This is a genomic window from Pseudomonas cichorii (assembly GCF_015471405.1).
GTDB lineage: Bacteria > Pseudomonadota > Gammaproteobacteria > Pseudomonadales > Pseudomonadaceae > Aquipseudomonas > Aquipseudomonas serbiensis.
On the sequence record NZ_BLVZ01000008.1, the window covers coordinates 1 to 57671 of the forward strand.

The following is a 57671-nucleotide window of genomic DNA, read 5'->3' on the forward strand; positions in this document are numbered from 1 at the left end:
TAGTCATGGGACGCACCGCTGCGTGCGTCTTCAGCGGATACCTGGAGGTGAAGAGTGATGAAGCGAGGAGCCTGGTAAACGAGCATGAACATCCCTTGTTCCCTGATGGTTGCCGAGCGACTTCGCTCGGACGTGGGAACGGTCTGTATCAAGAGTCATGCCTGTTAATTTTTCTACATATAAATCAATAGTTTAAATTTAAAACCCATAAAAACTGGTTATTTTTCATACAAAAATCCCGAAAAAGTGCGCAAGCCCGTGCGCACCTGCGCAATATCTTGCGCAGCTGGTCGAAGAGCCCTGTTGATAAGGCTTGGAGGGGGTTTCAGGGGTGTTTTATCAAGGATGGGGTGCGCAGATATTTGCGCATCAAGGCTTAATGCCTGCGCTCATCAAAAAGCTCGATGCCTGGAGCATCGAGCTTTTTGAGCGTGCGTTAGAAAACCAGCTTGAACAGCGCAATGACCACGATCAAACCAATCAGGAAAATGATGCCGACGGTGCCACCCAAAAACTTGAGCATTTGGTATCTCCATAAATGAATGCCTCAAATTAGGGACCTCGGTGTTCGGCAGTCGTTTCTTATATTTTTTACATATCAGGCCAACGGCGGGTTATCCAAAATCCGATAAAACTTTCTCCGCATTCATTACTCACACCTATTGATGATCCCGCCGAGCCCTTCACCAAGAGCGGGACGCATACCTGATGAACCATGGAGATAAATCATGATTTCTGCACCCCAGCTATCCGATGTCAGCAGCCTGCGTGAACGTGCCCGCCACAACGTTGAGAACGGTGCCGTCACCGAAGGGTATAGCGCGGACCGGGAAACCATCCTGCGTTTGCTCAATGAGTCGCTAGCGACCGAGCTGGTCTGCGTACTGCGCTACAAACGTCACTACTTCATGGCGAACGGGCTGAAGGCGAGCCTGGCGGCAGACGAGTTTCTGGAGCATGCGCAGCAGGAAGCCGAGCACGCCGACAAACTGGCTGAGCGTATTGTGCAGCTGGGCGGCGAGCCGGAGTTCAACCCGGACACCCTGTCGAAGAACTCTCATGCCCAATACGTTGCAGGCAAGACCCTCAAGGAAATGGTCTATGAGGATCTGGTTGCCGAGCGCATTGCCATCGACAGCTACCGTGAAATCATTCAATACATCGGCGAATCGGACCCGACTACCCGTCGCATCTTCGAAGACATCCTGGCCCAGGAAGAAGAGCATGCGGATGACATGGCCGATATCCTGAACGACCTGTAAATCTTCAAAACACCGTCGCGAGCAAGCTCCCTCCCACGATCTGTGGGAGGGAGCTTGCTCGCGACAGGTCAGGTGAAGTATCAGTTTCACTTCACGGTCTTGGGTGCCTTGCCCGCCCTCATCTGCTCCAGCAATGGCCCGCACTGATTCGGTGTGCTGTCGCCAGTGGCGACCAGTGCCAGCAGCCCCGCCGCAGGACCGACCGTAGCGCCCAGCAACACCATGCCCGCTCCGCGCAACAGCAATGGGCCTGATTGCACGCCGGCATTGGGGCTGGCGAACGGGCCATTCACATAGAGTGGCGAACGCAGCGAGAACACCCTGAAGCCCTTGGACTCGGGGTTGATCTTCAGGTCCAGTTGTTCGGTCTTGAAGTTTGCGGTGCCGTCGATGTAGATGATTGCGTTCTCGGTATCGAACACGAACAGGCGGCTGGTGGCCAGACCGTCCTTGATGCCGAAGTCTGACGCGGCGCAGTTGATCTTCACGTCCTTGTCGCCGAACAGTTTGCCGACCACGTAGTTACCTACATTGAGCCCCGCGATTTCCATCAGGCCCTGGCTGATGGCTCCGTCGTTGACCAACATCTTCAAGTCGCCATTGGCCGTGCCCAACAGAGCCGCAACCGAGTTGCCACGGCCGCTGATATCGGCATCACCATTGAGCTCGCCGAAGCTGGTTTTCATGGGCTCGAAAGTCGGAAACAACTGCTTGAGCTTGAAGTTACGCGCCGACAGCCTGGCCCGGCCCTGCAACGGCTGGGTGCGGCCATCAAGACGGATTTCGGCATCCAGCTTGCCACCCGCCACACCAAAGCGCAGCGGCTGAAGGCTCAACTGGCCGTCATTGAGTAACAGATGCGTATACAGGTCTGTAAAGGGCAAGTCCGGGCTCTGTACGATGCGCTTGCCGGTGAACTCCACATCGGCATCCATCGCCCGCCAGCGGTCGGTCTGAAACTCTTCCACGGGCAGGACCTTGCCCTTGGGCTGTTTGCTCTCGCCACCGCGTTTTTTCTGCGCGGCATTGGAGTCAGCACCAATCAGAGGCGCAAGGTCGCTGAACAGCAACTGGTTGGAAACCAATACCCCACTGAGCCTGGGCCGTGGCTGACTGGCCACAAAACTCAGGTCGCCATGAATATCGCTGCTGCCGATCTTGCCGTTGAAGCCTTCGTAGCGGAAATTCGCTCCGGCAGCGTCGTGCAGTTTGGCGATCAAACGGCCATCCGTGGAATAGGGTGGAGAGTCCGGCAAGGCAACACCGGTCAATGGATAGAGGTGGCTCAGGCTTGTGCCGGACAGTTTCAGACGCAGGTCAAGCGCGCCAAGATTCTGCGGATCGGTCAGGGTTCCGGCAATGGCAATCTGCGTATCGCCGATCTTCAGATCGGCCTGCACCGGGAAAGGTTGCGTGGCGTCCTTCAAGGCCAGCAAACCACCCACCTTGCCTGCACCATTTACCTTCTGCTCGTGATACTGCCCTTTGACCGACAGACCAAAGGCATAGTCCTGCGGGACAGCGCCCTTCTCCTGAGCCTTCTTCACCTCTTTGCTGCCGACGATGTCACCGAAAGGGATCGGCTTGCCCAGCATGTCGATCACCAGATCCAGCTGGGTCTTCAAGGTCTGGTCATTGAAGCTGACCAGCCCTTTGTCGAACTTGATCGCGCCGATATCCAGTACCCAGCTGGAGGGCTCAGCATCGGGGTCGGACTTGGGCAGATCGAATACCCAGTTGGCGCGACCATCGGCCAGACGCTCAAGCTTCGCTTCGGGACCGGTCAGGTCGATACGCGGAATCACAACCTCCTGCACCAGCAAAGGCAGCAGGGCAAGACGAAACTCGACTTGCTTGAGCGTGACCATGTGCGGGGTTTTCGACCACTCGGGGTTGCCCAGGCTCAAGTCCTGAGCCACGAAATGCGGCCATGGCACCCAGGCGCGCCAGCCACCGGACTCCGGCTCTCGCTGCCAGAGGACAGCAAGGTTCCCGTTGATTGCGAACGGTCGATGCAGCGCTTCGCTGACTTTTTCGTTGAGTGTTGGCTTGATGCGGTTCCAATCGAAGGTGGCGATCACAATGACCAGTACGGCAAGCACCAATAACAACGTGGCACCTGTCCAGGCGAAAATCTTGCGGCTGCGCGTCATTGCACGACACTCCAAAAACCAGCGCCCCGGCCATGGTGCGCTGAATACGACATGTTCCTTCGACTGACAAAAGTGCCGAGGGTTTGCTCTGATAGGTAAATAGCCCAACAGGTTCCATCAAAGAAAAAGGTAGCTGCCTCGTGCCATCCCATCAAAAGCCTTTCGACGCATGCAAAGCTCATTTGCTAGAGTGCAGCACAGTCTAACCGCAGAAATGTGTACCTCATGCTGCCCCGCGCCGAACAGAAACAACTGACCCGAAGAGCCTTGCTGGACGCCGCACACCAGTTGATGGAAAGCGGGCGCGGTTTCGCCAGTCTGAGCCTGCGGGAAGTCGCGCGCACGGCAGGCATCGTGCCGACCGGTTTCTATCGTCATTTCGAAGACATGGACCAGTTGGGGTTGGCGCTGGTCAGTGAAGTGGGCCAGACCTTTCGTGAAACCATTCGCCTGGTGCGCCATAACGAACTGGTCATGGGCGGTCTGATTCATGCGTCGGTGCAGATCTTTCTCGATCAGGTGGCGGCCAACCGTTCACAGTTCCTGTTTCTGGCCCGCGAGCAATATGGCGGCTCCCTCAAGGTGCGTCAGGCTCTGGGTGCCTTGCGCGAAGGCATCAGCGCCGACCTGACGACCGATCTGGCAAAAATGCCCAAGTGGAAGCACCTCGATGTCAAAGCTCTATCGGTGATCGCCGACCTGGTTGTCAAAAGCGTATTCGCCATGCTGCCAGAGCTGATCGACCCGCCTTCGGCCACGCTAGCGGCCCATCTCACGCCCCAGGCCAAGATTACCCAGCAACTGCGATTCATCTTCATGGGCGCCAAGCACTGGAAAGGCCTTGGCAGCCATGACTGATGTTTCCGTCAGAAAAATCGCACCAGCGTGATACACAAACAAACCGCCGCACCATAATTGCGCACTTAATTGACGCTTTTCTGGTCAGCCCTCCAATAGCTCCCGTCTTTTTTCGATTTCTGCACTGTTGGCAAGCCCCTTGCTCTGATTTGAAGCATCGCAATTAGCTGGAAGCTTTCTGATGCTGGTGATTCATAAACGAATCGAGCCCCAACCCGAATGGGCCGCAGAACTGCATTTGAATTTCGAGGCACGTAGCAAAAGTCGCCTGCGCTGCTTCAGTGCCGAGAACGAAGACGTAGGATTATTCTTGCAACGCGGACAGCCGCCTCTTCATGACGGCGAATTCCTGCAAGCCGAAGATGGTCGCATCGTTCGTGTCTGTGCACGCCCGGAGCAGTTGTTGCACGTCACCTGCAACAGCACCTTTGAACTGACCCGCGCCGCCTATCACCTGGGTAACCGCCACGTTGCCCTGCAAGTGGGCGACGGCTGGCTGCGCCTGCTCGACGACTACGTGCTCAAGGCCATGCTCGACCAGCTCGGAGCAACGACAGAAACCATCGAGGCGCCCTTCCAGCCGGAGCACGGAGCTTATGGGGGCGGTCATCACCATTCACGCGCCGGTGAAGAAGACTTCAATTACGCGCCGCGCCTGCACCAGTTCGGCGTGCGCAAGTGAACCGCGCCTGGGCGCTTTTGCGTCTGGCCAGCCCGCAGCTTCCGATTGGCGGCTACAGCTATTCGCAAGGGCTGGAAATGGCTGTGGAGCAATCCATCGTGGTCGATCCGCAAACCGCTGCCCGCTGGATCGGCGATCAGTTGCTGTTCAACCTCGCCCGCTTCGAGGCTCCCTTGATGCTCGCCCACTGTACGGCGGCCGCCGAGGAAGATTGGGGCCAGTTGCTGCAACTGAGCGAACAGCATCGCGCCAGCCGGGAAACCCGTGAGCTGCATCTGGAAAGCCGTCAGATGGGCTACTCCCTGCAACAGTTGCTCAACGGGCTGCCGGAGCTGGATCGCCCTGCCCGCCGTTTTCTGGAACAGACCGGCGAACCGCATCTGGCCCTCGGCTGGGCGCTCGCGGCACGGGCCTGGCAGATCAACCCACAGGACGCGCTGGCAGCCTGGCTGTGGAGCTGGCTGGAAAACCAGCTGGCGGTACTGATGAAAACCTTGCCACTGGGCCAGCAAGCCGCACAACGCCTGACCAGTGAACTGCTGCCCTTGTTGCAGCAGGCCCAACAAAACGCCACGGCTCAAGACATCCAGCACATCGGCAGCGCCGCCTTCGGCCTGTCACTGGCGAGCATGGCCCATGAACGTCAATACAGCCGGTTGTTCCGGTCCTAGCATCCATGGAGAACTCAATGAACAGCCAACCTCTGCGTGTCGGTATCGGTGGCCCGGTCGGTTCCGGCAAGACCGCACTGACTCTGGCTCTGTGCCTTGCCTTGCGTGAGCGCTACAACCTGGCAGTCGTGACCAACGACATCTATACCCGTGAAGATGCCGACTTTCTGGTGCGTAACGAAGCTCTGGCACCGGAACGCATCATTGGCGTGGAAACCGGCGGCTGCCCGCACACGGCGATTCGCGAAGACGCCTCCATCAACCTGGAAGCCGTTGACCAGCTCAACCGCCGCTTCGAGGGGCTGGACCTGATCATTGTCGAGTCCGGTGGCGACAACCTGTCGGCGACCTTCAGCCCGGAGCTGTCGGACCTGACGATTTATGTGATCGACGTTTCGGCTGGCGACAAGCTGCCGCGCAAGGGTGGCCCCGGCATCTGCAAATCCGACCTGCTGGTGATCAACAAGATCGACCTGGCACCACTGGTGGGTGCCTCGCTGGAAATGATGGATCGCGATACCAGGAAGATGCGTGGCGATAAGCCTTTCGTGTTCAGCAATCAGAAAACCGGCCAGGGTCTGGAAGAGATCATTGCCATTATCGAGCGCCAGGGTCTGCTGACGATCAACGCCTGAATTCAAACCTCCAAGGAAACCTGTTCATGAACTACAAAAAAGCCCTCGGTGCCCTCGCCTTGCTGCTAACCCCGACCCTCGCTCTGGCGCACCCAGGCCATGGCGATAACGGCCTGATCGCGGGCCTCGGCCATCCGGTCGGTGGCCTGGATCACCTGCTGGCCATGCTGGCGGTCGGTTTGTGGGCCGCGCAACAACAAGGCGCCGCCCGCTGGGCACTGCCTTGCACCTTCGTGGGCACCATGCTGATCGGTGGCCTGCTGGGCTTCGCTGGCCTGGAACTGCCTGCGCTGGAAAGCGGCATCTCGGCTTCAGTACTGGCGCTGGGCCTGGCCGTAGCGCTGGCTGTACGTCCGCCGCTGGCCCTGGCCGTTGTGGCCACGGCAGTGTTTGCGATGTTCCATGGCGTGGCCCATGGTCTTGAGCTGCCGGACATGTCCAGCCCATGGGCTTATGCGGCCGGTTTCGTGGTAGCAACGGCTGCATTGCATGCGGCTGGCTATGCAGTGGTGCGCGTACTGCCTCGGGCTGCTGCGCCGCTGGTAAGGATTGCAGGTGCGGCTTCGGCGGCAACCGGTGTCTGGTTGCTAGCAGGCTGACAGGGGTTCTGTGGGAGCGAATTCATTCGCGAAAGGACAATTCGCGAATAAATTCGCTCCTACATCAATGCACCGTTAGCATGACGACTTGTTTTCTGTGGAAACGGTCATGCCTGATATCCAGCGACTTGTGCTGCCCAATGGCTTGAACGTGGTGCTGTGTCATGCGCCACGGCTCAAGCGTTGTGCGGCGTCGCTTCGGGTTGCGGCCGGTAGCCATGATGTTCCCCAGGCGTGGCCTGGGCTGGCGCACTTTCTGGAGCATCTGTTTTTTCTGGGCACCGAGCGATTCGCTGCCGATCAGAACCTCATGGCATTCGTGCAGCGCCATGGCGGGCAGATCAATGCCAGCACTCGCGAACGCACCACTGACTTCTTCTTTGAACTGCCCCCAACAGCATTCGCCCAAGGTCTGGAACGTCTTTGCGATATGCTCGCTCACCCGCGTATGGCCATGCCCGATCAGTTGCGCGAACGTGAAGTGCTGCATGCCGAGTTCATTGCCTGGGCTCAGGATGCCAAGGCCCGTCAGCAGATCCACCTGCTGGACCCCATCAACCCGCAGCACCCGCTGCGTGGTTTTCATGCAGGCAATCGTTACAGCCTTTCAGTGCCCAACCCGGCCTTTCAGCAGGCGCTTCAGGGGTTTTATCAGTGTTTCTATCAAGCCGGGCAGATGACCTTATGCCTGAGCGGCCCTCAATCGCTGGCTGAACTGACGGCACTGGCAACAGAGCACGGCGCAAGCTTTCGGGCAGGTCGCAAAGTCATGCAGCAAAAGCCGCCGCCCTTGATCGACAAACAACCTGATTGTCAGGCGCCAAGCGTGCATCTGCTGTTTGCCTGCGAAGGCTTACCCGAACATGCAGAAGAGGCTGTCGCATTTTTCTGCCACTGGCTGATGGCGCCACAAACTGGCGGGCTGGTTGCCGAGCTGGCCGGGCAAGGACTTATCGAGTCGCTCAAGGCTGCGCCTCTTTATCAGTTCGCGGGGCAATTGCTGCTCGATATCGACTGCACGGGAGCAGATCCTCATTCGTCCAGCACGATAGCCACGCTGTTTTTCGACTGGCTTGCCTTCTTCAAGGTCCACGGGCCTGCCTTGGCTGATGAATACCGCAACCTGCAACAACGGCGTCTGCAAACCTGTGGTGCGCTGGATCTGGCGCATCATTTCTGCCGCAATGCGCCCGGGCAAGACCTCCTGGCACTGAACGCCGTGCTCGATCAGTTAACGCCGGAAACCCTGCTCACTGCGCGACCTGTGGATAACCAGCCCTGTGGACAAGTCGAGTGGTGCCTGCCTTCAAGCAACCCTTTCCTGCTGCCCGTAAGCACTGGCAGCGGTGAAGCGGCATTTTTTCTGCGATGGCAATTGCAGACAGCTCAGCCCCAATTGTGGCGAATACTCAATGGCGGCCTGCAGAACCTGATCGAACAAGCCAGGCAAGCCGGTGTGGCACTGTCTTTCAGCGCTTACGGCAATTACTGGGAACTCAAACTGACCGGTATTCATGAACCGATGGCGGCCATCGTCGAGCACGCCCGGCAGTTATTGCAGCACCCGGCCCCACGCCATGTTCAGGCGACTAGTGAGCCCGCGCTGATTCCGATTCGTCAGCTACTCAAAGTGCTTCCCGATCATTTCCTGAATAAGGCTCGGGGGCAAATCAGCGATGATATTCAAGCGGTCTGGGCCAGTTCACGCTGGATCAGCTTTGCCAGCGGCCTGCCAGCACACAGCCAGTCGCTTTTAAATGCGGCCTTGCTGAATATGCCCGGCACCGCGGATGAGCCATTGCCTGACGCGCCGTCGGCCACACCCGGCAAGCGCTGGCAAACGCAATCATCTGGCTCATCGGAAGACGCGGTACTGGTGTTCTGCACCGCACCCGGCTTATCCACCGAAGATGACGCCGTGTGGCGCATGCTCGCACACTTGATACAGGCACCTTTCTATCAACGCCTGCGGGTCGAGCTGCAACTGGGTTATGCGGTCTTCAGCGGGCTACGCCAGATTGCGGGGCGCAGCGGACTGCTGTTCGGGGTTCAATCACCGACATGCAGCGCCGGGCAACTTGTTCAGCACATCGAGACATTCATCAATGCGCTGCCAAGCCTGATCCAGAACGCCGATATTCCAGCGCTGCGTCAGACTCTGGCCGAGCAGTTCGATATGACGGCAATGCCTCATGAACAAACAGCAGAGTTGCTCTGGCAGGCCCGCCTTGCCGGACGTGATGGCGACGGCCTTGAAGCCTTGCGGAAAACGCTGTTACATCTGGAAAAACACTCGTTACTCACTGCCGCCGATCAGTTGAAGGATGCCCGCGCAGGGTGGCTCATCCTGTCCAACCGCCCGGTTCCTGAGGCCTGGCCGGGTAACAGCACTTCATGACAGGCATCTTTCATGTAATTCCCGCCCTGCCAAATGGCTAAATTGAGTAAGATAGCTTCCTAAGCATCTGAACGTATGCACATGCGAACGCACTAAGATGTAGTCACCAACCGCTGCAATCATTCTGAAGGAGCTCTCCCATGTGGACCAAACCTGCTTACACTGATCTGCGTATCGGCTTTGAAGTCACCATGTACTTCGCAAGCCGTTGATAGTCATGCGGTGCAAAGCCTCGGTTCGCCGGGGCTTTTTTTATTGGCCGGGCCATTTTTATTTCAGCGTTTCAGGTCACGCGGTATGGAGCTGATATGTACATCCAGATTCTAGGTTCCGCTGCTGGCGGTGGTTTCCCCCAGTGGAACTGCAATTGCGTCAATTGCGCAGGTTTTCGTGATGGCAGCCTTAACGCCAAGGCGCGCACCCAATCTTCCATCGCGGTCTCCGACGATGGCGTCAACTGGGTCCTGTGCAACGCATCGCCGGACATTCGGGCACAACTTCAAGGTTTCGCGCCGATGCAACCGGGCCGGGCACTGCGCGATACCGGCATCAGCGCCATCGTGTTGATGGACAGCCAGATCGATCACACGACCGGCCTGCTCAGCCTGCGCGAAGGTTGTCCGCATCAGGTCTGGTGTACCGATATGGTCCATGAAGACCTGAGCACGGGCTTCCCGCTATTTGAAATGCTCAAGCACTGGAATGGCGGCCTGACCTGGAACCGTATCGAGTTGCAAGGCAGCTTCGTCATTCCGGCCTGCCCGAACCTGCGTTTCACGCCGTTCCCGCTGCGCAGCGCTGCACCGCCGTACTCGCCGCACCGCTTCGACCCGCATCCTGGCGACAACATCGGCCTGATCGTCGAAGACCTGAGGACCAGCGGCAAACTGTTCTACGCACCTGGTCTGGGCAAGGTCGATGAGTCGCTGCTGGAAAAGATGCACGCGGCCGATTGCCTGCTGGTAGACGGTACATTGTGGGACGACGATGAAATGCAGCGCCGCGGCGTCGGCACCCGTACCGGCCGGGAAATGGGCCATCTGGCCCAGAACGGTCCCGGCGGCATGCTGGAAGTACTTGAAGGTTTTCCCGACCAGCGCAAGGTGCTTATCCACATCAACAACACCAACCCAATCCTCGACGAAGACTCACCGGAACGCGCCGAACTGGTTCGCCGCAATGTCGAAGTAGCCTATGACGGCATGAGTATCGAACTTTAGGAGCCAAGATGAGCGAAGCTGCGCTGTCCCGTGCCGAATTTGAACAAGCCCTGCGCGCCAAAGGCGCCTACTACCATATTCATCACCCGTTCCACGTGGCGATGTATGAAGGCCGGGCGACTCGCGAACAGATTCAGGGCTGGGTCGCCAACCGCTTCTACTATCAGGTGAATATCCCGCTCAAGGATGCCGCGATTCTGGCCAACTGCCCGGACCGCGAGATCCGCCGCGAGTGGATTCAGCGCCTGCTCGACCACGACGGCGCGCCCGGTGAAGATGGCGGTATCGAAGCCTGGCTGCGTCTGGGCGAGGCCGTGGGGCTGGACCCGGACCAGTTGCGCTCGCAGGAGCTGGTGCTGCCGGGGGTTCGCTTCGCGGTGGATGCCTACGTGAACTTCGCCCGCCGCGCCAATTGGCAGGAAGCGGCCAGCAGTTCATTGACCGAACTTTTCGCGCCGCAGATTCACCAGTCGCGCCTGGACACCTGGCCGCAGCATTATCCGTGGATCGATCCGGCAGGCTATGAGTACTTTCGCACTCGCCTCGGTCAGGCACGTCGCGATGTGGAACATGGATTGGCGATTACACTTGAGTACTACACCACCCATGAAGGCCAGCAACGCATGCTGGAAATTCTACAGTTCAAACTCGACATATTGTGGAGCATGCTGGACGCCATGAGCATGGCGTACGAGTTGCACCGCCCGCCTTATCACAGCGTCACCAACAAGAACGTATGGCATAAGGGAATCAGCCTATGAGATTCGATCGAGAGTTAGTCCCCACCTGGCGTCAGGGTTATCGCTTCCAGTACGAAGAGGCGCAGAAGTGCCATGTACTGCTGTACCCCGAAGGCATGATCCAGTTGAATGAAAGTGCGGGCTTGATAGGCGCTTTGGTGGACGGGCAGCGCAATGTGGCGCAGATCATCGCATCGCTGCAGGAACGCTTCCCGAACATTCCAGAGCTGGGCACCGATGTCGAAGACTTCATGAGCGTCGCTCATAAAGAAAGTTGGATCGACCTTGGCTGAGACAGAACAGAGCGTGATCATTCCGCCAACGCCACCTGTCGGGCTACCGCTGTGGCTGCTGGCGGAGTTGACCTATCGCTGCCCGTTGCAATGCCCGTATTGCTCCAACCCGCTGGATTTTGCCAAACAAGGCCAGGAGTTGAGCACCGAGCAGTGGTTCACGGTGATGCAACAGGCACGACAGATGGGCGCGGCCCAGATCGGCTTTTCCGGCGGAGAGCCGCTGGTGCGCCAGGATCTGGCCGTGCTTATCGCCGAAGCCCGACGGTTGGGCTATTACACCAACCTGATTACCTCGGGGATCGGCCTCACCGAACAGAAAATCATCGATTTCAAGAAAGCGGGCCTGGACCATATCCAGATCAGCTTCCAGGCCAGCGACGAGCAGGTGAACAACATGCTCGCCGGCTCGAAAAAGGCCTTCGCACAAAAACTGGAAATGGCCCGTGCGGTGAAAAAACACGGCTACCCCATGGTGCTGAACTTCGTCACCCACCGGCACAATATCGACCGGATCGACAAGATCATCGAGCTTTGCCTGGCACTGGAAGCCGACTTCGTGGAGCTGGCGACCTGTCAGTTCTATGGCTGGGCGCACCTGAACCGCGTAGGCCTGCTGCCGACCAAGGATCAACTGGTTCGCGCAGAAGCCATCACCAACCAGTACCGGGAAAAGCTGGCAGCCGAAAAACATCCGTGCAAGCTCATCTTCGTCACGCCTGACTACTACGAAGAACGCCCCAAGGCCTGCATGAACGGTTGGGGCAAGCTGTTCCTGACCGTGACCCCGGACGGCACCGCACTGCCCTGCCATGGCGCGCGTCAATTGCCGGTCCAGTTTCCCAACGTGCGCGACCACAGCATGCAACACATCTGGTACGACTCGTTCGGCTTCAATCGCTTTCGCGGTTACGAGTGGATGCCCGAGCCTTGCCGGTCCTGCGACGAGAAGGAAAAGGACTTCGGCGGCTGCCGTTGCCAGGCTTTCATGCTGACGGGCGATGCAGCCAATGCCGATCCGGTATGCAGTAAATCCCCGCATCACAAGCTGATTACCCAGGCTCGCGACGAAGCTGAAACAGCGACAAAAACCATCGAGCAGTTGGCCTTTCGCAATGAACGAAACTCACGCCTCATCGCAAAATCCTGATCTGTTCAGCGCCTCCCAGGCCGTTGCTGCAGGTGTCGACTTCGCCGAACTGGCCGCAAGCGCGGCCGGCCTGTTCTGGAGCGAATTTCGCCCACAGGATGCGGCCAGTCGTATCTGGCACTGGTCCGAAGGCCATGCCCGCTGCCTGACGCCCGACGGTTTCAGCGTCCGCAGTCGGGTGTACGAATACGGTGGAGGGGCATTCTGTATTGCCGACGATGCCGTCGTATTCGTCAATGAACGCGATCAACAGCTCTACCGGCAAGCACTGGACGCCAGCGCGCCCTTGCAGTTGACCCATGGCGACAAACGCTATGGAGCGGTGCGTTTCGCTGCCGGACAGATTCTTGCGGTCGAGGAAGATCATGCGATCCATCGTCTGGTGGCGATTGATCTGGCTGACGGAAAGCGCCATCTGCTGGCCGAAGGTGCGGACTTCTACTCATCCCCCACTCTCGGCCCGGACGGGCAGCGACTGGCCTGGATTGAATGGCAACGCCCACATCAGCCCTGGACCAGTACGATGTTGATGTGTGCCGAACGGTTGAGCGATGGCTCCTGGTCGGCGGCGCGCTGCGTGGCAGGCGATAGTCCTGAGCAGGAATCGCTGCAACAACCTCAGTTCGATGCCCTGGGGCGTTTGTGCTGTCTGACGGATCGTGATGGTTTCTGGCAACCATGGGGCGAAACGCCTTCAGGCTTTGCGCCTTTTCCGGCCGCTGCTGCCGACCACTCACCAGCCCCCTGGCAACTGGGCGGTTGTACCTGGCTGCCAGTAGACAGCGGCTACCTTGCCAGTTGGTCCCAAGACGGCTTTGGCGTACTGGGCCTGCGTCACCCGAACGGTTCGGTCGAAGACTTCAGCGGTAATTACACCCGGTTTCGCAGCCTGGCCATTGATGAGCAATTCATCTATTGCATCGCGGCATCGGCAATCAGCCCCTCAGCGATACTGGCCATTTCGCGCCAGGACCGCAGCATGAAGGTGCTGGCAGGCGGTGTATCGCCATTGCCGCCCGAACACATCAGCTTGCCGCAATCCTTGTGCTACGCCAGTGGCGGGGCCGAAGCGTATGGCTACTTCTATCCGGCCATGGACGACACCGAAAAGCCGCCACTGGTGGTATTTATCCATGGCGGCCCCACCTCGGCCTGTTACCCGGTGCTGGACCCTCGCATTCAATACTGGACTCAACGCGGTTTCGCCGTCGCCGACCTCAACTATCGGGGCAGCACAGGCTATGGCCGCGACTATCGACAAAGCCTGCATTTGAACTGGGGTGTCGCGGATGTGGAGGACGCCTGCGCAGTCGTTGCGCATCTGGCGCAGCGAGGCTTGATCGACAAGGATCGGGCATTCATTCGTGGAGGAAGTTCGGGCGGCTATACGACGCTCTGCGCGCTGGCCTTCCACAAGGTCTTCCGTGCCGGGGCAAGCCTTTATGGCGTAAGCGACCCTATCGCCCTGGGCAAGGCGACTCACAAGTTCGAGGGTGATTATCTGGACTGGCTGATTGGCGACCCGGTCGAGGATATCGAACGCTATCAGGCCAGAACCCCTGTTCTACATGCCCAGCGCATCAGTGTGCCGGTCATTTTCTTTCAGGGAGAACTGGATGCGGTCGTGGTGCCTGAACAGACCCGCTCCATGCTCAAGGCCCTGCTGGACAATGGCATCCCGGCCAAGGCGCATTTCTACCCCGACGAACGCCATGGCTTTCGCAAAGCCGAGAACCTGGCTGATGCGCTGGAGGCTGAATGGCGGTTCTATCGGGATGTACTCCGCGAATGAATCCATTGCTATGGGAGCGAATTCATTCGCGAAGGCTCGTAGACCTGAAGAGGATCTATCGCTTCAGATGACGCCTCGCGAATGAATTCGCTCCTACGGAAACGCCATTTAACGAATGGAAATCACTTACGAGTGGCGATGATGTACACCGCATGCACGATGCCCGGAATATAACCCAGCAGCGTCAACAGGATGTTCAGCCAGAAGGCACCACCGAAACCGACTTGCAGGAACACGCCCAGTGGTGGCAGCAGAATAGCGAAGATGATGCGAATGATGTCCATGGGCAAGCTCCTGATTAGATGACCTTTTACAGGCCTGGTAGCTAATCGACCCTGGGCATCGACAAGGGTTCCACGGGATCTGGCACACAGCCATTATAAAAATCGCAGGAACAAAGAAAACCCCGCCTAAGCGGGGCTTTCCAGACTGTTTCCCTGATATCCCTTTCGCCCCGCCATCCTGGCAGGAATCCCTTCGTGTCCCTGTTATGTCTTGTTGCGCATCCTGCGCTACGTCCATGGATTTAGAGTAACTTTGGATCCATTCTTATGGAAGAGGCAAAAAGCCAACACAACACGTAAGCAAATGCTTACAGACTACGACTTCAAAATTGTGACGCATCCATCAGGAACAATGATTCGCTGCCTGCGCGCACGCTGGCATTGAGGGAGTGGATACGCGGCAGCAAGCGAGCGAAGTAGAAACGTGCGGTGCCTAGCTTGCTGGCGTAGAAGTCTTCCTGCCCTTCCTTGCCCAGAGCAGCCTTGGCCATTCTGGCCCACATGTAGGCATAGGCGGTGTAACCGAACAGGTGCAGATACTCCACCGAAGCTGCGCCGATCTCATTGGGGTTGGCTCGCGAGCGGTCAAGCACCCAGCGAGTGAGTTCATTCAGCATATCCAGCGCTGCGCCCAAGGGCCTGGTGAACTCGGCAAGCGAGCTATCGGCACCGCTGATGAATGCCTGCACTTCGTCGGCGAACAACTGATAGAACGCGCCGTTCGACCCGACAATCTTGCGGCCCACCAGATCCAGAGCCTGAATGCCATTGGTGCCTTCGTAGATCTGGGTGATGCGCACATCACGCACCAGCTGCTCCTGGCCCCATTCACGGATGTAACCATGGCCACCGAATACTTGCTGGCCGTGAACCGTGGTTTCCAGGCCGATATCGGTCAGGAAGGCCTTGGCGACCGGAGTAAGCAGCGCGACCAGATCATCGGCGCGCTGACGGGCGGTATCGTCTTCGCTGAACTTGGCGATATCCAGTTGCAGGGCGACATAGCTGGAGAAAGCCCGGCCACCTTCGTTGAAGGCTTTCATCGTCAGCAACATGCGGCGCACGTCCGGGTGAACAATGATCGGGTCAGCCACCTTGTCCTTGTTCTGCGCACCGGTCGGCGCACGGCTTTGCAGACGATCACGCGCATATTCCACAGCGTTCTGATAAGAGCGCACGCCGGAAGCAAGCCCCTGTATGCCAACACCCAGACGCTCGTAGTTCATCATGGTGAACATGGCCGCCAGGCCTTTATTGGGCTCGCCGATCAGATAGCCGACGGCATCATCGAAGTTCATCACGCAGGTGGCCGAAGCCTGGATACCCATCTTGTGCTCGATGGAGCCGCAACTGACCGTATTGCGCTCACCCAGGCTGCCATCCTCGTTGACCATGAACTTGGGCACCAGGAACAGCGAAATACCTTTAGGGCCTGCTGGCGCATCGGGCAGCTTGGCGAGGACCAGATGAATGATGTTCTCGGTCAGGTCGTGCTCGCCACCGGTGATGAACACTTTGCTGCCGGTAATCTTGTAGGAATTGTCTGCCTGAGGAACGGCCTTGGTGCGGATGATGCCAAGGTCGGTACCGGCATGGGCTTCGGTCAGGCACATCGAGCCGCACCAGGTACCTGCATACATGTTCGGCAGGTAAATCGCCTTGAGCTCTTCGGTCGCGTGAGTATTGATCGATACACAGGCGCCTGTGGTCAGCATCGGGTACAGGCCGAACGCCAGGCTGCCGGAGTTGAGCATTTCCTCGACCTGCGCCGACACCACCTTGGGCATGCCCATGCCGCCAAAATCCGGGTTACCGCCAACGCCCACCCAACCGCCTTCGGCGTAGGTCCGATAGGCTTCAGGGAAACCTGCAGGCGTGGTGACGACAGTGTCCTTCCAGTGGCAGCCCTCTTCGTCGCCATTACGGCTGAGCGGGGCAATAGTTTTGCTGCAGACCTTGCTCGCTTCTTCGAGGATCGCATCGACCGTCTCGACATCGACAGTTTCTGCAAGCGCCGGCAATTGAGCCCAGAGTCTGGAAACCTCGAACACTTCATTGAGGACGAAACGCATATCGCGCAACGGCGCTTTGTAGTCAGCCATGGCAAACCTCACAAGCAGGGAGCAAGAAAACCTGAAAGAAGATCCAGACACGCTACGTGCCCGAATCAGGTGGCAATGTCCAAGAGTCTAACCGAACAACGTTTCAGAGACATAGGGTCATGGTGTGACCAAAATACAAATTAAAGTCACAAACATATTCGACAGACGAAACGACACGGCGCTGCATGACAGGCAGCGCCGTTCAATGACAGCAATTCCACTTTAGCTGACAGCTTCAGCGGTACGCACCGCTCCGCGCCTGTTCTGCTGACCATGGGCAATGACACAGTTGCGCCCTGCCCCTTTGGCGGCATACAGCGCCTGGTCAGCAGCCTTGAGGACTTCTTCGGGGGTCCGATGCTCCGGCTGGCGTTCGGCAACACCAATACTCACCGTCACCGAGACACTGTTCGACGCTGTAGCACCCCGTTTTTGCCGGCCTTGCTGGTCGTCCTTCGGGCGACTGTCCTTGTTGCGCAACAGGATTTCGTAATTGGCGATGCTCTCGCGGATGGCTTCCAGATGAGGCAGGCACTCTTCAAGCGTCTTGCCAGCAAAGACGATGGCAAACTCTTCACCGCCATAACGATAGGCCCTGCCACCGCCGTTGGTGATTTTCGACAGCTTGCTGGCCACCAGACGCAGCACCTGGTCGCCGACATCGTGGCCATGGGTGTCGTTGAATTTCTTGAAGTGATCGACGTCACTCATCGCCAGCACGTAATTGCGTCCCAGCCGCTGCATGCGCTCATTGAGTGCCCGACGCCCCGGCAACCCGGTGAGCTCGTCGCGGAACGCCATTTGATAGGCTTCATGGGCAACCGCTGCGGCAATCATCAGCATCACCTGGCTGCACATGATATTCAGGGTGAACGGCAGGATGAAGGTCTTGGGCAATGCCCAGAAAAGCCCCAGCAACCCGACGATCTGTGCCGCATGCAAGGGCCGTGGCTTTTCCAGGTATTGCCAGATCAACAGGCCGAACGAGCCCAGAAACATCGCATACGACAGCTGTATCAGGCTCATCCAGGAGCCATGCAATGCAGGCCAGCGGATATCCGCCAGCCAGGTCTGCACTTCGGCGGGATAGCTTTGCTCAAGCCCGAACGCAACGCTGCCCACGGCGACCAGTACCGCAATACGTGCCACCAGGTCCTGGAACAGATGGGTACGCTCTTCCCATGCCGCATACAGCCCGAACAATACCGGCAGTAGCAGGCACACAAGATGGAAAACCACGGCAGCATCCTCGCGGACCTTGCCATGATCGCGGTAGTAATCGGTCTGAGTATCGAGCAGGAAGTAGGCGATATAGACGGTGATCATCAGAAACAGCTCACGCTGACGTCGATAAACACCGCAATAGGCACCGCCCAGCAACAGGACCAACGTCGGCAGCACGTTGAACAGGGAGGTGAAGAATACGTTCAGGTCCTTGACGTAAGCAGCCGCAAGTCCTGCAAACAACAACGCTGCAGAAGGAAGAAAATGACTCAATCGTGCAGCAGATGGACGCAACAAGGGAAATGTCTCCTACTCGGCATCGGAGTGAATATCTGGAATAATGGCATTGTGCCTTTATCCAGTGAGCAATGCATACAGCAGGATTGATAGCTGGCTACTTTTCTGTAACGGCAGGAGATCGAAAAGGTTTATTGATTGCCTGGGCAAAGAAAGCGGTTTCTCGATCTTTTCATTTATCCAAGAAAAAGCCGCCTGACCCGCAGGGCCAGACGGCTTTGAGAAACGAGCAGGCTTATCAGTAAGCCAGACCGAAATCCTCTTCCTTCATATCCATCAGGTTGCCAGCACCGGAAAGGATAGCGGCGACATGAGTACGGGTACGCGGCAGGATGCGCTGGAAGTAGAAACGCGCAGTCTGCAATTTGGCGGTGTAGAACGCTTGCTCGGATGTACCGGCTGCCAGCTTCTCGGCCGCCAGACGCGCCATGTCCGCCCAGAAGTAAGCCAGGCAGGCATAGCCGGAATACATCAGGTAATCCACCGAAGCGGCACCGACTTCTTCACGGTCCTTCATGGCCGCCATGCCCACTTTCATGGTCAGCTCGCCCCATTCCTTGTTCAGCGCAGCCAATGGCGTCACGAACTCCTGAACACTTTCGCTGCCTTCGTTGGCCTGGCAGAACTTGTGGACGATCTTGGTGAAGCCCTTGAGCGCTTCGCCCTGTGTCATCAAGACCTTGCGGCCCAGCAGGTCCAGCGCCTGGATACCGGTGGTGCCTTCGTACAGCATCGAGATACGGCTGTCGCGAACGTTCTGCTCCATGCCCCACTCGGCGATGAAACCGTGACCGCCATAGATCTGCACGCCATGGTTAGCGGCCTCGAAGCCCACTTCTGTCATGAAAGCCTTGGCAATCGGCGTCATGAACGCCAGCAGTGCGTCGGCGGCTTTCTTCTGGTCTTCGTCTTCGCTGTATTTGACGATATCGACCTGCTTGGCCGTGAAGTACACCATGGCCCGCGTGCCTTCGGCGAAAGCCTTCATGGTCAGCAGCATGCGGCGTACGTCAGGGTGAACGATGATCGGGTCAGCGGCCTTGTCCGGTGCTTTCGGGCCGGTCAGCGAGCGCATCTGCAGACGATCGCGAGCGTATTTCAAGCCACCCTGGAACGCGACTTCGGCGTGGGCCAGACCTTGCAGTGCAGTCCCCAGGCGAGCGGTGTTCATGAAGGTGAACATGCAGTTCAGGCCTTTGTTCGGCGGCCCGATCAGGAAACCCTTGGCAGAATCGAAGTTCATCACGCAGGTAGCGTTGCCGTGGATACCCATCTTGTGTTCGATCGAACCACAGGTCACCGCGTTGCGCTCACCGATGCTGCCGTCGGCGGCAGGCAGGAACTTGGGCACGATGAACAGCGAAATACCTTTGGTGCCTGCCGGAGCATCCGGCAGACGCGCCAGCACGATATGAACGATGTTATCGGCCATGTCGTGTTCGCCAGCGGAAATGAAAATCTTGGTGCCGGTGACGTTATAGGAACCATCGGCCTGAGGCTCGGCCTTGGTGCGCAGCATGCCAAGGTCAGTACCACAATGAGGTTCGGTCAGACACATGGTTCCGGTCCATTCGCCGGACACCAGCTTGGTCATGTAGGCCTCTTGCTGCTCAGGCGTACCGTGTTCGGAAATGGTGTTCATCGCGCCATGAGACAAGCCTGGGTACATGCCCCATGACCAGTTGGCCTCGCCAACCATTTCGCTGACGGCCAGACCAAGCGACTCGGGCAGACCCTGACCGCCGTGCTCGACGTCATGGGCCAGGCTTGGCCAGCCACCTTCGACGAATTGCTTGTATGCCTGTTTGAAGCCGGTCGGGGTTTTCACGCCCGATTCACTCCAGGTGCAGCCTTCGGTATCGCCGACCCGATTCAGGGGAGCCAGTACCTGCTCGCAGAACTTGGCACCTTCCTCAAGAATGGCATCGACCATGTCTGGCGTTGCGTCCTGGCATGCCGGCAGACTTTGGTAGTGCGCTTCATAACCGAGCAGCTCATCACGAACGAAACGAATATCACGCAAGGGGGCCTTGTATTCAGGCATAGCGATAAACCTCTGCTGATGAATCCTGGAACGAATGACCGGGCGGTCGCCGGGAGCATACTCCCAGGCACCAGACAATCTCGTATGCCTTACGGTCAAACAGGTGTTTGAAACATACGTTTACGCCTAAACCTTGTCAATAGCACTTCACACACCGTTTATCATCGATGCGCTACAGACCGCGCACGCGAAGGCATGCAGCGTTGATGAAACGATGCCGTGAGTCTAGTTGAGGGAAGGAAGGTTGCGGGGGTGATACAGGCAAGTGATAGCGTGAAATTCAGACAATGACGCCGTGCGCAGAAGGCACGGCGTAGACGGGGGTCAAGCGTAAGTGTCGATCAGAGTACCCAGCGCTTCGTCGCTGGCTTTCTGCGCAGCCAGACCCGCCTGGATCTGCTCTTTTCCGGCAGCCAGTTCAACGATGTTGGCAGGCAGATCGGAACGCTGGCTACGGTCGACCGAGCGCAGGTTCTCTAGCTGGAAATCCGAAGACTGGCTTCTTCCGGAGACTTCGATGCCGGTGCTGGCGATCTGGGTGGCTGCCTGATCGACACGCTCCTGCCCAACCTGAATCGCGCTCAGGCCTGGATAGAGTGTATTGTTCATGGTGATTTGCATAAGCCGGTCCTCAGTTCAAATAGCGAACAGGTGCTATTGAACCAGTAAATGCAGCGGAATACTCGACAAAAAGACTAATGGCACATGGCCGGACAATAGGTTCTGCCTTGAACCGGACAAAAGCGCCTTGTGTATCAGCAACATAGTGAATGTGTTTCAAAATCCGTCGAGCAGTTCCAGATGCAGGTGTTCCGCCACAGCATCGGCACTCGCTTTCTTCAGACGCGGCAAACGCCCGATACAAGGCGCAGGCAGACGCTCGGAGAGGGTCGCAAGGTTTTCTTCCAGCCGAGAGGTCTTGGGTTCGATGATGTTGGCGACCCAGCCAGCCAGTTGCAGCCCGTCCCGAGCGATGGCTTCAGCCGTCAGCAATGCATGATTGATACAGCCCAGACGCACGCCCACCACCAGAATGACTGGCAATCCCAAACCCATGGCCAGATCGGACAGATTGCTCTGATCCGCCAGAGGAACACGCCAGCCGCCCGCCCCCTCGATCAGAGTGAAATCGGCGTTTCTGTCCAGCAGGCGGCGCATGGGTTGCAGCAACGAATTGACCGTCAGTGACACACCGGCTTCGCGGGCGGCCAGGTGCGGCGCGATGGCCGGCTCGAAGGCAAAGGGGTTGACGTCGTCATAGCCAACATCCAGCGAGCACTCGGCCAGCAAGGCCAGGGCATCGGAATTACGCAGCCCTTGCGATGTGATGACACTGCCGGAGGCGACAGGCTTGCCCGCTGCCGTGCTCAGCCCGGCCAGTCGAGCCGCATGCAGCAGGCCCGCTGCGACAGTGGTCTTGCCTGCGTCCGTATCGGTTCCCGTGATGAAATACGCAACACTCATCTTGGCGGCCTTCCCTTGTCTCGCAAGCCCATCAGTTTTTTTCAAGCACCGCATAGACCACTTGATAGGTGGCGGGTAGCCCAGCGTTCTGGCGAAACGTCTCGTAGGCCTCAACCAGGCCACGAATCCGCTCCCTTCCCGTCAAGCCACCTGGGCGTCCGGGATTGAGATTATGCGCACCCAATGCTTTCAGTTCATGGGTCAGGCTGCGCACATCCGGGTAATACAGCACATGCGGCCGGACCTCAAGGCTACGCACGCGCAAACCACTGGCAGCACACAACTGGCGATAGTCATCCAGCTCGCGAAAACGATTGACGTGTACCAGACCATCGACTGTCTGCCAACTGTCCCGCAGTTCCTGCAAAGTCCCGACACACAAACTGGAAAACGCAAATACACCACCGGGCTGCAAAACCCGGCTGGCCTCACTGAGCACTGCGGCAAAGTCCGCACACCATTGCACCGCGAGGCTGGAGAAAACCAGCTCGCAACTTTGCGCCTGTAGCGGCATACGCTCGGCATCGCCCGCCACAAAGTAACGGGCACCGCCCAATGGCCGGGCATGACGCAACATGCCCTGAGCGATATCCAGTGCAACGCCTTCGCTGTCCTTGAAAGCCTGCCCCAGCAGCCGGCTGAAATAGCCGGTGCCGCACCCCAGATCCAGCCAGCGCGACGGGCTCAACTCTTCGGGCAAACGTGTAAACAGCTCATGGCCGACAGCCCGCTGCAAATCCGCCACGCTGTCGTAGCTGCCAGCGGCGCGGGAAAATGACTCGGCGACCTGACGCTTGTCAGGCAAGCCTCCGGGTAATTTGACGTGGGAAAGATCAGTCATCGCCCGACTCATGCAAAAAGGCCTGGATCGCCGCTGCCACTCCATGAGGGTTTTCCAGGATGAACGCATGGCTGGCCTGTTCAATCAGACCAACTTCAATATCCGGCAGCAGTGCCAGGAGATCACCTGCGGCCTCGGCGGGCACGAAAGCATCGTGCCCCGCGAACAGATGCAATTGCGGGCCGCGATAGGTCTGCAAGGCACTGCGGGTATCGAGCTGCCCCAGTACTTTCAGGCCATCGACCAGCGTGTTCGTCGACGTCTGGGGCGCCCCGGCCTTGAGCAGACGCGACAGACCGCGAGGGTCTTCAGCGCCCTGGGTACACAGCAGGCTGAAGCGCTTCAAAGTGGCATCGGAATCCGCCGAGCAACCGGCCAGAAAAGCCGAGAACTCGCCTTCCGCCATTGCATTGGGCCACGCGCCACGGGTCACGAAACTGGCATTGCTCGCCAGGGTCAGCAACCCGCAGCAATCGTCGCCGCGTCGCGCTGCCAGTTCCGCAGCCAGCATGCCACCCAGCGACCAGCCGCCCAGCCAGGCACCGGTCGGGATGTTGGCGTCCAGCTCATCGAGCCAATCCTGAACGTCGCTGCTGTCGAGTACCGGCAACGGCTCGATCTCGACCCGCAAATGCTCATCCAGCCCGCGCAATGCAGCGGCCAGCGGCTCAAGTGGCGAGACACCAAGGCCCCAGCCAGATAGCAGGATCAAGCGATCACGCATGCTCGGACTCCATCGATTCACTTGCACCCAGCAGCGGGTAACACTGCTCCAGTGCATTCAACAATAGCTGCACTTGGTCGGCACTGTGCGCCGCAGACAACGTCACCCGCAAACGGGCGCTGCCAGCGGGCACGGTCGGTGGACGAATCGCAGTCACCAGCAAGCCTCGCTCACGCAACATCTGCGACAAGCGCAAGGCACGGCCGGCATCGCCGATCATGATCGGCTGGATTGGCGTGAAGCTGTCCATCAGTTGCAGACCGATCTGCTCGGCGCCACTGCGAAACTGCTGAATCAAACGTGCCAGATGCTCGCGACGCCAATGCTCGGTGCGCAGCAGCTCCAGGCTCTTGAGCGTGGCGCAGGCCAGTGCGGGCGGCTGGCTGGTCGTATAAATGTAGGGCCGGGCGAACTGGATCAGGGTTTCGATCAACTCCTCGCTGCCCGCCACAAAAGCACCCGACGTACCGAATGACTTGCCCAGCGTGCCGACCAGCACCGGCACATCTTCCATGCTCAGCCCAAAGTGCTCGACGATACCGGCACCGTTAGCCCCCAGCGGGCCGAAGCCATGGGCATCGTCCACCATCAGCCAGGCACCCTTGGCTTTTGCAGCTTGCGCCAGCGCGGGCAGGTCGGCGATATCGCCATCCATGCTGAACACGCCATCGGTGACCACCAGCGTATCGCCGACGGCTTTTTCCAGCCGGGCATTCAGGCTGGCCACGTCGTTGTGCAGGTAACGGGAAAAGCGCGCGCCGCTGAGCAGACCGGCATCCAGCAGCGAAGCATGATTGAGCCGGTCTTCCAGCACCGTATCGCCCTGCCCCACCAGCGCCGTCACGGCACCGAGGTTGGCCATATAGCCATTGGAGAACAACAACGCTCGCGGGCGGCCGGTGAGTTCGGCCAAGGCTTCTTCAAGCTCGTGATGCGGACCGCTGTGACCGATCACCAGATGTGAAGCGCCACCACCCACGCCCCAACGCTCTGCGCCCGCCTGCCAGGCGGCGATCACTTCAGGATGGTTGGCCAGGCCCATGTAATCGTTGTTGCAGAACGCCACAAGCGGCTGGCCATCGACCGTCACCTGCGGGCCTTGCGGGCTTTGCAGCAGTGGACGCTGGCGATAGAGATGTTCGGCACGCCGCGCTTCAAGGCGCGTGCGGAGATCGAAAGACATGCAGGCCCCGGTCTTCAGAAAAGATGATTCAAACCGGGCCGCTCGCAAGCGGCCCGGTCACGAGGATCAGGCAGACGCCGCGTCGTAGAACATGGCGCTGCTCTTCTGCTCGACCAGCGCCTGTTCGATGGCGGCCTGGTGAACTTCATCGGCGTGCTCTTCGCGGGCTTCGGGCTTGATCCCCAGACGCGAGAACAACAGCATGTCCTTGTCGGCCTGCGGGTTGGCGGTAGTCAGCAATTTCTCGCCGTAGAAAATCGAATTGGCACCGGCGAAGAACGCCAGGGCCTGCATCTGCTCGTTCATCGCCTCGCGACCGGCCGACAGGCGGACATGGGACTGCGGCATCAGAATACGAGCCACGGCCAGCATGCGGATGAAGTCGAATGGATCGACTTCCTCGGCGTTCTCCAGCGGCGTGCCTGCGACTTTCACCAGCATGTTGATCGGCACCGACTCCGGGTGCTCAGGCAGGTTCGCCAACTGAATCAACAGCCCGGCGCGGTCGTCCAGCGACTCGCCCATGCCCAGAATGCCACCGGAGCAGATCTTCATTCCCGCATCGCGCACATACGCCAGGGTCTGCAAACGCTCGCTGTATGTGCGGGTGGTAATGATGTTGCCGTAGAACTCCGGCGAGGTGTCCAGGTTGTGGTTGTAGTAATCCAGACCCGCCTGGGCCAGCGCTTCAGTCTGGTCCTGATCCAGACGACCCAGGGTCATGCAGGTTTCCAGGCCCATGGCTTTGACACCTTTGACCATTTCCAGCACGTAGGGCATGTCTTTGGCCGATGGATGTTTCCAGGCCGCACCCATGCAGAAACGGGTCGAACCGATGGCCTTCGCGCGAGCGGCTTCTTCCAGAACCTTCTGCACTTCCAGCAGCTTTTCTTTCTCAAGACCGGTGTTGTAGTGACCGGATTGCGGACAGTACTTGCAGTCTTCAGGGCAGGCGCCGGTCTTGATCGACAGCAGGGTCGAAACCTGGACGCGGTTGGCGTCGAAGTGAGCGCGGTGCACAGTCTGCGCCTGAAACAGCAGGTCATTGAATGGCTGTACGAACAACGCCTTGACCTCGGCTAAAGTCCAGTCGTGACGCAGAGTGGCGGTGGTGCTGGCGCTCATTGGGCGGCTCCTTGGTTTTTTCAGGCAATGCGCCAAGGCGAAGAAAGCCCACAAGCGCTACACGGATGTTCGGCATATTTAAGGAAGAGCCATGCGCTGTCAACCCGATTACAAACACAAGGTTTACATCTGGTTAAAAAACAAACAAATCTGTTTATTATGCGATGAACTCAGCGATGCACCTTTTCCTGTCTGCGTGGCCTGTGAAACCGATTTGCCCTGGCTTGGCGACCAATGCCTGAATTGCGCCCTGCCGCTTCCGGTCTGCGGTCTGACTTGCGGACAATGCCTCAAAAAGCCACCGGCGTTCACGGAGGTCATCGCTCCCTGGCTGTACGATTTTCCGGTCGACAGCCTGATCACTCGCTTTAAACACCAGAGCCGGTGGCCCATGGGGCAATTGCTGGCCGAACTGGCCGGGCAATTCCTGCAACACCGCTTCGACGAGGGCCTTGCCCGCCCCGATTGTCTGCTGCCCGTTCCCTTGGCCAACAAACGTCTGCGCCAGCGCGGCTACAACCAGGCGGGCATGCTGGCCGACTGGCTCGGCAAAACTCTGAGCCTGCCAGTGGATGAACGCCAGTTGCTTCGCATCCGCGAGACAACGGCCCAGCAAGGGCTGGACGCAAAAACCCGCAAACGTAACCTGAACGGCGCCTTCAAGGTGGTCGATGCGGCCTGGATACAAGGCAAGCATCTGGCCTTGGTAGACGATGTGCTGACCACAGGTTCTACAGCCGATGTGATTGCCCGTGCCCTGCTCAGGAACGGAGCGCGGCGGGTGGATGTTTACTGCCTGGCCAGAACACCCAAGCCCGAGGGTTGATCGTTTCGCTCGCCGACTTGCCTTACACTTCGCTCTTCCCATCAGCCACACAATCCGTCGCCATGCCCTTACCGACTCTGCTGACGCAACATATGATCCGTCGCCCACAGCGCATCGAGTTGCTGCAACACATCGCTGAGCAAGGCTCCATCACCCGGGCGGCCAAAAGTGCGGGGTTGAGTTACAAGGCAACCTGGGACGCCATCGATGAACTGAACAATCTGGCGCAAAAGCCCTTGGTCGAGCGCAGTGTCGGCGGACGAGGTGGCGGTGGCGCAAAACTGTCCGCCGAAGGTGAGCGCGTGCTGCGTCTCTATCAACGACTGCAGGCATTACAGGCCCAGGTGCTGGAAGCCACCGAAGAAAGCGCGGACCTGGACCTGCTCAGTCGCCTGACCCTGCGCACCAGCGCCCGCAACCAGTTGCTGGGCCGTATCGTGAGCATCATGCGACATGGGCACAACGACCATATTCGCCTGAAAATGGCGGACGAGGTGTTCATTGAGGCGCAGATCACCCATGACAGCACCCTGCGTCTGGATCTGGGCCTCGATACCGATGTCGTCGCTCTCATCAAGGCAGGCTGGCTTGAGTTGTTTCCCCACGACCACGAAGAAACAAATGGAAACAATTGCCTGCTCGGACTGATCGATACCATTCTCGAAGCCGAAGACGGCCCTTGCGAAGTACGCATCAGCCTGCCTGGAGGCCAGACGCTGTGTGCCTTGGCGCCCTCTGAACAGCTTCAGGCCCTGCAACTGGAAACGGGCAGTCGGGTGCAGGTTCAGTTCGCGCCGTCTCTGGTCTTGCTGGGCACATCTTTGTAAGCGCCTGTGTCGTCATCCCCTCGACACAATTTCGTCATATGCGGCAATTATCGTGGCTGCCACCTCTGTGGGAGCCGTGATGATGAAACTATTAGAAGAAAATCAATCAACCGACCTCGAAAAGATGGTCGGCCTCACTCGTCGTGGATTCATTGGCGCAGGCGCACTGTGCGGTGCTGCGATGTTTCTGGGCGGCAACCTGCTGACCCGCAGCGCACTGGCCACCAGTGTCAGCGCCGCATCGGGCAAGCTGCTGGGCTTTGACAGCATTCCAGCCGCCACGGCAGATACCATCAGCCTGCCGCCAGGCTATAAATCCTCGGTTCTCATCAGTTGGGGCCAGCCCTTGCAGGCAGGCGGTCCGGCTTTCGACCCGAGCGGCAAAGGCACCGCCAAGGCGCAGGAAGTGCAGTTCGGCGACAACAACGATGGCATGAGCCTGTTCCCGATGCCCGGCCATAAAGACCGGGCGCTGATGGCGATCAACAACGAATACACCAACTACCGCTACCTCTTCGATCATGGCAAGGAGCCGCAATCGGCTGAAGAAGTGCAGAAGGCACTGGCCGCCGAGGGCGTATCGGTCATCGAAGTCCAGCAGAAGAACGGCCAGTGGCAGTTCGTGCAGGACTCAAAGTACAACCGTCGCATTCATGGCAACACGCCCATCGACCTGAGCGGCCCGGCTGCCGGCCATGAATGGCTCAAGACCGATGCCGACAAGGCGGGCAAGCATGCCTTGGGCACCTTCCAGAACTGCGCCAACGGCAAGACGCCATGGGGCACTTACCTGACCTGCGAAGAGAACTTCACCGACTGTTTCGGCAGCAGCAATCCGGAGCAGAAGTTCGATGCGGGCCTCAAGCGTTACGGCGTCGTGGCTGCCAGCAAAGACATCAACTGGCATCAACACGATCCGCGCTTCGATGTGGCCAAGAATCCCAACGAGGCCAATCGTCACGGCTGGGTGGTCGAGATCGATCCATTCGACCCGAAATCCACACCGCTCAAACGCACCGCGCTGGGCCGCTTCAAGCATGAAAACGCCGCACTGACCGAAACCAAGGGCGGTCGCGTCGTGGTGTACATGGGCGACGACGAACGTGGCGAGTTCATCTACAAGTTCATCAGCCGCGACAAGATCGACCACCAGGACCCCAAGGCCAACCGCAACCTGCTGGATCACGGCACGCTGTATGTGGCGCAGTTCGACGGCGGCGACAACAACCCGGATCGGCCGAAAGGCAAAGGCCAGTGGATCGAGCTGACACACGGCAAGAACGGCCTGGATGCCGCTGCCGGCTTCAACAGCCAGGCCGAAGTGCTGATTCATGCACGTCTGGCCGCCAGCGTGGTGAAAGCCACACGCATGGACCGTCCGGAATGGATCGTGGTCAGCCCCAAGGATGGCCAGGTCTATTGCACCCTCACCAACAACGCCAAGCGCGGCGATGACGGCCAGCCTGTTGGCGGACCTAACCCGAGAGCCAAGAACCAGTACGGACAGATCCTGCGTTGGAGGGAAGCCGAAGATAATGCATCGGCCATGGAGTTCGAGTGGGATCTGTTCGTGGTCGCGGGCAACCCGGTCGTACATGCCGGCAAGCCACAAGGCGGGTCAAGCAACGTCAATGCCCAGAACATGTTCAACAGCCCGGACGGCCTGAGCTTCGACGAAGCGGGTCGCCTGTGGATACAGACCGACGGCGACTCCAGCAACAAGGGTGACTTCGCTGGCATGGGCAATAACCAGATGCTCTGCGCCGACCCGCACAGCGGTGAAATCCGCCGCTTCCTGGTCGGGCCGATCGGTTGCGAAGTGACCGGCATCAGCTTCGCGCCGGACTACAAGACGATGTTCGTGGGGATTCAGCACCCTGGCGAAAACGGCGGATCCACCTTCCCCGAGCACCTGCCCGACGGCAAACCACGGTCCTCGGTGATGGTGATTACCCGCGAAGATGGCGGCATCATCGGCGCCTGATCCAATCGCCTCCACACGGGTATTTATCCCGTAGGAGCGAATTCATTCGCGAATGAATTCGCTCCTACGCCTGTCGGGATATCAGTCAATCAACCCGTTGGCATCGTAGAAAGGGTACGGCCCTTCGTGATCGCCAAACACTGCGTTGTGAGTCACCAGCCCGTCTTGTGGATGCCAGCGATGCAACAGGTAGCCCGCGGGTTCCAGATTGAAATGCGCCGGTGCAGCCTCTTCAAGGTCGAGCACGATCTGATGTGAAGTACCGGGGCAAACACACGCCATGCTGCCGCCAAACCGACGCTGCATCGGTCGGTGCAGATGCCCGCACAGCAAACGCTCGACTTGAGGGTGCAAGGCAATCAACTGCTCCAGGGCCGCCGCATTGCCAAAAGGCTGAAGGTCCATATGGCCGATGCCGCTGATAAACGGCGGATGGTGCAGGATCAACACTGTCGGCACATCGGGTCGTCGGGATAACTGGGTGTGCAGCCAATCGAGCTGGCAGTAATCCAGCCGCCCGCCATGCTCTCCCGGAATGGTCGAATCCATGCCGATCAAACGCACGGGATACTGCTCGACCACCCAGTCCAGCGGCGCGCTTGCCGATAGCGGCAAATACATGTGATCGGCAAAAGCGGCCAGCAGATGCTCACGGTCATCATGATTGCCGGGCACCAGATAGAACGGCATATGCAAACGCTCCAGCTCCGGCTTGAGCACGGCATATTCGTCAGCGCGACCGAAATCCACCAGGTCCCCGCTGACAACCACGATATCGGGGCGCGGTGTACTGGCGTTGATGTGCTCAACCGCACGACGCAAAGCACCCAGAGTATCCACGACACCATAGGTCAGACGCCCACCGGCTTTGAGGTGCAGGTCGCTGATTTGAGCGATGAGAAAGGGACGATTCAAAATGATCTCTCGGTTAGAACGGCGTCACGAAGACAGGGTAAACAGCGCTTGAGGCTCGACGCTCAAGGCAATAGAGGCACCGGCGGCATGGATGACATTGTCTGAACTGTCCACCAACAGCGGCTGCGCACCACCAACATCCACCAGCAAGCGGCTTTGCGCGCCCTGGAAAAACTGCCCTACCAATCGACCTTGCAGATGCCCACTGGCGGACGTCACGCGCAGGTGCTCCGGGCGGCAATAGACGATGGTCGGTGCCTGAGCAGCATTCCAGGGCAACTCGCCGCCACTGACTTTCAAACCAAGTGGCGTACGCTCAAGCACGCTGAAAGCGTTGAGGTTGCCGACGAAACCGGCCACGAAGGCATTGGCAGGTTGTTGATAGATTTCCCGCGGGCTGGCCAGTTGTGCGACGCGGCCTTTTTCCATGACCAGAATGCGATCACCCAGCGCCATGGCTTCGCCCTGATCGTGGGTGACAAACACGGATGTGATCCCCAGGCCACGCAGCAGTTGATCAAGTTCACTGCGCAAACGCTCACGCAACTGGGCATCCAGCGCAGCAAGCGGCTCATCCAGCAACAGCACGCGAGGACGAGGCGCCAGGGCGCGAGCCAATGCCACGCGTTGACGCTGCCCGCCGGACAGTTCGTGAATGCTGCGCTTGCCATGATCGTGCAGGCCCACCAGCTCCAGCAGTTCGGTGCAGCGCTTGTTGCGCTCGGCGGGCGACATGCCGCGAATCTTCAGGCCATAAACGATATTGCCCGCCACATCGAGATTGGGAAACAGCGCATAGTTCTGGAACACCATCCCCACATCGCGCCGCTCGATAGGCAAGCGCGTGACATCCTGATCGTCGAACAGCACTTGCCCGACATCCGGGCGCTCAAGCCCGGCAATCAAGCGCAAGGTGGTGGTCTTGCCGCACCCGGAAGGCCCGAGAATGGCCAGGGTTTCGCCCGGTTCTATGGTCAGGTGCAAATCATGTACAGCGACCGTGCCGTCAGGAAACGCCTTGCGGCAACCCTGCAGGCGTATGGTGGTTCCGCTCATCGGCTCTCTCCACGGGCAAGACGGGCACTGATGGCCTGCAATGCAATAAGCAGCGGCACGATCAGCAACAGAAATAGAAGGGTGTAGGCGCTGGCAACTTCCAGGCGTGCCGAGGCATAGCTGTCGGCCAACCCAACAGGCAGGGTTTTGGTCATGGGGGTGTGGAGCATCCAGGTCAGGTTGAACTCGCCCAGCGACAAGGTCACGACCATCAACACGCCCGCAAGAATCCCGGCCCGGCAGTTGGGCACTACCACGCTGAAAAAACGCTTGAGCGGCCCTGCCCCCAGGCTGGCAGCGGCCTCTTCGAGAACCGGCAGTTGCTGACGCTGCATCACGGCCATGACCGGACGAACCAGAAACGGCAAGGTGAACAGCACATGCCCCACCAGAATGAACAACCAACTGCCGCGAAAATCACCGAACTGCCCATAAGTCAGCAGCAACGCCAAGGCGCTGGCCAGGCCCGGCATGGCAACGGGCAAGACCATCAGCTCCTCGAAAGCGCGACTGAAACGGTTATTCATCCGCACCAGCGCATACGCCGCAGGCACACCGATCAGACACACACAAAAGGCACAGGCCAACGCCAGTTGCAGCGACAGCCAGACCGTCGGCGAGTAGGCCTGCCAGACTTGCAACAGCCAATCGAAGGTCAGGCCGCTGGACAGGCCCTGAAAATAATTGCGCGTCAGGCCGGCCAGCAGTGACAACACCACCGGGACCAACATGAACGCGCAGACCAACAGGGTAAAAAGCAGTTGTGCCGTAAACAGTGCAGGACGTTTCACAGCGCGGCTCCTGAAGTCTTGGCCAGACGACTAGCCACCAGCAGGACCGCCCAGGTCACCGCACCGAGAATCACGGACAATGCCGCAGCCACGGTGAAGTTGGCGTAGTTGGTGAACACGTTGTAGATCGCGACCGGCGTGACGTTCAGTCGGGTCCCGAGTGTGAACGCCGTACCGAAAGCGCCCATGGAAGTCGCGAAACAGATTGCGCCACAGGACACCAGAGCCGGGGCCAGGCCGGGCACGATCACGTCACAGACCACCCGCCAGTGACCGGCACCCAATGAATGCGCGGCCTCCTCCAGGCTGCGGTCCAGACTTTCGCAGGCAGCCATCACGGTGAGGATCACCCGGGGGATCGAGAAATACAGATAGCCAATGAACAAGCCTGTCAGCGAATAGGCGAAAACCCAGCGCTCACCCGCCAGCTCAAGCCCGAGCGCGGCAAAGATGCCCTGACGCCCGGCCAGCAGGATCACCAGAAAGCCCACGACCACGCCGGGAAACGCCAGCGGAAAGGTCAGCAAGGCCACCAATGCCGAGCGGCCGAAAAAGCGCTGCCGCGCAAGAAACACACCGCTGATACCGCCCACCAGCAAAGCGGCGAGCGTAACCACGATGGCCAGCAGACAGGTCTGCGCAAGACTGCCCAGATATTGAGCACTGCTCAGCACCTGCCAATAACCACTGTCGCTGCCTTCAGGGCTCTGCCCGCCCAGGACAATCAAGTGCGCAAGCGGCAGCAACCAGAAAGCCAGCAACACCGCCATTGCCGGGGCAAGCGCCACGGCAGCGGTCGGGCGCAGGCACAGCCTGGGGAATCTGCCCGGCCGCACAGTGCCCGCATGCTCCAGCGAGGCTGACATTACTTCACCTCACGCAGATAGCGGGCGGCGAAGGCTTCCTGCACTGTGGCCATCTGCTGGTAATCCACAACGCCAGCACGGGCGTAATCGCTGTCCGGCAGGAACTGAGCCGCCACCTCGGCCGGGACTTTCGAGCGAACAGGGCGCAGATACGCCTTGGCCCAGAGCGCCTGACCTTCATCGGACAGCACAAAATCCAGCACCTTCTCGGCGTTGGCGCGATGCGGCGCCTTGTTGATCATGCTCATGACATACGGCACACCGATGGTGCCTTCCTGAGGGATCACGAAAGCGACGTTGGCCTTGTCCTTGTAACGGGCGCGATAAGCGTTGAAGTCGTAGTCGATCAGGATCGGCAACTCACCGGACAACACCCGTGCATAAGCAGTCTGCTTGGGCACGATGGGTGAGTTTTTCGCCAGCTTCTGGAAGTAATCGATGGCCGGAGCGAAGTTATCCAGCGTGCCGCCCATGGCCTGGTTGATGGCAACTGCCGATACATAACCGACGAACGCACTGGACGGATCGAGGTAGCCGACCATGCCTTTGTATTCAGGCTTGAGCAGATCCGCCCAGCTCTGAGGCACCGGCAGACCGCCCAGAGCATCGACGTTGACCATGATGCCAAGGGTGCCGGAATGAATCGCGAACCAGTGGCCAGCCGGGTCTTTCAGGCCCGCCGGAATATCATCCCAGTGCCTGGGCTTGTAGGTATCGACGACACCGGCCTTCTGCGCCTGCAAGCCGAAGGTCACGCCGTAATACACCACGTCGGCCACGGGAGCCGCCTGTTCGGCAACGATCTGCGCCAGCGCCTGACCGGAGTTCTTGTTGTCCAGCGGGACCTGTACGCCGGTCTTGTCGGCAATGGCCTTGAGCTGCGTCCCCCAATCAGCCCACTCAGGCGGGCAGTTGTAACAGATAGCGGTTTCAGCGGCCTGAGCCAGACTGGCCACACCACAGAGCAGCAAAGCCGACAGGGTTTTACTGAGACTGAACATGAAGCATCTCCTCATGGGGCTGGGTACTTTCACCGGGCCGGATATGGCACGGCAGACAATGGGAAACCGGTGCCGCCCCGCAGATCTGAGCCAGCAACTGATCGATAACGATCTGTGCCAACGCCGCAATCGGCTGAACGACACTGCACAGCGTCGGATGCATCTGGGTGCCGAGGGCGATGCCGTCGAAACCGATGACTGAAAAGCGCTCAGGCACGCCGAGACCGTTACGGCGCAACTCGGCAATCAGGCTGATCGCCAGCAAATCGTTGGAGCAGACCAGTGCCGTAGGCGCTTGCGGGCCATGCAGCAAAGGCATCAGAGCGGCAAAGTCGGCGCGGGTGTGGGCGGGCATTTCAATGACCGGCAACACATCAAGGCCGCGTTCGGTCATGGCATCGCAATAGCCGGCATAACGCAGGCGCGCACGGTCGGACTGCATGGCAGGGCCTGCAACCATGCCGACACGCCGATGCCCGGCATCCAGCAAATAGCGGGTCGCCAGCGCCATGCCCGCTCGGTTATCCACAGACACAGCGCTGTAGTCGGGGTTATCGGTCTGGTGATAGGCCAGTACGAAAGGCGTGTCTTCACTGGCAAGGCTTTGCAACACGAGATTGCGCTCGGCATCGGTCACGGTCAGCACCAACCCGTCCACCCGCTGGCGCAGCAGCTCTTCCACCACTTCGCTTTCGCGCTCACTGGCGTAATCGGTGGTCGCCAGCAGCAGGTTGTAACCTCGGGAGCGGGCCACACGCTCCATCGCCTGAAACTGCTCGGCAAACACCGGATTGAGCAGGTTAGGCACCACCACTCCAATCAGGTTGGTGGTTTGCAGGCGCAACTGGCGACCAAGGCGGTTGGGGCGAAAACCCAACTCACGGGCAGCCGCAAATACCTGGTCACGAGTAGCCGGACGCACGACATCGGGGGTAGCGAAGGCTCGCGCAGCCGTGGCTCGCGATACACCAGCCAGGCGTGCAACTTCTTTCAGGTCAGTCATTGTCACTCGCTTGAGATCGATCTCATTGGCGGCGACACTAATCGACGAACATGGCTATCCGACGAACAAACCATGACCGTTTCGTGACGTTGGCGAAAACCTGAAATTAGATTCAAGTGGTTTGGCTGATGGGCACCACTCTGCGTTAACATCACTGGCCCAACGCGGCGACCTGCTGCGCGCAGGAGTCAGCATGACCCACCCATTCGCAACACTCACTCCCGACCTCGTGCTTGATGCAGTAGAAAGCATCGGCTTTCTCAGCGACGCCCGAGTCCTGGCCCTCAACAGCTATGAAAACCGGGTCTATCAAGTCGGCATCGAAGACGAGCAGCCCCTGATCGCCAAGTTCTATCGTCCACAGCGCTGGAGCAACGAGGCGATTCTCGAAGAGCACAGCTTCACCTTCGAGCTGGCGGAGGTCGAAGTGCCAGTAGTCGCGCCTCTGGTGCATGACGGGAAAACCCTTTTCGAGCATGGCGACTTTCGCTTCACGCTGTTCCCGCGTCGTGGCGGACGAGCCCCCGAGCCGGGCAACCTCGATCAGCTCTATCGTCTGGGCCAGTTGCTGGGGCGCATCCATGCCGTGGGCGCGACCCGGCCGTTCGAGCATCGCGAAGCCCTGGCCGTGAAAAACTTCGGCCATGATTCCCTCGACTACCTGCTGACCAACGACTGCATTCCGCGCAGTCTGCTCCCGGCTTACGAGTCCGTTGCCCGCGACCTGCTCAAGCGGGTCGAAGATGTCTACGCCGCAACGCCACACAGCAATATCCGCATCCATGGCGACTGCCATCCCGGCAACATGATGTGCCGCGATGAGATGTTCCACATTGTCGATCTGGACGACTGCCGTATGGGACCCGCCGTACAGGACATCTGGATGATGCTGGCAGGCGATCGTCAGGAATGCCTGGGACAATTGTCGGAACTGATGGACGGCTACAACGAGTTTCACGACTTCGATCCCGCCGAACTGGCACTCATAGAGCCGTTGCGCGCCCTGCGCCTGATGCATTACAGCGCATGGCTGGCAAAGCGCTGGGACGACCCGGCCTTCCCGCGCAGCTTTCCGTGGTTCGGCACCGAGCGTTATTGGGGCGACCACATCCTTGCCTTGCGCGAGCAGTTGTCAGTTCTGAACGAAGAGCCCCTGAAACTGTTCTGACCCCCGCCTTGTGCGTCGCAAGCCCACAACCTGCGACGCATGCGCTGCCACGATAAAAACCAGAAACCTGCTGTTGAGAACAAGGACACCACATGCAAGCTGCCAACCCACGCCGTGGATACATTCTTGGCCTGAGTGCTTACATCATCTGGGGCCTGTTCCCGATGTACTTCAAACTCCTGGCCGCCGTTCCCGCCCTTGAGATCATCATTCACCGGGCGATCTGGTCAGCGTTGTTCGGCTCCCTGCTGCTTCTGGTCTGGAAACATCCCGGCTGGTGGCGCGAGCTGCGCGAGAATCCCCGACGACTGGCAGTACTGGCGCTCAGCGGCAGCCTGATCGCCTGCAACTGGATGGTGTATGTCTGGGCCGTGAACAACGGACGCATGGTCGAGGCCAGCCTGGGGTATTACATCAACCCGCTGGTCAACGTACTGCTCGGGATGTTGCTGCTGGGTGAACGCCTGCGGCGGCTGCAATGGCTGGCGGTGCTGCTGGCAGCGGCCGGTGTTGCCCAGCAGGTCTGGCATGTAGGCAATCTGCCGTGGGTGTCGCTGTTATTACCGCTGACATTCGGCTTCTACGGCCTGATCCGCAAGAAAGCCCCGGTAGCGGCCCTGCCCGGCCTGGTCGTGGAAACCTGGATGCTGGTCCCGCTGGCCCTCGCCTGGCTGCTGCTCACCCCAATGGCACAAACCGCACAGCCTGAGTTCTGGACCACCAGCCAGGCGATATGGCTGGCAGCGGCCGGTCCAGTGACGCTGATTCCGCTGGTATGCTTCAACGCCGCCGCCCGCCACTTGCCCTACACCACCCTGGGCTTCCTGCAATACATCGCGCCGACACTGGTGCTGGCACTTGCGGTCCTGCTGTACGGCGAGCACCTGAACACCAGCACTATCATCACTTTCGTCTGCATCTGGATAGGCCTGGCGATCTACAGCATTGATGCCTGGCTGAATCTGCGCCGCCGCACCTGATCAAAAAACATACAACCCTTTGCAAGCCACGTTCTGCGTGGCCTGCAAAGGGTTCTCCAACGGTTATCCACAGGCAGGTTCACCTTATTTGTGTACAAGCCATTGAAACTGTTGAATTTTTGATCAATTCCCGCAAAGCCTTGCCCGTCATGGCGCACAAGGCAATCTCCCCAGGTTATCCACAGGCGGATGCACGGTTAACTTGGATAACCTGCGAACAGTGCGATAGCAGCCACTCAAATATCCGTCTTCAACACCAATTCCACCATCAGATCATCCGCGAGGGTTTCGAGCCGGGCCTGTAGATCGTCCAGTGAAAGCGTGAGAGGCACGCCCAGTACCGCGTCGGCGTGGAACAGCAGTTCGCTGCTCATGGGTGCCGGGGTGATGTCGGTGCTCAGGCTTTCGACGTTGACGCCCTGCCCGGTCAGCAAGCGGGTGATATCACGAACGATGCCGGGGCGGTCATTGCCGACAAGCTGCATGCTGATGGTTTTCCAGGAGCCGAGGGTTTCGGCTGTGCTTTCGGCAAGTTGCACATGAATGCCATGAACCGTCAGCACCCGCAGGGCCTGGATCAGTTCATCCTGGCTTTCAGGCGAGACGCCAACCCGCAGGATACCGGCGAATTGCCCGGCCATGCGCGACATGCGGCTCTCCAGCCAGTTGCCGCCATGATCGGCGATGCATTGGGCGATACGCTCGACCTGCCCGGGCTTGTCGGGTGCAACCACAGTGACTACGAGATGATTCACAGGTGACTACCTCTGCTTTCAAAAAGACTCCGCCAGACCTCGGCGGGTGTCGCGAAAGTATAGGCAAGGTTCACACAAGCACTGCAAAGCGCAGAACGTGTACCGTTTTGATAATTATCTGGAACAATCGTCGTCATTTTTGAGAACATCCGGGTCGGCAGCGTGACTGGTCGTGAAACTTCAGTCGTTTGATGACATATTCATTCCCCATCGCTGCTCCTCATGTAGTATTCCGCGGCGCGCACTACATAACACCGAAACCAATAACAGAGCGCTCCTTGAGTGAGCTCGACCTGCTGAGCAGAGTGAGGCAAGTGCAATGACTGAGTACGTTCAAGTCGGTGACCTGCAGGTCGCCAAAGTCCTGTTCGACTTCGTGCAGAACGAAGCCACCCCGGGAACCGGCGTCGATGCCGCAGCGTTCTGGGCCGGGGCGGACAAACTGATCCATGAGCTTGCGCCCAAGAACAGAGCCCTGCTCGCCAAACGTGATGACTTGCAGGCAAGAATCGATGCCTGGCACCAGTCCAACGCCGCACAGGCCCACGACGCCTCGGCTTACAAAGCTTTCCTTCAGGAAATCGGTTATCTGCTGCCAGAAGCGGCAGATTTCCGGATCACGACACAAAACGTCGATGAAGAAATTGCCACCATGGCCGGCCCGCAACTGGTCGTGCCGGTGATGAATGCCCGCTTCGCCCTCAATGCCTCCAATGCACGCTGGGGCTCGCTGTACGACGCGCTCTATGGCACCGATGCCATCAGCGAAGAAGGCGGCGCCGAAAAGGGCAAGGGCTACAACAAGGTTCGCGGTGACAAGGTGATTGCCTTCGCCCGCGCCTTCCTCGACGAGGCCGCGCCCCTGGCGGCTGGCTCGCACGTGGATTCAACCGCTTACAAACTGATCGATGGCAAACTGGTCATCAGCCTCAAGGGCGGCAGCAATACCGGCCTCAAGGACGACGCGCAACTGATCGGTTTCCAGGGCGATCCTTCTGCACCGCTAGCCATTCTGCTCAAGCACAACGGCCTGCACTTCGAGATCCAGATCGATGCTTCCAGCCCGGTCGGCCTGACAGACCCGGCAGGTGTGAAAGACATCCTGATGGAAGCCGCGCTGACCACCATCATGGACTGCGAAGACTCCATCGCCGCAGTCGATGCCGACGACAAGGTCGTGGTGTATCGCAACTGGCTGGGCCTGATGAAAGGTGACCTGGCCGAAGAAGTGGCCAAGGGCGGTGAAACCTTTACCCGCACCATGAACCCCGACCGTGTCTACACCACGCCCGAAGGCAACGAAGTCACGCTGCATGGCCGCTCGTTACTGTTCATCCGCAACGTGGGTCACCTGATGACCATCGATGCGATTCTGGACAAGCAAGGCAACGAAGTGCCCGAAGGCATTCTCGACGGCCTGCTGACCAGCCTCGCTGCGATCCATAACCTCAATGGCAATACGTCGCGCAGCAATAGCCGCAGCGGCTCCGTGTACATCGTCAAACCCAAGATGCATGGCCCGGAAGAAGCCGCATTCACCAATGAGCTGTTCGGCCGCATCGAACAAGTCCTGGGCTTGCCGCGCAACACGCTGAAAGTCGGCATCATGGACGAAGAACGCCGCACCACGGTCAACCTCAAGGCCTGTATCCAGGCGGCGAGCGAGCGCGTGGTGTTCATCAACACCGGTTTCCTGGACCGCACGGGCGACGAAATCCACACCTCCATGGAAGCAGGCCCGGTCGTTCGCAAGGCGCAGATGAAGGCCGAAAAATGGATCGGTGCCTACGAGAACTCCAACGTCGATATCGGCCTGAAGTGCGGCCTGCAAGGCCGGGCACAGATCGGCAAGGGCATGTGGGCCATGCCGGACCTGATGGCGGCGATGCTGGAACAGAAAATCGCGCACCCTCTGGCTGGCGCAAACACCGCCTGGGTGCCTTCGCCTACAGCGGCAGCCCTGCACGCCTTGCACTATCACAAGGTCGACGTGTTCGCCCGTCAGGCCGAGCTGGCGCAACGAGTGCCCGCTTCGGTGGATGACATCCTCACCATTCCGCTGGCGCCACAGGTCAACTGGACACCGGAAGAGATTCAGAACGAACTGGACAACAATGCCCAGGGCATTCTTGGCTATGTCGTACGCTGGATCGATCAGGGTGTGGGTTGCTCGAAAGTGCCGGATATCAATGACATCGGCCTGATGGAAGACCGCGCAACGCTGCGCATCTCCAGCCAGCACATGGCCAACTGGCTGCGTCATGGCGTGGTCAACGAAGCCCAAGTACTGGAAAGCCTCAAGCGCATGGCGCCGGTGGTGGATCGGCAGAACGCCAACGACCCTCTATATCGCCCGCTGGCGCCGGACTTCGATAGCAATATCGCGTTCCAGGCCGCCATCGAGCTGGTGATAGAAGGCACAAAGCAGCCTAACGGTTACACCGAGCCGGTGCTGCATCGCCGTCGTCGGGAGTTCAAGGCTCAAAACCGGTAGTGGTTTTCGCGACTGAAGTCGCGAAAGCTCTAAGCCTCAAGCTACAAGCTACAAGCTACAAGCGGCAAGTTAAGAGCACAGCGCGTACACCACCCGCTTTTTCTTGCAGCTTGAAGCTTGTAGCTCAATCTCTCCTGCACACGCCGGGAGCGACTTCAGGCTCAGGCCATCCCCAACTCACGCTTGACCAGCCTCACAAGCTGCTTGGTATTGAGCGGCTTGAGCAGGAAGTCCACCACGCTCAAGTGCATGGCATCGATGGCATCGCGCACGTTGGCATCGCCTGAAACGATGATGATCGGCAAGGCGGCGCGTTCGGAATCGCGGACCTGGCGGATCAGGTCAAGCCCGTCGCAAGGCGCCATGCGCAGATCGGTGATCAACAGGCCTATGGACTGCTTGGTTTCAAGCAGCTCCATGGCGCTATTGCCACCACCGGCCGTCATGCAACTGATGTCATTGAGGCTAAGAATCTCGGCCAGCAACTCGCGAGCATCGCTGTCGTCGTCGACGATCAGCACACGCTGCGGCAAATCACGATTGGGCTGGAGCATGACCTCTGTAAGGGCATCACGCTCTTCATCGCTCAAGATGTCGTGGTCACTCATTACCGTCTCATCATTCCCTGGACTAATTCTGACAGCAGATCAGGTTAAACCTGCGGCGCACTTCAAAGGCTTCCCAGCCGGATATTCGAGCGCGATCCCATGCGTTCGTCAAAACTGTTCTACAAGAACCCCGGCACCGGAGCACTACCCACAGCGTAAGACTTACGTCCAATGGGCACTGCGACGGAAGCGGCCGACCATGACCACCAATAACAAAAACGCGGTAGACGGTCATGAGCAAAGCCGACGCTTTCACCCAGGCAGGCAAGACAGCGGTGTTGCAGAACATTCACGGCACCATGCAGTTCCTGCAAAAATTCCCGCCGTTCAATCAGATGGAAAACGCCCATCTTGCGTACCTGGTTGAACAGTGTCAGCTACGTTTTTACGCCAGCGACGAGAGCATCATCAAGCCAGCCGATGGTCCAGTAGAGCACTTTTATATCGTTAAGCAAGGGCGAGTGGTAGGGGAACGACCACATTCGGCCAAAGGCGGCACCGAAACCACCTTTGAAATCACCACCGGAGAATGCTTCCCGCTGGCGGCTCTGTTGGGCGAACGGGCAACACGTACCGAACATCTGGCAGCCGAAGATACTTTTTGCCTGCAACTGAACAAACAGGCATTCATCAAGCTGTTTGCACTGTCCACCACCTTCCGGGACTTCGCCTTGCGCGGGGTCAGCAGCCTGCTGGATCAGGTCAACCATCAAGTCCAGCAACGCGCCGTGGAAACCCTGGGCACTCAATATTCCCTGAATACCCGCCTTGGCGAATTGGCCATGCGCCATCCGGTGATGTGCAGCCCAGAAACACCGATGCGCGAAGCTGTGAAAATGATGCACGAGCAGCAAGTGGGCAGCATCGTGATAGTCGATGAGCAGCAGGCACCACTGGGCATCTTCACGCTACGCGATTTGCGCGAAGCCGTGGCCGACGTCAATGTCGACTTCAGCCAGGCGATCAAGCACACCATGAGCCCGGCGCCGTTTCACCTGAGCCCCGACGCCAGCGCCTTCGATGCTGCCATCGCCATGACCGGCCGCCACATTGCCCATGTCTGCCTGGTCAAGAGTGGACGCTTGTGCGGCGTAGTGTCAGAGCGCGATCTGTTTTCCCTGCAACGTGTGGACCTGGTGCATCTGGCGCGTACCATCCGTAATGCACCGCGGATCGAGGCACTGACCAATCTGCGCGGCGATATTGTGCAACTGGTCGACCGGATGCTGGCTCACGGCGCCTCTTCAACCCAGATCACCCAGATCATTACCCTGCTCAACGACCACACCGTATGCCGGGTCATCGAACTGACCCTGGAAGAGAAAGGCGATCCCGGCGTGCCTTTCAGTTGGCTGTGCTTCGGCAGCGAAGGACGGCGTGAACAGACGCTGCACACCGATCAGGACAACGGAATCCTGTTTGAAGCCAGTGATGCCGCGCAGGCAGCGGAAATACGCGCGCTGTTGCTGCCCATCGCCGAGCGTATCAACCAGAGCCTTGCCCAGTGCGGCTTCAGCCTGTGTAAAGGCAATATCATGGCCAGTAATCCCGAGCTGTGCCTGTCACGCAGCGAATGGTCCAGACGCTTCTCGGCCTTCATTCGCGAAGCCACACCGGAAAACCTGCTGGCATCGAGCATCTACTTCGATCTGCGGGTGGTCTGGGGCGACGAAGCCGGGTGTGAACAATTGCGTCGCGGCATCCTCGATCAGGTTGCGGACAACCGCCTGTTCCAGCGCATGATGGCCGACAATGCCCTGCGACAGCGCCCTCCGGTCGGGCGCTTCAAGGACTTCGTGCTGGCACGCAAGGGCAGCGACAAGGACACTCTGGACCTCAAGACCGAAGGCCTGACGCCGTTTGTCGATGGTGCCAGACTGCTCGCGCTGGCCAATGGCATCGGTGCCAACAACACGCTGGAGCGACTGCGCCAACTGGTGGAACGCGAGGTCATCGACCCGCTGGACGGTGCCGCCTATGAAGAGGCTTACCACTTCATTCAACAGACCCGCATGCTGCAACATCAACTGCAAAGCCGCCAGAATCTGCCGTACTCCAACCGCATCGACCCTGACACCCTGAACCATCTGGACCGTCGCATTCTGCGCGAGTCATTCCGCCAGGCTCAACGCCTGCAAACCAGCCTGACCATGCGTTATCAACTATGAATCTGTTTGAGTGGTTACGACCGCGCCCGAAAAAGACACCTCTGGACAGCCATCAATTGCAGCGTCTGGCAGAACTGCCCGCCTTCGCTCAGCTCAGTGATCAACCGTTGCGCAAACAGCGCTGGGTTGTGCTTGATCTGGAAACCAGCGGCCTGAACATGAACCGCGATCAGGTTCTGTCCATCGGCGCTGTGGTGATCGAGGATGGCGCCATCGACCTTGGCCAGCAGTTCGAGCGCACGATTCTGCGCGTCGATCACAAAGTCAGCCCGGCTGTGCTTATTCACGGCCTGGCGCCCAGTACCATTGCGGCCGGTAGCGAGCCGGTCGAGGCTTTTCTGGACTTTCTGGAGTTCGCGGGCTCAAGCCCGGTGCTGGCTTTCCACGCACCGTTCGACCAGCACATGCTGTCCCGCGCCCTGAGAGACAGCCTGGACTATCGCTTACAGCACCCGTTCTTCGATGTCGCCGATATCGCCCCGATGCTTTGCCCGAATGCCAACCTGCGCCAGGCCGGGCTGGACGACTGGACGAACTTTTTCGGGCTGCATGCCGAAGAGCGCCACCATGCCAGCGCCGACGCGCTGGTCACGGCTGAACTGGCCTTGATCCTGTTCAGCCATGCACGCCGCCAGGGCATCGACAGCCCCGCCCGCCTGGAGGAATCCCTGGGTCAATGGCGCAGGCGCAAGCAGAACCATTCGTTTTAATTCCTCGCATCACCCCTTCCTTCAGCACCTGAAATTCTGTCGTCGCGGGCAAGCCCCCTCCCACACATCATCATTCCAATGTGGGGGGAGGGCTTGCCCGCGACGCTTTTTCGATGTGAACTTTTGTTAAAAACAAAAAATACTTCACATTATTCACTCACTGATCCACTATCAGATTCACAGATCAGAACAATATCGTCCGTTTGCTGGCTCAACAGGCATCGGCACAGACTTGAGGATTGCTTCATGACTACGAAGAATGTTGGCGTTATCGGCCTGGGTGCCATGGGTCTGGGCATTGCCCGCTCGCTGCTGCGCAATGGCTTCAATGTGCATGCCTGCGATGTGCGCACCAGCGTGACCGAAGCGTTCGCCCAGGAAGGTGGTGTTGCCTGCGACTCACCTGCCAGCATGGCTGCCGCCTGCGATGTGATCATCACTGTCGTGGTCAACGCCGAACAGACTGAAACAGTCCTCTTTGGCGAGAACGGCGCCATCGGCGCACTGCGCCCCGGCAGCCTGGTCATCGGCTGTGCCACCGTTGCTCCAACCTTCGCCGTCGAACTGGGCCAGCGTCTGGTCGATCAAGGCCTGCTGTACCTCGATGCTCCGATCTCCGGCGGCGCGGCCAAGGCGGCTGCCGGCCAGATGACCATGATGACCTCAGGCCCGGCCGAGTCCTATGCCAAGGCAGAAGCCGTGCTCAACGGCATGGCGGGCAAGGTCTATCGCTTGGGCGACGTGCATGGCCTGGGCTCGAAAGTCAAAATCATCAACCAGTTGCTGGCTGGCGTACACATCGCGGCAAGTGCCGAAGCCATGGCCCTGGGCCTGCGCGAAGGTGTCGATGCAGACGCCCTGTACGAAGTGATCACCAACAGCGCCGGTAACTCGTGGATGTTCGAGAACCGTGTGCCACACATCCTCAAGGCGGATTACACACCGCTCTCGGCGGTGGACATTTTCGTCAAGGATCTGGGCCTGGTCCTGGATACCGCACGCACCAGCAAATTCCCGCTGCCACTGTCGGCCACTGCTCATCAAATGTTCATGCAGGCTTCCAGCGCCGGTTTCGGTCGCGAGGATGACTCGGCAGTGATCAAGATCTTCCCGGGCATCGAACTGCCAAAAGCCAAACCAGAACAAGCCTGAGGAGCGCCCCATGACTCTGACCTCCTCCCGCCCGTTGCTGGGCTGCATCGCCGATGACTTCACCGGCGCCACGGACCTGGCCAACATGTTGGTCCGCGGCGGTATGCGCACTGTGCAAAGCATCGGTATCCCGAGCGCTGAAATGGCTGCCGGTCTTGATGCCGACGCCATCGTGATTGCCCTCAAATCACGTACCACGCCAACAGCCGAAGCCGTGGAAGAATCCCTGGCCGCTCTGGAGTGGCTGCGCGAGCGCGGCTGCGAACAGATTTTCTTCAAGTACTGCTCGACCTTCGACTCGACTGCCGCTGGCAATATCGGCCAGGTCAGCGAAGCTCTGCTGGCCAGGCTCAACAGCGATTTCACCCTGGCCTGCCCGGCCTTCCCGGAAAACGGTCGCACCATCTTCCGTGGCCATCTGTTCGTGCAGGATCAACTGCTCAACGAATCGGGCATGCAGAACCACCCGCTGACCCCAATGACCGACGCCAGTCTGGTGCGTGTCCTGCAAGAGCAGACCAGCAAGAAAGTCGGCCTGTTGCGCTACGACACCGTCGCCAAGGGCGTGGACGCCGTACGCAGCAAGATCGCCGAGCTGCGCGCCGACGCCGTGGGCATGGCAATTGCCGATGCCGTCTCCGATGCCGATCTGTATGTGCTGGGCGAAGCCTGTGCCGACCTGCCGTTGCTGACCGGTGGCTCAGGCCTGGCGCTGGGCCTGCCGGGCAACTTCCGCAAGGCAGGCAAGCTGCGCGATATCGATGCTGCAAAACAGGCCGCAGTCAGCGGTGGCGAAGTCGTCCTGGCAGGCAGCGCTTCGGTGGCCACCAATGGTCAGGTCGCGGCCTGGCTGGAAGGCAACCGTCCTGCCCTGCGCATCAATCCGCTGGACCTCGCGGCTGGCAAGCCGGTGGTCGAGCAGGCACTGGCGTTCGCGCGTAATGCCGGGCAAACCGTTCTGATCTACGCCACCAGCACGCCGGACGAAGTCAAGGCCGTGCAAAAGGAACTGGGCGTCGAGCGCTCCGGTGCCATGGTCGAGGAGGCGCTGGGCCAGATCGCCAAAGGCTTGCTGGAGTCGGGTGTACGTCGCTTTGTCGTCGCCGGTGGCGAAACCTCCGGCGCAGTCGTCCAGGCACTGGGCGTGCAACTGTTGCAGATCGGCGCACAGATCGATCCGGGCGTTCCGGCGACAGTCAGCAACGGCGCACAACCGCTGGCGCTGGCACTCAAGTCCGGCAACTTCGGTGCCCGTGACTTCTTCGCCAAAGCCCTCAAGCAACTGGCAGGAGAAGCTTGATGAGCAGCGAAAAAGCCCTGCGCGAAGAAATCTGCGATGTCGGCAGGCTGCTTTATGGCCGTGGCTACACGGTCGGCAGCGCCGGCAACATCAGCGCCCGCCTCGACGATGGCTGGCTGATCACCCCGACCGACGCCTGCCTGGGCCGTCTGGACCCGGCGGATATCGCCAAGGTCAATCTGGCGGGTGAATGGGTGTCCGGCAACAAGCCGTCCAAGACCCTGGCCCTGCATCGCGAGGTCTATGACCGCAACCCTGAAGTGGGCGGCGTGGTGCATACCCACTCGACACATCTGGTCGCTCTGACACTGGCTGGCGTCTGGAAAGAAGACGACATCCTGCCGCCATTGACGCCGTATCAGGTGATGAAAGTCGGGCATATCCCGCTGATTGGCTACGAGCGTCCAGGCTCCCCGAAAGTCGCCGAGCGCGTCGCGCAACTGGCCAACAGTGTGCGCGGCGTGATGCTGGAACGACTGGGCCCGGTGGTCTGGGAAAGCTCGGTCGCAAAGGCCTGCTATGCCCTGGAAGAACTCGAAGAAACCGCTCGCCTGTGGCTGATGACCAACCCCAAGCCTGCGCCACTGGAACCCGCCGCCCTTGAAGAGCTGCGTCAGGTTTTCGGCGCGAAGTGGTAATTCGCAAGCATTGATCGGGAGTCGTTCCTCGACTCTTGATCGACTACGGCACCACCAAAGACAATAACAACAGGACTCAAGAGCATGAATCACCCCTATCTCGCTTTTGTCAGCTATTGCTCAGCGTTTGTCTCGCTCACTCCTTGCGGGAGTACACGGGCATGACTCCCTTCATGTTGATGGCCATCGCGGGCGCAGGTATCGCGCTGCTGCTGTTCCTGGTTCTCAAATACAAATTCCAGCCTTTCGTTGCCCTGATGCTGGTCAGCATCATCGTGGCGCTGGTCGCCGGTGTTAAACCGGCCGATCTGGTCGCGACCATCGAAGGCGGCATGGGCAAGACCCTTGGTCATATCGCGATCATCATTGCCCTGGGCGCGATGATCGGACGCATCATCGAACTGTCGGGAGGCGCCGAAGCACTGGCCAAGACGCTGATCGAGCGCTTCGGTAACAAGCGCACACCATTGGCGCTGACGGTTGCCGGTTTCATGGTCGGCATTCCAGTGTTCTTCGAGGTTGGCGTGATCATCCTTATGCCACTGGCCTACGGCGTGGCACGGGCCGCACGCAAACCGCTGCTGATCTTCGCCTTGCCGATGTGCGCCGCATTGCTGGCCGTGCATGCATTCCTGCCGCCACATCCGGGTGCCGTCGCCGCTGCCAGCCAGTTGGGCGCAGACCTGGGTCGTGTACTGATGCTGGGCATTCCGATGGTCGCGGTGCTGTGCATCATCGGCTACTTCGTCGCCGGGCGCATGACCCGCAAGACCTACCCGATGACCGACGATATCCGCAGCGAAGTCTACGGCCCGCACGTCACCAACGAAGACCTCGAAGCCTGGGCGCGCAACGACTATTCCACCGTTCGCGAAGCGACTCAGGCCAGGACACTGGGTGGCGAAGAAAGCGCCAGCAGCCTTGCAAGCAAACTGCCGCCAGCGCCTGCACCGGGTTTCGGCCTGATCATTGCCCTGATTCTGCTGCCTATCATCCTGATCCTGCTGGGTACGCTGGCCACCACCATGTTGCCTGTGACCTCAACCCTGCGCAGCGTGCTGACCGTATTGGGCGCGCCTCTGGTTGCCCTGTTGATCGATACCCTGCTGTGCGCCTGGCTGCTGGGTTCGCGTCGTGGCTGGAGCCGTTCCCAGGTATCGGATGTGATCGGTTCGGCATTGCCGGGCGTAGCCATGGTGATCCTGATCGCCGGTGCCGGTGGTGTGTTCGGTAAAGTGCTGGTCGATACCGGGATTGGCGCGGTGGTTTCCGAAGCCCTGCGCAATACCGGCCTGCCGGTTCTGGCTCTGGGCTTTCTGCTGACCTTGCTGTTGCGTGCCGTTCAAGGCTCTACCACTGTGGCGCTGGTGACTACTGCCGGTATTCTCAGCCCGCTGATCGCTACGCTCGACCTGAGCGCCAACCACCTGGCCCTGCTTTGCCTGGCCATGGGCGGTGGCGGTCTTGCCATGTCGCACATCAACGATGCGGGCTACTGGATGTTCACCAAGCTGGCGGGCCTGAACGTCGCCGACGGCTTGCGCACCTGGACCGTACTGGTCACGCTGCTGGGTACATTGGGCTTCGTCCTGACCCTGCTGCTTTGGCCATTCGTCTGACCTTTAAAGACTGGAGTTAACATGCCTCGTTTTGCCGCCAACCTCAGCATGCTGTACCCACAGCATGACTTCCTTGAGCGCTTCGCCGCAGCCGCTGCCGATGGTTTCGGCGCGGTCGAGTATCTGTTCCCCTACGACTACAGTCCGCAGGAGCTCAAGCAACGCCTGAGCGACAACGGTCTGGTGCAGGCGCTGTTCAATGCTCCACCGGGAGACTGGGCTGCCGGTGAACGAGGCATCGCCACCTTGCCGGGCCGTGAAGCTGAGTTTCGCAGCGGCATCGAACGTGCGCTGGAATACGCGCAAGTGCTGGGCAATGACCGGATTCACGTCATGGCAGGCCTGCTTCCCAGTGAAGACCTGCGTCAGCGCCATCAGGCGGTGTATCTGGAGAATCTGGCATTCGCGGCTGAACAGGCCAGAACTGTCGGAGTGACCGTGCTGATCGAGCCGATCAACACTCGCGACATGCCTGGCTTCTTCCTCAACCGCCAGGATCAGGCGCAGGAGATTTGCCGCCAGGTGGGCACCGACAATCTCAAGGTTCAGTTCGACTGCTACCACTGCCAGATCGTCGAAGGTGATCTGACAGCCAAGCTGCGCCGCGATTTTGCAGGGATTGGCCACATCCAGATCGCAGGTGTGCCGGATCGTCATGAACCGGACCTTGGCGAGCTGAACTACGCGCACCTGTTCGAGGTGATCGACCAGTTGGGCTATAAAGGCTGGATCGGTTGCGAATATCGTCCGAAGGGCGATACCAGCGAAGGCCTGGCGTGGCTACGCCAATTGCAGGGCTGATCGCTTGCCGTCCTGCCTCAGCGTTTGAGGCAGGACGCTTCCTTATTACTCTTCTGCTATGTCGAACTGGTCCTTGATATAGCGGATTTCAGTACGGCCATGGGGCGCAGGCAATCCATCGTCGCCCAGATTGACGAACACCATCTTCTCTACCGTCAGAATGCTCTTGCGGGTGATCTTGTTACGGACTTCACACGTCAGGGTAATCGACGTCCGCCCGAACTCGGTGGCGGTAATCCCCAATTCAATGATGTCGCCCTGGCGCGAAGCGCTGACAAAGTTGATTTCAGAAATGTACTTGGTCACTACACGCTGATTGCCCAACTGGACGATGGCATAGATTGCAGCCTCTTCATCGATCCAGCGCAACAGGCTACCGCCGAATAACGTACCGTTGGGGTTGAGGTCTTCGGGCTTGACCCACTTGCGGGTGTGGAAATTCATATTCACTCCTGAGCGACTGCCAATGGATGCCTTCATGGCAGCATACCTAAAAACCCGAAGCCTGGGATTTCACTGATAGAAAACCTTGGGAAGAATCGCGAGCACAGCTATACTGCCATCCGTTTCAAAACGGTCATCTTCGCTTGATACCGTTCCCGCCACCTGTCCGAGGGGCGCTGCAGCAGGTTTTCCCTGTCAGGCTCGGATGGGGCGTTGTTTGACCGGTCCACTGGTCAAGCCTTAAACGCACAACGGCGCCCATTCGCATTTTTATGGAATGGAGACTCTCAATGAGTGCTGTAATCACGCCTGCAGAATTCAACGATTTCAAGGTAGCCGATATTTCCCTGGCAGCCTGGGGCCGTCGCGAAACCATCATCGCCGAATCCGAAATGCCTGCCCTGATGGGTCTGCGCCGCAAGTACGCCGGTGAGCAACCGCTCAAGGGCGCCAAGATCCTCGGCTGCATCCACATGACCATCCAGACTGCCGTGCTGATCGAAACACTGGTCGCACTGGGCGCTGAAGTTCGCTGGTCGTCGTGCAACATTTTCTCCACCCAGGATCAGGCCGCTGCCGCAATCGCCGCTGCCGGCATTCCTGTCTTCGCCTGGAAAGGCGAAACCGAAGAAGAATACGAGTGGTGCATCGAGCAGACCATCCTGAAAGATGGCCAGCCATGGGACGCCAACATGATCCTCGACGACGGCGGCGACCTGACCGAGATCCTGCACAAGAAATACCCACAGATGCTGGATCGCATCCATGGCGTAACCGAAGAGACCACCACTGGCGTTCACCGCCTGCTGGACATGCTGGCCAAGGGCGAACTGAAAATCCCGGCCATCAACGTCAACGACTCCGTCACCAAAAGCAAGAACGACAACAAGTACGGCTGCCGTCACAGCCTGAACGACGCCATCAAGCGCGGCACCGACCACCTGCTGTCCGGCAAGCAGGCGCTGGTCATCGGTTACGGTGACGTGGGCAAGGGTTCGGCCCAGTCGCTGCGTCAGGAAGGCATGATCGTCAAGGTCACCGAAGTCGATCCGATCTGCGCCATGCAAGCCTGCATGGACGGTTTCGAAGTGGTTTCCCCGTTCATCGACGGCGAAAACGACGGCACCGAAGCCAGCATCGACAAGGCCCTGCTGGGCAAGATCGACCTGATCGTGACCACCACCGGCAACGTCAACGTCTGCGACGCGAACATGCTCAAGGCGCTGAAAAAGCGCGCTGTGGTCTGCAACATCGGTCACTTCGACAACGAAATCGACACCGCTTTCATGCGCAAGAACTGGGCATGGGAAGAAGTGAAGCCACAGGTTCACAAGATCCACCGCACCGGCGCTGGCACTTTCGATCCACAGAACGATGACTACCTGATCCTGCTGGCCGAAGGCCGTCTGGTTAACCTGGGCAACGCCACAGGCCACCCAAGCCGCATCATGGACGGCTCGTTCGCCAACCAGGTTCTGGCACAGATCTTCCTGTTCGGCCAGAAGTACGCCGACCTGTCGCCAGCCCAGAAAGCAGAGCGCCTGACCGTTGAAGTACTGCCGAAGAAACTCGACGAAGAAGTGGCCCTGGAAATGGTCCGCGGCTTCGGCGGCGTCGTGACCAAACTGACCAAGGCCCAGGCCGACTACATCGGCGTGACCGTCGAAGGTCCGTTCAAGCCACACGCATATCGTTACTAAGTAGCGGCAAGCTGCAAGCCACAGGCAGCAAGTAAAAGCATTCCGTTTGCTTGCTGCCCGGGCCTGAAGCCTGCTCCTTTTATCGCTATTCATGCAGCCGTGAGCTGTAAGCTCCAGACTCTTGAGACAGGCGCACAGCCCTCTTGCAGCTTGGAGCTTGAAGCTTGCCGCTGGAGGCTCCCTCCACCATGTCCCAAGACCGCCGTTTCAGCTTCGAGTTCTTCCCGACCAAGACCGACGCTGGGCATGAAAAGCTGCTGACCGTTGCGCGTCAGTTGGCCAGCTACAACCCGGATTTTTTCTCCTGCACCTATGGTGCCGGTGGCTCCACCCGTGACCGCACGATCAACACCGTGCTGCAGCTGGAAAACGAAGTCAGAATCCCTGCTGCACCGCACCTGTCGTGCGTTGGCGACAGCAAAGCCCAATTGCGCGAGCTGCTGACCCAGTACAAGAATGCCGGGATCAAGCGTATCGTCGCCCTGCGCGGTGACCTGCCATCCGGTATGGGCATGGCCAGCGGTGAACTTCGTTACGCCAGTGACCTGGTGTCCTTCATTCGTGAAGAAACCGGCGGTCACTTCCATATCGAAGTGGCGGCGTACCCGGAGATGCATCCCCAGGCCCACAACTTCGACGACGACGTGAAAAACTTCGTCCACAAGGCCAAGGCCGGTGCCGACAGCGCAATCACCCAGTACTTCTTCAACGCCGACAGCTATTTCCACTTTCTGGAGCGCGTACAGAAGAAGGGTGTGAACCTGCCGATCGTGCCGGGCATCATGCCTATCACCAACTACAGCAAACTGGCCCGTTTCTCGGATGCCTGCGGTGCGGAAATTCCGCGCTGGGTCCGCAAACAGCTGGAAGCCTATGGTGACGATATCCAGAGCATCCAGGCCTTCGGTGAGCAAGTCATCACCGAAATGTGCGAGCGCCTGCTCGAAGGCGGCGCACCGGGTCTGCACTTCTACACGCTCAACCAGGCAGAACCAAGCCTGGCCATCTGGAACAACCTGAAGCTGCCACGCTGACAGGGTATTCTCCAGGCAGGGTCTTTCGGCAATCGATGTCCGAAAGATCCTGCAGCAAAAACCGTTGGGCAGCATGAAAGCAGCGCAGCGCGTTTGCTCTGTTATACTCCAGCCTTCCCGCCAGGCTTACGCCCGGACGCTCGGTCTTGCAGAAGCCATCTCGATCACGAAAACAGCGCATTTCCAACCCGCGCCGATGACACGAGATGAATCAAAGACCCTGCAGGACCGGACGGGATCGCGTCTTCTCAGTCTCTGTACACAAGGCCGGCAATCAAGCGATTGGCCGCTTCTACGAGACCTGAACGTCATTCGCGCCAGGCAGACTATCCCTTGAGCTCAAGCTCCAACAGAACAGGATTACTCATGTCCTTTGCTTCCCTCGGTCTCTCCGAGGCTTTAGTCCGCGCTATCGAGGCAGCGGGCTATACCCAGCCTACTCCGGTGCAACAGCGGGCCATCCCCGCCGTGTTGCAAGGTCGCGACCTCATGGTTGCGGCACAGACAGGTACTGGTAAAACCGGTGGCTTCGCCCTCCCGATTCTGGAGCGGTTGTTCCCCAACGGTCATCCGGACAAATCCCAGCGTCACGGCCCGCGCCAACCCCGCGTTCTGGTCCTGACCCCAACCCGCGAGCTGGCTGCCCAGGTCCACGACAGCTTCAAGATCTATGCCCGCGATCTGAAGTTCGTCAGCGCCTGCATCTTCGGCGGCGTCGGCATGAACCCGCAGGTCCAGGCCATGGCCCGTGGCGTGGACGTGCTGGTGGCCTGCCCTGGCCGCCTGCTCGACCTGGCCGGCCAAGGCAGCGTCGACCTGTCCCACGTTGAAATCCTGGTGCTCGATGAAGCAGACCGGATGCTCGACATGGGTTTCGTCCATGACGTGAAAAAGGTACTTGCCCGCCTGCCTGCCAAGCGCCAGAACCTGCTGTTCTCGGCGACGTTCTCCAACGACATCACCGCCCTGGCTGGCAAGTTGCTGCACAACCCGGAGCGCATCGAAGTCACGCCACCGAACACCACGGTCGAGCGTATCGAGCAACGGGTTTTCCGTCTGCCAGCCAACCACAAGCGCTCGCTGCTGGCGCACCTGATCACTCAGGGCGCGTGGGAGCAGGTGCTGGTTTTCACCCGCACCAAGCACGGCGCCAACCGTCTGGCCGAGTACCTGGACAAGCACGGCCTCAGCGCTGTCGCGATCCACGGCAACAAGAGCCAGAATGCCCGTACCAAAGCCCTGGCCGACTTCAAGGCAGGCGAAGTGCGGATCATGGTCGCCACCGATATCGCCGCCCGCGGCCTGGATATCGACCAGTTGCCACACGTGGTCAACTTCGAGCTGCCTAACGTCGATGAAGACTACGTTCACCGTATCGGTCGTACCGGCCGTGCGGGCCGTACCGGCGAGGCGATCTCGCTGGTCGCGCCGGACGAAGAGAAGCTGCTCAAAAGCATCGAGCGCATGACCCGTCAGAAAATCCCTGACGGCGATCTGATGGGCTTCGATATCAATGCCGTCGAGGCCGAAAAGCCTGAAGTTCGCGAGCGTCCGGATGTTCGTAATCCGCGTGCGCCTCGTGCTCCACGCGGTGAAGGCGAAAAGAGCAGCAACAACGGCGGCCGTCGCGACAAGGGCAAGGACAAAGGCAAGGAAAAACCTGCGGCCGCAGCTTCCGGCGAACGTCCGGCACGCCAGCCGCGGGAAAGAAAACCTCGCGAAGGCACGCCACGCGAACAGCGTCAGTCGCAACCGCCACGTCCATCGTCCGATCGCGCACCTGACGAGTTCCTGGATGACGAAGTGGATAACTTCGGTAACCGCGCTGACTATGTAAGCCCTTACCAAGGCAAGAACCAGGGTCGCGGTCGTCGTCCTGGAGCGCCTGCCGCTCCGGGCGCAACACCTGCTGGCGCCGGACGTCCGCAAGGCTCAGGCCGCCCGGGCAACCCACGCAGTTCAGGCAGCGGAGCCGGCACCGGCGGCGCACCCGCCAAACGCAATGGCTCGGGTTCCGGCCCGCGCAATGGCGGTGCCCGTGACGGCCAGCCGCGTAATCGCCGCCCGGCACGTGACGATCAGCCTCGTCAGGAACCGGCAGTTCGCAGCCAGCGTGAAGGCCAGCAGCCGCAGCCGAAAATCGTGCACAAGGAATCGAAAATCGACCGGTTCCCTTCTGCCGAGCAGCTCGATCAGTTGCCAAGCCGCCCACGCGGTGAAAAACCGGCCCTGCTGACTCGCAACCGCGATAACTGACGGCATGGCTGAAACAGAAACGCCCCGACTGGTTCGGGGCGTTTTTGTATGTGGCTAAAACAGGAACGCCGACACAAGGTCGGCGTTCCGTCGATCAGACAGCGCTTACTTCTTCTGGACACCTTCGAGGGTGATGTCCAGGTCCAGCGTCTGAGAAGTCGGACCTGGGCCTTTGATGCCGAAGTCGTTCAGGTTCAGAGTGCTGGTGCCGTTGAAGCCGGCACGGTAGCCGCCCCATGGATCCTTGCCTTCGCCGTTGAAGGTAGCCTTGATCACGATTGGCTTGGTGACGCCGTGCAGGGTCAGGTCGCCAGTGACGTCAGCGGTTTTCGCGCCGGTGGATTTGACGCTGGTGGAAACGAACTTGGCTTCAGGGTATTTGCCAGCGTCCAGGAAGTCCTTGCTGAGGATGTGCTTGTCGCGCTCGGCATGGTTGGTGAACAGGCTGGCGGTTTTCAGTTCGACAGCGATCTTGCTGGCTTCAGGCTTGGCAGCGTCGAAGCTGAAAGTACCGTCCCAGTCCTTGAACGTGCCGTGGATGAAGCTGTAGCCCAGGTGGCTGATCTTGAAGTCGATGAAAGCGTGCTGGCCTTCCTTGTCGATCACGTAATCAGCAGCCATCGCCTGACCGGCAGACAACAGAGCGGTACCCAGAGCCAGAGCGGCGAGAGACTTCTTCAACATGCTTTTATTCCCGTTTTGGTTGAACAATCAGTTACGACCCAGCATACGCTTGAGGGTCACATCGCGATCGATGAAGTGGTGTTTCAGTGCAGCCAGGCCATGGAACCCCGCAAAAACCACGATGAGCCATGCCAGATAAAGATGAATCCAGCCCGCCGTTTCCGCCTGTTCGGGAAGGCCACTGACCAGCGCTGGCACCTCGAACAAACCGAAAACCGGAATCCCCACGCCGTCGGCGGTGGAAATCAGGTAACCGGCGAACATCACAGCAAACAGAACGACATACAGAAACAAGTGACCAAATGCAGCACCAATGCGCGTCAGCTTACTGTAGCTGGCCAATGGTGGAGGCGGCGGGCTGAGCAGGCGCCAGACCACACGGAACAGCATCACTGCAAACAGTGTGATACCGATGCTCTTGTGCAGATCGGGCCCGGCCTTGCGCCAGGTATCGTAATAATCCAGTCCCACCATCCATAGCCCAAGCGCAAACAACCCGAAGACCACAACCGCTACACCCCAATGCAGCACCATGCCGACCAGACCGTAGCGAGAGGATGAATTACGTAACTGCATCGCAAATACCCTGTAATAAGTGTTACCAGACTAGCTTTTTATCTATCGAATGAAAGCGCAAAATTTCGCTCTGAACTATCGAAAAATACGATGAATATTTTTCTACCCTCTACCTTTCGATTTTCCACCTGGGTCCTTTTCGACGACCGCAGGCTGTTCTGCTGACGCAGCATCTCGATAAATCACACTCAGTAACACTGTGCCATGACCGTCGGCATTTCGATGGCGATGAACGGCACTATTACGAAAGTTCCTCTGCACAGGTTGATAAAGAACGAATTCACCGCGCATAAAAAAAGGGCGCGGTGTTTATCCGCGCCCTTCCTGTCAGCGATGGCTGGTTCAGTTCTTGACGTCAGCCGATGCTGCTTCGGTTTTAGCCGATGCTTTCGGAGCCGTGGCCGGCTTGGCAGGTGCCTTTTCCTTCACAGCCTCTTTCTTGGCGGCCTCTTTTTTCACAGGCTCTTTTTTCACAGCTTCCTTGGCAGGCGCTTTCTTGGCTGGTTCAGCCTTGGCCGGAGCCTTCTTGGCAGGCTCGGCTTTCGCAGGCGTCTTGGCCGGTTCAGCCACCGGCGTAACCACAGGAGCGACAGGCACAGGCGCCGGAAGCGGAGCTGGAGCTGGCTCGGGAGCTTTCTCGACCGGCTTCTCGGCAGGTTTTTCAGCAGGCTTGTCGGAAGAACCACCGAACAGATTGCTGAAGAAACCACCTTCTGACTTCTGCACCGCAGGAGCAGGTGCCGCAGGAGGAACCACCTTTACCGGCTCGAACGACTTGCCCGCCGCCAGATCCTGTACCTGACTGGCTGCACGCTGACCGCTGCGCAGAGCGCCTTCCAGCGTGCCGGGATACAGAGCGTCAGTGTGTTCACCCGCAAAAGCTACACGCTGCACGGGCTTTTCCCACAGACGCCAGTACTTGCTGATCTGACCGGGGCCAAAGGCCAGGTAAGAACCGCCTGTCGAAGGATCGACGCTGTAACGGCGGATTTCATAGCCGGTGTAGGCACCACGCGCCTGTGGATAAAACGTGTGCAAGCGGATCAGTACCTGATCGACCAGTTGCTTGTCGCCAAACGCCTGCATGATCCGGGCATTGTCGCCAGACAGGTTGATCACCACATTGGCACCGCCCTTGAGTGCTGGCTCGATCCACAGCATGCCCAGGCCGGTATTGCTGAAGATCTCGCCCGACATGCGCGCCTTGCTGTCCCAGACCGGCGTCTTGAACTTGAGCATGATCTGGTCGCGCCAGCCATAGTTGGTGCCCTTGAGGGCGCCCATGTGCTGGGCATCCAGCGCAGGCGTCATCTGAATATTGCTCAGCGAGCGCAAAGGCACGGCCAGCACCACGTAGTCGGCGCTGTAACCGACTGCGCCGACCTTGACCGTTACGCCGTCCTTTTCCTGCACGATGGCCGATACCGGAGAGCTGGTCTTGATGGTCTTGAGCTGTTTGACGAAAGCCTGGGCCAGCACCACGCTGCCACCCGGCAGACGTGCAGCGCGCTGATCGCGCTCATCCACTGCGCGGTAAACCCGCGACTGCTGGGCAAAATACAGCAGCGACAGAC

General features: G+C 59.2%; 53 protein-coding genes and 1 riboswitch (1 of these 54 running past the window's edge). Of the genes, 29 read left to right on the plus strand and 24 right to left on the minus strand.

What is annotated here, in order from left to right; genetic code table 11:
* Positions 1–436 precede the first annotated feature (436 nt).
* Entirely contained in the window at positions 437–523 is an 87-nt protein-coding gene (locus JL015_RS28270; RefSeq protein ID WP_442963079.1) for a hypothetical protein, read from the minus strand.
* Positions 524–728: 205 nt separating this feature from the next.
* Here JL015_RS28270 and JL015_RS13645 point away from each other — a divergent pair, with 205 nt between their 5' ends.
* Positions 729–1262 (plus strand): ferritin-like domain-containing protein, encoded by a 534-nt coding sequence (locus tag JL015_RS13645; RefSeq protein WP_374005033.1) that lies wholly within the window; start codon positions 729–731, stop codon positions 1260–1262.
* Positions 1263–1348: 86 nt separating this feature from the next.
* On the opposite strand, the gene JL015_RS13650 is transcribed toward JL015_RS13645, so the two are convergent.
* The gene (locus JL015_RS13650; protein ID WP_201018815.1) at positions 1349–3415 is read right to left on the minus strand and encodes an AsmA family protein; all 2067 of its coding nucleotides are present in this window, start codon (positions 3413–3415) and stop codon (positions 1349–1351) included.
* A 225-nt stretch (positions 3416–3640) separates the two neighbouring features.
* Here JL015_RS13650 and JL015_RS13655 point away from each other — a divergent pair, with 225 nt between their 5' ends.
* The 12 genes from JL015_RS13655 to JL015_RS13710 all read left to right on the plus strand — a co-directional run bounded on the left by JL015_RS13655 (position 3641) and on the right by JL015_RS13710 (position 14453).
* Complete coding sequence (locus JL015_RS13655) at positions 3641–4273, plus strand: TetR family transcriptional regulator (RefSeq protein WP_201018816.1); 633 nt, start codon at positions 3641–3643, stop codon at positions 4271–4273.
* A gap of 181 nt (positions 4274–4454) precedes the next feature.
* Positions 4455–4955, plus strand: a complete 501-nt coding sequence (gene ureE, locus JL015_RS13660) for an urease accessory protein UreE (protein ID WP_201005086.1) — start codon at positions 4455–4457, stop codon at positions 4953–4955.
* Positions 4952–5626: an urease accessory protein UreF gene (locus JL015_RS13665; protein ID WP_201018817.1), complete on the plus strand. Its 675-nt coding sequence runs from the start codon at positions 4952–4954 to the stop codon at positions 5624–5626. The genes ureE and JL015_RS13665 overlap by 4 nt, the downstream gene beginning before the upstream one ends.
* Before the next feature lie 17 nt (positions 5627–5643).
* A complete protein-coding gene (gene ureG, locus JL015_RS13670; protein ID WP_201018818.1) occupies positions 5644–6261 on the plus strand; it encodes an urease accessory protein UreG in 618 nt (205 codons plus the stop codon).
* Positions 6262–6287: 26 nt separating this feature from the next.
* Positions 6288–6860: a HupE/UreJ family protein gene (locus JL015_RS13675; protein WP_201018819.1), complete on the plus strand. Its 573-nt coding sequence runs from the start codon at positions 6288–6290 to the stop codon at positions 6858–6860.
* A 109-nt stretch (positions 6861–6969) separates the two neighbouring features.
* The gene (pqqF, locus tag JL015_RS13680; protein ID WP_201018820.1) at positions 6970–9258 is read left to right on the plus strand and encodes a pyrroloquinoline quinone biosynthesis protein PqqF; all 2289 of its coding nucleotides are present in this window, start codon (positions 6970–6972) and stop codon (positions 9256–9258) included.
* A gap of 140 nt (positions 9259–9398) precedes the next feature.
* Positions 9399–9470 (plus strand): pyrroloquinoline quinone precursor peptide PqqA, encoded by a 72-nt coding sequence (pqqA, locus tag JL015_RS13685; protein WP_008365141.1) that lies wholly within the window; start codon positions 9399–9401, stop codon positions 9468–9470.
* A gap of 96 nt (positions 9471–9566) precedes the next feature.
* Positions 9567–10478: a pyrroloquinoline quinone biosynthesis protein PqqB gene (gene pqqB / locus JL015_RS13690; protein ID WP_201018821.1), complete on the plus strand. Its 912-nt coding sequence runs from the start codon at positions 9567–9569 to the stop codon at positions 10476–10478.
* Positions 10479–10486: 8 nt separating this feature from the next.
* On the plus strand, positions 10487–11239 hold the full coding sequence (pqqC, locus tag JL015_RS13695; RefSeq protein WP_201018822.1) for a pyrroloquinoline-quinone synthase PqqC: 753 nt from the start codon (positions 10487–10489) through the stop codon (positions 11237–11239).
* Positions 11236–11511, plus strand: a complete 276-nt coding sequence (gene pqqD / locus JL015_RS13700; protein WP_201018823.1) for a pyrroloquinoline quinone biosynthesis peptide chaperone PqqD — start codon at positions 11236–11238, stop codon at positions 11509–11511. Before pqqC ends, pqqD begins: the two co-directional genes overlap by 4 nt.
* Positions 11504–12661 (plus strand): pyrroloquinoline quinone biosynthesis protein PqqE, encoded by a 1158-nt coding sequence (gene pqqE, locus JL015_RS13705; RefSeq protein WP_374063421.1) that lies wholly within the window; start codon positions 11504–11506, stop codon positions 12659–12661. The genes pqqD and pqqE overlap by 8 nt, the downstream gene beginning before the upstream one ends.
* Positions 12627–14453: a S9 family peptidase gene (locus JL015_RS13710; protein ID WP_201018824.1), complete on the plus strand. Its 1827-nt coding sequence runs from the start codon at positions 12627–12629 to the stop codon at positions 14451–14453. Before pqqE ends, JL015_RS13710 begins: the two co-directional genes overlap by 35 nt.
* 122 nt (positions 14454–14575) lie before the next feature.
* On the opposite strand, the gene JL015_RS13715 is transcribed toward JL015_RS13710, so the two are convergent.
* From JL015_RS13715 to bioB, 10 genes are all read right to left on the minus strand, one after another.
* Complete coding sequence (locus JL015_RS13715; RefSeq protein ID WP_201018825.1) at positions 14576–14737, minus strand: YqaE/Pmp3 family membrane protein; 162 nt, start codon at positions 14735–14737, stop codon at positions 14576–14578.
* Between the two features lie 323 nt (positions 14738–15060).
* Entirely contained in the window at positions 15061–16839 is a 1779-nt protein-coding gene (locus tag JL015_RS13720; protein ID WP_201018826.1) for an acyl-CoA dehydrogenase C-terminal domain-containing protein, read from the minus strand.
* A gap of 222 nt (positions 16840–17061) precedes the next feature.
* Positions 17062–18360: a GGDEF domain-containing protein gene (locus tag JL015_RS13725; RefSeq protein ID WP_201018827.1), complete on the minus strand. Its 1299-nt coding sequence runs from the start codon at positions 18358–18360 to the stop codon at positions 17062–17064.
* A gap of 238 nt (positions 18361–18598) precedes the next feature.
* The gene (locus JL015_RS13730; RefSeq protein WP_201005109.1) at positions 18599–20404 is read right to left on the minus strand and encodes a phenylacyl-CoA dehydrogenase; all 1806 of its coding nucleotides are present in this window, start codon (positions 20402–20404) and stop codon (positions 18599–18601) included.
* 324 nt (positions 20405–20728) lie between these two features.
* Positions 20729–21025 carry a pyrroloquinoline quinone biosynthesis protein PqqE gene (locus tag JL015_RS13735; RefSeq protein ID WP_201018828.1) on the minus strand — a complete coding sequence of 99 codons (297 nt, stop codon included), beginning with the start codon at positions 21023–21025 and terminating at the stop codon, positions 20729–20731.
* A gap of 156 nt (positions 21026–21181) precedes the next feature.
* Positions 21182–21868 (minus strand): dethiobiotin synthase, encoded by a 687-nt coding sequence (gene bioD / locus JL015_RS13740; RefSeq protein ID WP_201018829.1) that lies wholly within the window; start codon positions 21866–21868, stop codon positions 21182–21184.
* A 31-nt stretch (positions 21869–21899) separates the two neighbouring features.
* Positions 21900–22709: a malonyl-ACP O-methyltransferase BioC gene (gene bioC, locus JL015_RS13745; RefSeq protein ID WP_201018830.1), complete on the minus strand. Its 810-nt coding sequence runs from the start codon at positions 22707–22709 to the stop codon at positions 21900–21902.
* Entirely contained in the window at positions 22702–23433 is a 732-nt protein-coding gene (locus JL015_RS13750; RefSeq protein ID WP_201018831.1) for an alpha/beta fold hydrolase, read from the minus strand. Before JL015_RS13750 ends, bioC begins: the two co-directional genes overlap by 8 nt.
* Positions 23426–24616 carry an 8-amino-7-oxononanoate synthase gene (bioF, locus tag JL015_RS13755; protein WP_201018832.1) on the minus strand — a complete coding sequence of 397 codons (1191 nt, stop codon included), beginning with the start codon at positions 24614–24616 and terminating at the stop codon, positions 23426–23428. Before bioF ends, JL015_RS13750 begins: the two co-directional genes overlap by 8 nt.
* Positions 24617–24682: 66 nt before the next feature.
* Positions 24683–25741 carry a biotin synthase BioB gene (gene bioB, locus JL015_RS13760; protein ID WP_122317437.1) on the minus strand — a complete coding sequence of 353 codons (1059 nt, stop codon included), beginning with the start codon at positions 25739–25741 and terminating at the stop codon, positions 24683–24685.
* Positions 25742–25832: 91 nt separating this feature from the next.
* On the opposite strand from bioB, the gene JL015_RS13765 reads away from it, so the two are divergent.
* The 3 genes from JL015_RS13765 (at position 25833) to JL015_RS13775 (ending at position 29378) form a co-directional block, all read left to right on the plus strand.
* Positions 25833–26567: a ComF family protein gene (locus JL015_RS13765; protein ID WP_201018833.1), complete on the plus strand. Its 735-nt coding sequence runs from the start codon at positions 25833–25835 to the stop codon at positions 26565–26567.
* Between the two features lie 62 nt (positions 26568–26629).
* Positions 26630–27394, plus strand: coding sequence for a TOBE domain-containing protein (locus JL015_RS13770; protein ID WP_201018834.1), 765 nt, complete (start codon positions 26630–26632; stop codon positions 27392–27394).
* Between the two features lie 82 nt (positions 27395–27476).
* Positions 27477–29378 (plus strand): PhoX family protein, encoded by a 1902-nt coding sequence (locus JL015_RS13775; protein ID WP_201019029.1) that lies wholly within the window; start codon positions 27477–27479, stop codon positions 29376–29378.
* An 81-nt stretch (positions 29379–29459) separates the two neighbouring features.
* Here JL015_RS13775 and JL015_RS13780 read toward each other — a convergent pair whose 3' ends face one another.
* From JL015_RS13780 to JL015_RS13805, 6 genes are read right to left on the minus strand one after another with little or no spacing between them, the layout of a single operon-like run.
* Positions 29460–30293: a phosphodiesterase gene (locus tag JL015_RS13780; protein ID WP_201018835.1), complete on the minus strand. Its 834-nt coding sequence runs from the start codon at positions 30291–30293 to the stop codon at positions 29460–29462.
* 24 nt (positions 30294–30317) lie between these two features.
* Complete coding sequence (locus JL015_RS13785; protein ID WP_201018836.1) at positions 30318–31349, minus strand: ABC transporter ATP-binding protein; 1032 nt, start codon at positions 31347–31349, stop codon at positions 30318–30320.
* Complete coding sequence (locus tag JL015_RS13790; RefSeq protein ID WP_201018837.1) at positions 31346–32140, minus strand: ABC transporter permease; 795 nt, start codon at positions 32138–32140, stop codon at positions 31346–31348. The genes JL015_RS13785 and JL015_RS13790 overlap by 4 nt, the downstream gene beginning before the upstream one ends.
* A complete protein-coding gene (locus JL015_RS13795) occupies positions 32137–33006 on the minus strand; it encodes an ABC transporter permease (RefSeq protein ID WP_201018838.1) in 870 nt (289 codons plus the stop codon). The genes JL015_RS13790 and JL015_RS13795 overlap by 4 nt, the downstream gene beginning before the upstream one ends.
* Entirely contained in the window at positions 33006–34007 is a 1002-nt protein-coding gene (locus tag JL015_RS13800) for an ABC transporter substrate-binding protein (RefSeq protein ID WP_201018839.1), read from the minus strand. Before JL015_RS13800 ends, JL015_RS13795 begins: the two co-directional genes overlap by 1 nt.
* A complete protein-coding gene (locus JL015_RS13805) occupies positions 33991–35010 on the minus strand; it encodes a substrate-binding domain-containing protein (RefSeq protein ID WP_201018840.1) in 1020 nt (339 codons plus the stop codon). Before JL015_RS13805 ends, JL015_RS13800 begins: the two co-directional genes overlap by 17 nt.
* A gap of 193 nt (positions 35011–35203) precedes the next feature.
* On the opposite strand from JL015_RS13805, the gene JL015_RS13810 reads away from it, so the two are divergent.
* Positions 35204–36178, plus strand: coding sequence for a serine/threonine protein kinase (locus tag JL015_RS13810; protein WP_201018841.1), 975 nt, complete (start codon positions 35204–35206; stop codon positions 36176–36178).
* A gap of 92 nt (positions 36179–36270) precedes the next feature.
* On the plus strand, positions 36271–37158 hold the full coding sequence (rarD, locus tag JL015_RS13815; protein WP_201018842.1) for an EamA family transporter RarD: 888 nt from the start codon (positions 36271–36273) through the stop codon (positions 37156–37158).
* Positions 37159–37394: 236 nt separating this feature from the next.
* On the opposite strand, the gene JL015_RS13820 is transcribed toward rarD, so the two are convergent.
* A complete protein-coding gene (locus JL015_RS13820; RefSeq protein ID WP_201018843.1) occupies positions 37395–37913 on the minus strand; it encodes a glycine cleavage system protein R in 519 nt (172 codons plus the stop codon).
* Between the two features lie 319 nt (positions 37914–38232).
* Between JL015_RS13820 and JL015_RS13825 the strand changes: the two genes are divergently transcribed.
* Positions 38233–40407: a malate synthase G gene (locus JL015_RS13825; RefSeq protein WP_201018844.1), complete on the plus strand. Its 2175-nt coding sequence runs from the start codon at positions 38233–38235 to the stop codon at positions 40405–40407.
* Between the two features lie 161 nt (positions 40408–40568).
* Here the strand turns inward: JL015_RS13825 and JL015_RS13830 are convergent, their stop codons facing one another.
* Positions 40569–41015: a response regulator gene (locus tag JL015_RS13830; protein WP_201018845.1), complete on the minus strand. Its 447-nt coding sequence runs from the start codon at positions 41013–41015 to the stop codon at positions 40569–40571.
* A 233-nt stretch (positions 41016–41248) separates the two neighbouring features.
* On the opposite strand from JL015_RS13830, the gene JL015_RS13835 reads away from it, so the two are divergent.
* The 7 genes from JL015_RS13835 (at position 41249) to otnI (ending at position 49403) form a co-directional block, all read left to right on the plus strand.
* Positions 41249–43183 (plus strand): DUF294 nucleotidyltransferase-like domain-containing protein, encoded by a 1935-nt coding sequence (locus JL015_RS13835; RefSeq protein WP_201018846.1) that lies wholly within the window; start codon positions 41249–41251, stop codon positions 43181–43183.
* Positions 43180–43893: a 3'-5' exonuclease gene (locus JL015_RS13840; protein ID WP_201018847.1), complete on the plus strand. Its 714-nt coding sequence runs from the start codon at positions 43180–43182 to the stop codon at positions 43891–43893. Before JL015_RS13835 ends, JL015_RS13840 begins: the two co-directional genes overlap by 4 nt.
* Before the next feature lie 246 nt (positions 43894–44139).
* Complete coding sequence (gene ltnD, locus JL015_RS13845; RefSeq protein WP_201005139.1) at positions 44140–45045, plus strand: L-threonate dehydrogenase; 906 nt, start codon at positions 44140–44142, stop codon at positions 45043–45045.
* Between the two features lie 10 nt (positions 45046–45055).
* Positions 45056–46345, plus strand: coding sequence for a 3-oxo-tetronate kinase (otnK, locus tag JL015_RS13850; RefSeq protein WP_201018848.1), 1290 nt, complete (start codon positions 45056–45058; stop codon positions 46343–46345).
* On the plus strand, positions 46345–46983 hold the full coding sequence (gene otnC / locus JL015_RS13855) for a 3-oxo-tetronate 4-phosphate decarboxylase (protein ID WP_201005141.1): 639 nt from the start codon (positions 46345–46347) through the stop codon (positions 46981–46983). Before otnK ends, otnC begins: the two co-directional genes overlap by 1 nt.
* 161 nt (positions 46984–47144) lie before the next feature.
* The gene (locus JL015_RS13860) at positions 47145–48602 is read left to right on the plus strand and encodes a GntT/GntP/DsdX family permease (protein ID WP_201018849.1); all 1458 of its coding nucleotides are present in this window, start codon (positions 47145–47147) and stop codon (positions 48600–48602) included.
* Positions 48603–48623: 21 nt separating this feature from the next.
* A complete protein-coding gene (otnI, locus tag JL015_RS13865; RefSeq protein ID WP_201018850.1) occupies positions 48624–49403 on the plus strand; it encodes a 2-oxo-tetronate isomerase in 780 nt (259 codons plus the stop codon).
* A 45-nt stretch (positions 49404–49448) separates the two neighbouring features.
* Here otnI and JL015_RS13870 read toward each other — a convergent pair whose 3' ends face one another.
* A complete protein-coding gene (locus tag JL015_RS13870; RefSeq protein ID WP_201005147.1) occupies positions 49449–49847 on the minus strand; it encodes an acyl-CoA thioesterase in 399 nt (132 codons plus the stop codon).
* Positions 49848–50009: 162 nt separating this feature from the next.
* Positions 50010–50114: riboswitch (S-adenosyl-L-homocysteine riboswitch) on the plus strand.
* A gap of 23 nt (positions 50115–50137) precedes the next feature.
* On the opposite strand from JL015_RS13870, the gene ahcY reads away from it, so the two are divergent.
* The 3 genes from ahcY to JL015_RS13885 all read left to right on the plus strand — a co-directional run bounded on the left by ahcY (position 50138) and on the right by JL015_RS13885 (position 54837).
* Positions 50138–51547, plus strand: coding sequence for an adenosylhomocysteinase (gene ahcY / locus JL015_RS13875; RefSeq protein WP_201018851.1), 1410 nt, complete (start codon positions 50138–50140; stop codon positions 51545–51547).
* A gap of 188 nt (positions 51548–51735) precedes the next feature.
* Complete coding sequence (gene metF, locus JL015_RS13880) at positions 51736–52581, plus strand: methylenetetrahydrofolate reductase [NAD(P)H] (protein ID WP_201018852.1); 846 nt, start codon at positions 51736–51738, stop codon at positions 52579–52581.
* A 366-nt stretch (positions 52582–52947) separates the two neighbouring features.
* A complete protein-coding gene (locus tag JL015_RS13885) occupies positions 52948–54837 on the plus strand; it encodes a DEAD/DEAH box helicase (RefSeq protein WP_201018853.1) in 1890 nt (629 codons plus the stop codon).
* A gap of 105 nt (positions 54838–54942) precedes the next feature.
* On the opposite strand, the gene JL015_RS13890 is transcribed toward JL015_RS13885, so the two are convergent.
* The 3 genes from JL015_RS13890 to JL015_RS13900 all read right to left on the minus strand — a co-directional run.
* Positions 54943–55521, minus strand: a complete 579-nt coding sequence (locus tag JL015_RS13890; RefSeq protein WP_201018854.1) for a YceI family protein — start codon at positions 55519–55521, stop codon at positions 54943–54945.
* 27 nt (positions 55522–55548) lie between these two features.
* Positions 55549–56097 carry a cytochrome b gene (locus tag JL015_RS13895; RefSeq protein ID WP_201018855.1) on the minus strand — a complete coding sequence of 183 codons (549 nt, stop codon included), beginning with the start codon at positions 56095–56097 and terminating at the stop codon, positions 55549–55551.
* 342 nt (positions 56098–56439) lie between these two features.
* Positions 56440–57671, minus strand: partial view of a flavin monoamine oxidase family protein gene (locus JL015_RS13900; RefSeq protein ID WP_201018856.1) — the 3' portion only. It continues 577 nt past the right edge of the window; 1232 of the gene's 1809 nt are visible here — the last part of the coding sequence; the start codon falls outside the window, past its right edge; the stop codon is at positions 56440–56442.

Excerpts from the sequence above, each read along its gene's own strand:
- ureE (WP_201005086.1), top strand. The coding sequence starts at position 4,455 with ATGCTGGTGATTCATAAACGAATCGAGCCCCAACCCGAATGGGCCGCA.
- JL015_RS13650 (WP_201018815.1), bottom strand. The coding sequence starts at position 3,415 with ATGACGCGCAGCCGCAAGATTTTCGCCTGGACAGGTGCCACGTTGTTA.
- otnC (WP_201005141.1), top strand. The coding sequence starts at position 46,345 with ATGAGCAGCGAAAAAGCCCTGCGCGAAGAAATCTGCGATGTCGGCAGG.
- JL015_RS13785 (WP_201018836.1), bottom strand. The coding sequence starts at position 31,349 with ATGAGCGGAACCACCATACGCCTGCAGGGTTGCCGCAAGGCGTTTCCT.
- JL015_RS13895 (WP_201018855.1), bottom strand. The coding sequence starts at position 56,097 with ATGCAGTTACGTAATTCATCCTCTCGCTACGGTCTGGTCGGCATGGTG.
- JL015_RS13720 (WP_201018826.1), bottom strand. The coding sequence starts at position 16,839 with ATGGCTGACTACAAAGCGCCGTTGCGCGATATGCGTTTCGTCCTCAAT.
- JL015_RS13800 (WP_201018839.1), bottom strand. The coding sequence starts at position 34,007 with ATGTTCAGTCTCAGTAAAACCCTGTCGGCTTTGCTGCTCTGTGGTGTG.
- JL015_RS13735 (WP_201018828.1), bottom strand. The coding sequence starts at position 21,025 with ATGCAAATCACCATGAACAATACACTCTATCCAGGCCTGAGCGCGATT.
- JL015_RS13835 (WP_201018846.1), top strand. The coding sequence starts at position 41,249 with ATGAGCAAAGCCGACGCTTTCACCCAGGCAGGCAAGACAGCGGTGTTG.
- metF (WP_201018852.1), top strand. The coding sequence starts at position 51,736 with ATGTCCCAAGACCGCCGTTTCAGCTTCGAGTTCTTCCCGACCAAGACC.
- JL015_RS13870 (WP_201005147.1), bottom strand. The coding sequence starts at position 49,847 with ATGAATTTCCACACCCGCAAGTGGGTCAAGCCCGAAGACCTCAACCCC.
- JL015_RS13655 (WP_201018816.1), top strand. The coding sequence starts at position 3,641 with ATGCTGCCCCGCGCCGAACAGAAACAACTGACCCGAAGAGCCTTGCTG.
- ltnD (WP_201005139.1), top strand. The coding sequence starts at position 44,140 with ATGACTACGAAGAATGTTGGCGTTATCGGCCTGGGTGCCATGGGTCTG.
- JL015_RS13750 (WP_201018831.1), bottom strand. The coding sequence starts at position 23,433 with ATGCGTGATCGCTTGATCCTGCTATCTGGCTGGGGCCTTGGTGTCTCG.
- ureG (WP_201018818.1), top strand. The coding sequence starts at position 5,644 with ATGAACAGCCAACCTCTGCGTGTCGGTATCGGTGGCCCGGTCGGTTCC.
- JL015_RS13710 (WP_201018824.1), top strand. The coding sequence starts at position 12,627 with ATGAACGAAACTCACGCCTCATCGCAAAATCCTGATCTGTTCAGCGCC.
- JL015_RS13715 (WP_201018825.1), bottom strand. The coding sequence starts at position 14,737 with ATGGACATCATTCGCATCATCTTCGCTATTCTGCTGCCACCACTGGGC.
- JL015_RS13805 (WP_201018840.1), bottom strand. The coding sequence starts at position 35,010 with ATGACTGACCTGAAAGAAGTTGCACGCCTGGCTGGTGTATCGCGAGCC.
- JL015_RS13795 (WP_201018838.1), bottom strand. The coding sequence starts at position 33,006 with ATGTCAGCCTCGCTGGAGCATGCGGGCACTGTGCGGCCGGGCAGATTC.
- JL015_RS13830 (WP_201018845.1), bottom strand. The coding sequence starts at position 41,015 with ATGAGTGACCACGACATCTTGAGCGATGAAGAGCGTGATGCCCTTACA.
- JL015_RS13765 (WP_201018833.1), top strand. The coding sequence starts at position 25,833 with ATGCGCTGTCAACCCGATTACAAACACAAGGTTTACATCTGGTTAAAA.
- JL015_RS13770 (WP_201018834.1), top strand. The coding sequence starts at position 26,630 with ATGCCCTTACCGACTCTGCTGACGCAACATATGATCCGTCGCCCACAG.
- JL015_RS13885 (WP_201018853.1), top strand. The coding sequence starts at position 52,948 with ATGTCCTTTGCTTCCCTCGGTCTCTCCGAGGCTTTAGTCCGCGCTATC.
- JL015_RS13730 (WP_201005109.1), bottom strand. The coding sequence starts at position 20,404 with ATGCCTGAATACAAGGCCCCCTTGCGTGATATTCGTTTCGTTCGTGAT.
- otnI (WP_201018850.1), top strand. The coding sequence starts at position 48,624 with ATGCCTCGTTTTGCCGCCAACCTCAGCATGCTGTACCCACAGCATGAC.
- pqqC (WP_201018822.1), top strand. The coding sequence starts at position 10,487 with ATGAGCGAAGCTGCGCTGTCCCGTGCCGAATTTGAACAAGCCCTGCGC.
- JL015_RS13810 (WP_201018841.1), top strand. The coding sequence starts at position 35,204 with ATGACCCACCCATTCGCAACACTCACTCCCGACCTCGTGCTTGATGCA.
- JL015_RS13840 (WP_201018847.1), top strand. The coding sequence starts at position 43,180 with ATGAATCTGTTTGAGTGGTTACGACCGCGCCCGAAAAAGACACCTCTG.
- bioB (WP_122317437.1), bottom strand. The coding sequence starts at position 25,741 with ATGAGCGCCAGCACCACCGCCACTCTGCGTCACGACTGGACTTTAGCC.
- JL015_RS13890 (WP_201018854.1), bottom strand. The coding sequence starts at position 55,521 with ATGTTGAAGAAGTCTCTCGCCGCTCTGGCTCTGGGTACCGCTCTGTTG.
- JL015_RS13645 (WP_374005033.1), top strand. The coding sequence starts at position 729 with ATGATTTCTGCACCCCAGCTATCCGATGTCAGCAGCCTGCGTGAACGT.
- rarD (WP_201018842.1), top strand. The coding sequence starts at position 36,271 with ATGCAAGCTGCCAACCCACGCCGTGGATACATTCTTGGCCTGAGTGCT.
- pqqD (WP_201018823.1), top strand. The coding sequence starts at position 11,236 with ATGAGATTCGATCGAGAGTTAGTCCCCACCTGGCGTCAGGGTTATCGC.
- JL015_RS13825 (WP_201018844.1), top strand. The coding sequence starts at position 38,233 with ATGACTGAGTACGTTCAAGTCGGTGACCTGCAGGTCGCCAAAGTCCTG.
- pqqB (WP_201018821.1), top strand. The coding sequence starts at position 9,567 with ATGTACATCCAGATTCTAGGTTCCGCTGCTGGCGGTGGTTTCCCCCAG.
- ahcY (WP_201018851.1), top strand. The coding sequence starts at position 50,138 with ATGAGTGCTGTAATCACGCCTGCAGAATTCAACGATTTCAAGGTAGCC.
- bioD (WP_201018829.1), bottom strand. The coding sequence starts at position 21,868 with ATGAGTGTTGCGTATTTCATCACGGGAACCGATACGGACGCAGGCAAG.
- JL015_RS13775 (WP_201019029.1), top strand. The coding sequence starts at position 27,477 with ATGAAACTATTAGAAGAAAATCAATCAACCGACCTCGAAAAGATGGTC.
- JL015_RS13860 (WP_201018849.1), top strand. The coding sequence starts at position 47,145 with ATGACTCCCTTCATGTTGATGGCCATCGCGGGCGCAGGTATCGCGCTG.
- bioC (WP_201018830.1), bottom strand. The coding sequence starts at position 22,709 with ATGACTGATCTTTCCCACGTCAAATTACCCGGAGGCTTGCCTGACAAG.
- JL015_RS28270 (WP_442963079.1), bottom strand. The coding sequence starts at position 523 with ATGCTCAAGTTTTTGGGTGGCACCGTCGGCATCATTTTCCTGATTGGT.
- pqqF (WP_201018820.1), top strand. The coding sequence starts at position 6,970 with ATGCCTGATATCCAGCGACTTGTGCTGCCCAATGGCTTGAACGTGGTG.
- otnK (WP_201018848.1), top strand. The coding sequence starts at position 45,056 with ATGACTCTGACCTCCTCCCGCCCGTTGCTGGGCTGCATCGCCGATGAC.
- bioF (WP_201018832.1), bottom strand. The coding sequence starts at position 24,616 with ATGTCTTTCGATCTCCGCACGCGCCTTGAAGCGCGGCGTGCCGAACAT.
- JL015_RS13675 (WP_201018819.1), top strand. The coding sequence starts at position 6,288 with ATGAACTACAAAAAAGCCCTCGGTGCCCTCGCCTTGCTGCTAACCCCG.